Raw genomic sequence first — 55486 nt, 5'->3', positions numbered from 1 at the left:
GACGGCCGCCGTGGAGTTCTTGGCGGCACCGGGGCGCACGCAGTTGCGTACCTGTCAGGCGCCACGCTGCGTGCTCTATTTCCTCAAGGAACACCCACGTCAGGAGTGGTGCTCGACGGCCTGCGGCAACCGTGCGAGAGCGGCCAGACACTACCGGGAACACAAGAAATAACTCCATCTAACGCTTGCAGAGCTGATTTGCCGTTATATAATTCCTAACGGCTAGCCAGCCATGCATTCGTTAGATTTTGAAGGAGTGCGGAATGTCGTTCCAGACCGGGCACATCGGGCTCAACGTCACCGACCTCGACAAGTCAAAGGAGTTCTATCGTCGGGTCTTCGGCTTCACGGTGGCGGGCGAGTCGCGGCAGGACGATCGCCGGTACGCGTTCCTGGCACAGGACGGCACGCTGGTGCTGACCCTCTGGCAGCAGAGCGAGGGACGCTTCGCCACCGCCCAGCCGGGACTGCACCACCTGTCGTTCCAGGTCGCCGACCTCGCCGCGGTACGCGAGGCCGAGGCGGTCATCAGGGAGATCGGGGCGACCCTGCACCACGACGGCGTCGTGCCGCACGGCGAGGGCGCCTCGTCGGGTGGCGTGTTCTTCGACGACCCTGACGGTATCCGCCTGGAGATCTACGCTCCGGATGCCGCCGGCGAGCGGCCCGCTCCCACGTCCGGCGCGCCGACCTGCGGGTTCTTCTAATGCGGCACCCAGGCGAGATCGCCGTGCAGCGGCGGGCGGGGGTGCGCGGAGAAGACCGCGGCAGCTCCCGCACCCGCCCCGAGATCCCGGACGTGGCGGCCGCGTTCCTGCGCGAGCAGCACCTGCTCGTCGCGGGCGCGGCCGACGACCGGGGCCGCTTCTGGGCCGGTGCGATGACCGGCCCGCCCGGCTTCGCCTCACCCGAGGACGACCGCACGATCGTGGTGCACGCCCTGCCCGGTCCGCCGCTGGATGGGCTGTTCGCCAGGGAACGCGCCATCGGTCTGCTGGCCATCGAACCGCACACGCGGCGCAGGATGCGCGTGAACGGCACCGCCGTACAGGCGGGAGATGCGCTGGTGGTATGGACGGAGCAGGTCTACTCGAACTGCCCCAAGTACATCCAGACCCGCGAGCCCACCACCGAGCCTGCCGGCACGCCGGCGAGACTCGGTGGCGGGACCACGCTCCTGGCCCGTCACCAGGAGTGGATCGGCACGGCGGACACGTTCTTCATCGCCACCGGCGTCGAAGGTCTCGGCGCGGACGTGTCGCACCGCGGCGGCAATCCCGGGTTCGTACAGGTCACGGGGCAGGCATCACTGGTGTTCCCGGACTACGCCGGCAACTCGATGTACATGACGCTCGGCAACCTGGAGCTGAACCCGGCCGCCGGGCTGCTGTTCGTGGACTGGGAACGCGGGGAGACGCTGCACCTGACCGGGCGGGCCCAGGTGGACTGGGATCCGGGCGACGTGCCGGGCGCGCAGCGGCTGGTGCGGTTCGAGCTGAACGAGTACGTCCACGTCGCGGGGACCGTCGCACCGGGCTGGACGGCCCCGGGCTACCACCGTTTCAATCCGCCGGTTCCTGGAGACGCTTCTCGAACCAGTGGTGAGCGTACGGCTCGTCGTTGAAGGGCTCCACCTCGCGGTAGCCCGACGCCCGGTACAGGGCGATGGCCTCGGTGAGCGACCGGTTGGTCTCCAGCCGCACCGTACGCAGCCCGTTCGCGGCCGCCCGGCCCTCGGCCTCGGCGAGCAGGCGGCGTCCCAGGCCCAGACCGCGCGTGGAGGGGTCCACCCACATGCGCTTGAGCTCGGCGTACCCGCCGCCGGGGTGCAGCTTGAGCGCCACGCATCCGACCGGCTCGGCGCGGAGCGTGGCGACGAGCAGCATCCCGGCCGGCGGGCGGAGCTCGTGGTCGTCGGCGGAGATGCTGCGAGCCGGGTCGAAGCCGCCGTCGAACCGGCCGGCCAGTTCGTCGACGTAGGCCTGGATGCAGTGGCGGGCGTGCGGGTGGCGCGGGTCGAGCACGTCGATGGCGACCGTCGAGGCCAGGAGCAGCCGTTCGACCTCCGCCATGGCGGCCACCAGGCGCTCGCGCTGCCGGGCGGAGAGCGGCTCGAGGATCGACGTGGCCGCCTCGTCGGACCTGCGGTCCAGCTCCTCGCGTTCGGCGAGGCCCGAAGGGGTGAGCCGGGCCGTGCGGACCCGCCCGTCGGAGCCGCCCCCGTCGTCGACGACGACCAGCCCATCGGCCTCCAGCGAGCGCAGCAACCGGCTCAGGTATCCCGAGTCGAGCTCCAGCCGCGCCCGCAGGGCGCGTACCTCGCTCCCTGCCTCGCCGATCTCCCACAGCACCCGCGCCTGGCCGAGCGGGCGGTCCCTGGCCAGGAACCTGTCGTCAAGTGCGCCGATCCGCTGCGTCACGGTCCGCTGGAACCTGCGCACCTGCGCGATCGTCATAGCGTCCATTCTCTGACTTTAGTCAGAGAATTCAGGATCCGGGAGAGGGCAGGTGAATCAGGACCTCACGCCTTCGGCGTCGTCCCAGGTCGGCAGGGGCGTGCCGGTCCGGCGGCCGCCACGATCGTCGGATAGACAGGAATCGTGGACACGGACCAGATTGCGGCGTTCCGGCTCCGGGCGCACCACCTCGATCGCCGGCTCCCGGCGGGATCTCTTCTCGCAGCGGCCGGGGCGTGCGCGATCCAGAACAGCCCGCCGGGCTCGGCTCTGCTCGCCCTGCACGCCAGGGTCGCCGGCGTGACCTCGGAGGAGGTCGCCCAGGCGATCGAGGCCGACAAGACGCTCCTGCAGACCTGGTGCATGCGCGGGGCGCCGTTCCTGTTCCCGACGCAGGACGCGCCGGTCTTCACCATGGGCCTCCTCCCCGACGGGGAGACCTCGCGGCGGCGATTCATCCTCGGTGTCGAGCAGGCGCTGGCCACGCTGGGCATGAGCCTGGACGAGGCGGTGGAACGCACGGAGCGCGAGCTGGAGGCGGTCCTGTCGGAGCGCCGGCTCGCCATCGACGAGCTGGGTGCGCGGCTCAGCGCGCGGATCGTGCGTCACCTGCCGCCGGACCAGGCCCGGGTGTGGCAGGCGGAGGGCCCTTACGCGGCCGGCCAGCCTTGGGGCGAGGGCGTCGTGCACTTCGTCCTGCGGATCGTCGCGCTCAAGGGTGCCCTCTGTTTCGCCCCGCGCAGCGGGAACAAGGCGCCTTTCGTTCTCACGGCCGAATGGCTCGGCGAGCCGCCACCGGACCCAGATCCTCAGGCGGCGCGGGCCGATCTCGCCCGCCGCTACCTGCACTGTTACGGCCCATCCACGCCTAAGGGCTTTGCCGCCTGGACCGGTCTCGCAGCCGAGGACGTCCCGCACCGGTGGCGGCTCATTGAGGACGAACTGGCTGAAGTGGACCTGGACGGCCGCCCGGCCTGGCTACTCGCGTCCGACCTCGACGCGTTGCGGTCGGCCGAGGCGGTTCGCGGGGTGCGACTGCTGCCTCCGCGTGATCCGTACATCCAGACTGCCGACAAGCTCCAGCTGGTTCCCGACACGAGCCTGCACCGGCGGATCTGGCGTTCGCCTGGCGAGCCCGGCACGGTGCTGGCGGACGGAAGGCTGGTGGCGACGTGGCGGCAGCGGAAGGAGGGTAAGCGGCTGCGGATCGAGGTGGAGCCGCTCGCCGCCCCGCCAGGCTCCCCTGCCCGCGACCTGATCGAGGCGGAAGCGGAGGCCATCGCCGCGCTCCGCGGGGCCTCCGGCTGCCGCGTGCGGTTCAGCGGGACATGATCAGGACGGTGGCGCGAAGAACGTATGGAGAGCGCCGGCCCGCACCACAGCGAAGTGGAAAATGGATCGCCTGAGGACGCGGTCTGTGAAACGGTCGAGTCCTGATGATCCGATGGACCGAGGCGGGGCGGGAACGGTCGGCGGAGTGGCGTTCGGCGCTGGGAGTGCCGCCACCCCAGCGTGTCGTGGTCGCCGACGACCGGATGAGAGCCGCCACCGCCTATCGTCTCGCCTGCGAAGGCACCGCCCTCCTGTGGCGCGGCGACTTCCACAACGCCCGTCAGCTCCTGAGCGCCATGGGCCGCCGCTGCAAGCCCGCCGCCCCGGGATCGGGATTCCACCGTCACCGCCAGGCCCGATCGCAGCGTGCCCGCACGCTGGGCATGCTGCTCATCCCCTACGACGCCGGCCACGTGGTGCCGTTGCGCAGGGCGCCGGACGTGCGGCAGGCCTGCGCCGAGGTCTACGGTCCGCAGGCGCCCCCGGGCGTGGGCCAGCTACGTGAGCTGCTCGGCCTGATCGGCGCCCACGAGTGGCGCGAAAAGGGCGTCTACATCCCCGCGCTCGGCGCCCGCGTCCACCCGCACCATGGTGTGTTCTCCCCCATCAGGGGCGAATACGTGGATCTGGTCGCCGAGGCGCCGCTGCCCGCCGACCGGCTGGCGTTCGACATCGGCACAGGCACGGGGGTGCTGGCGGCGGTGCTCGCCAGGCGCGGCGTCCGGCACGTCGTGGCCACCGACCTGGAGCAGCGGGCGGTGGACTGCGCCGAGGACAACGTCGCGCGGCTGGGGCTGGGCGGCACGGTGGAGATCGTGCGGGCGGACCTGTTCCCGCCGGGGCGGGCGCCGCTGGTCGTGTGCAATCCGCCGTGGCTGCCCGCCACCCCGATCTCGCCCCTCGACCAGGCCGTTTACGATTCAGGCGGGCGGATGTTGGGTGGGTTCCTGAACGGGCTGGCCGAGCACCTCGAGCCCGAGGGCGAGGGCTGGCTGATCCTGTCCGATCTGGCCGAGCACCTGGGGCTGCGCAGCCGGGACGAGCTGCTGGGCGCGTTCGAGCGGGCAGGGCTGCGGGTCGCCGGCCGCCGGGACGTCGCGCCGCGCCACCGGCGGCCGAAGGACGCGGCGGATCCCCTGCACGCGGCCCGCGCCGCCGAGGTGACGTCGCTCTGGCGGCTCACCCCGCGTGCCCGCTGAACGCTTTCCGGTAGGCCGAGGGGGACGTACGCATGGTCTTGGTGAAATGGTGCCGGAACGTCACCGGGCTCTCGAACCCGACCGCCGCCCCGATCTCCTCAACCGGCGCCGCCGTGGACTCCAGCATTGTCAGGCTGGCGGCCACCCGCTGCGCGATCACCCACCGCAGCGGGCTGGTGCCGGTCTGGCGCTTGAAATGCCGGATGAACGACCGTTGCGACATGTTGGCCACCCTGGCCAGGTCCGCCACGGCAATGGGCCGGGCCAGGTTGTCCATGGCCCACGACATCGCCCTGGCCACCGCGTCATCGTCCTCGACCGCCGTGACCGCGGCCTCGATGAACTGCGCCTGCCCGCCCTCCCGGTGCGGCGGCACGACCAGGCGGCGGGCCACGGTGTTGGCCACGCCGGGGCCGTGGTCGGTGCGGACGAGGTGGATCAGCAGGTCGAGCCCTGCGGCGCTGCCGGCGCTGGTCAGCACGTCCCCTTCGTCCACGTACAGGACCGACGGGTTGACCCGCACGGCGGGGTGACGGTCCTGGAGCAGGTCGGCGTACCTCCAGTGCGTGGTCGCCACGCGTCCGTCCAGCAGCCCGGCGGCGGCCAGCGCGAACGCGCCCGAGCAGATCGACACCATGCGCGCGCCGCGCGCGTGCGCCTGTCGCAGCGCCGCGACCAGCTCTCCGGACGCCGGCGCGTGCACGTCCGCCCCGGGAACGATCACCGTGTCGGCCCCGGCCAGCACGTCCAGCCCGTGCTCGGCCCGCATGGTGAACCCGCCCACCACCCTGAGCGGCTCCAGCGTCTCGGCGCACACCTTGAGGTCGTACCAGGGGACGTCCAGCTCGGGCCGGGGCAGCCCGAACAGCTCCACGACGCTGCCCAGCTCGAACGGCGCCATCCCATCGAAGGCGAGCACGGCCACCCTGTGGGGCCGGTACGGGTCGGGCAGCGCCATGCCCGCATGTTAGCCGGAGCCTCTCCGCGGCAGGAGTGATATATGCACATTTCGGGTGTACAGACGGTTTTGCCGGAAAACCGCTACGACCAGGAGGAGATCACCGAGGCGTTCTCCCGGCTGACCGACTGCGACGAGGAGCTCCTGCGGCGCTTCCACGCCGCGACGGGCGTGACGGGCCGCAATCTGGCCCTCCCGCTGGAGGACTACGCCAAGCTCGACTCCTTCGCCCGCGCGAACGACATGTACGCCGAGATCGCCCTCGACCTGACCGAGCAGGCGCTGCGCGGCGCGCTCGACAAGGCCGGCGTACGCCCCGAGAAGATCGACCACCTGCTGTTCTGCTCCACCACGGGCTTGGCCACGCCCTCGCTCGACGCCCGGCTGGCCCAGCGCGTGGGGCTGCGGCCGGACGTCAAGCGGATGCCCGTGTTCGGCCTCGGCTGCGCGGCCGGCGCGTCCGGGCTGGCGCGCCTGCACGACTACCTGCGCGGCTGGCCGGGACACGCCGCGGCGCTGGTGTGCGTGGAGTTGTGCTCACTGACGATCCAGCGCGACGACACCTCGATCGCGAACCTCGTGGCCAGCGGCCTGTTCGGGGACGGCGCGGCGGCCGTCGTGGCGACCGGGCGCGGGCCCGGACCCGAGGTCGTGGCCACCCGCAGCCGCCTCTACCCCGGGACCGAGCACCTCATGGGCTGGGAGGTGAGCGACCGTGGGTTCCGCATCGTGCTGGACCCGGAGCTGACCGCCTTCGTGGAGCAGGCACTGGCCGCCGACATCCGGCTCTTCCTCACCGACTACGGCCTGACCCCGGACCAGGTCGCCACGTGGATCTGCCATCCTGGCGGGCCCAAGGTCATCGAGAAGATCGTGGACACGCTCGGCCTGCCGCCCAGGGCCCTCGACGTCACCTGGCGCTCGCTGCGTGAGCACGGCAACCTGTCGTCGGTCTCGGTCCTCCACGTGCTGCAGGAAACGCAGGCCCGGCCGGACGCGCCCGCCGTGCTCCTCGCCCTGGGGCCGGGCTTCTCCGCCGAGTTGCTCCTGCTGCACTGGTGATCGCCTACCTGGTCCTGATCGGCCTGGGCGTGCTCATGGCCCAGGGGCTGCGCCGGCCGCCCGGAACTGACGCCTCGGTGGCACCAGCTGTCACAACTGATCACGTATCGATCGCGGTTTGTGCTCGCTTGAGTCACCGGCCCGGCCGCTGAAGATCCAGTTCCGTCGTACGGGGCGGAGGTGGTTGAGATGAGAATTCGCCCGTTAGCGGTCGGCATCGGGCTCATTGTGCTCCTCGCCGTCGCGGCCTGCGGCGGCTCCGGCAGCATGTCGACCAGTGACGAGAACGCTCCCCAGCACGCCCAGCAGCCGGCCGCGTCCCCGTACCGGCCCGCCCCCACGAAGTCGCCCATCCAGGAGAACGACGAGCAGGACACGACCACAGCCCAGATCTCCACGTTCGCACTGGACGTGGACACCGCCTCGTACGGCTACGCCCGCCGTACCCTCCAGGAGAGTCGCTGGCCCGCGCCCGGCGAGATCCGCCCCGAGGAGTGGGTCAACGCCTTCAGGCAGGACTACGCGCAGCCGCCGGACGACGGGTTCGCCGTGCACGTGGACGGCGCGAAGCTGCCCGGTCGCGACGAGGCCGTGCTGCGCGTCGGCCTGCAGACGCGCGCGTCCGACACGGCGGCGCGGCGGCCCGCCAACCTCACGTTCGTGGTGGACGTGTCCGGCTCGATGGCCGAGCCCGGACGCCTCGACCTGGTCAAGTCGGCCCTGCACACGCTGCTCGACCAGCTCGCGCCCGGCGACCAGGTGTCGATCGTGGCCTTCGACGACGCCGCCGAGGTGCTGGCGTCGATGACCCCGCTGACCGCCAGGGACGAGCTGAAGAGCGCGGTGGACCGGCTCGTCGTCGACGGCGGCACGAACCTGGAGGCCGGTCTGGTCGCCGGGTACGAGGAGGCGTCCAAGGCGTTCCGCCCCGCCGCCACCAACCGGGTCGTCCTGCTCTCCGACGGCCTGGCCAACCAGGGCAGCACCGAGTGGCAGGAGATCCTGGCGCAGGTCAAGGAGTACGCGGGCAAGCAGGTAGCGCTGCTCACGGTCGGCGTCGGCAGGGAGTACGGCGACGAGCTGATGGAGCAGCTGGCCGACAACGGCGACGGCCTGGCCGTGTACGTCAGCTCCCAGGAGGAAGCCGACAAGATCTTCACCACCCAGCTGCCCGCCACCATCGAGCTGCGGGCCCGCGACGCCAAGGCCCAGGTGGTGTTCAACCCGTCCGTCGTGGACAGCTACCGGCTCATCGGGTACGAGAACCGCACCCTGGCCACCGAGGAGTTCCGCGACGACAGCAAGGACGGCGGCGAGATCGGCCCCGGCCACGCGGTCACCGCCCTCTACTCGATGCGCCTCAAGCCCGGCGCTACCGGGCAGCTCGCCCAGGCCACCGTCCGCTGGCAGCACCCCGACACCCGCGCCGCCTCCGAAGCGAGTAAGTCGCTCCAGGCCGAGGATCTGGCCGCCGACGTGTGGGCCAAGGCGACACCGGTCCGGCTCCAGGTGGACGTGGTCGCAGCGGCGTTCGCCGTCTATCTGCGGGACAGGAAGGCGTTCGGCATGGACCTGCCCGAGCTCGGCGAGCACGCCTCGCGGCTGGCCGCGACCTCCGAGGACCCGATGGTGTCGGAGCTGGCCACGCTCATCGAGAAGGCCCGCTCGGTCGGTTAGGCCGCCGGCCCGGCCCTGAATCCTGGGGCCGGGCCCTTCTCTCGTGAGATGTCCAGAGCGTGCTTTGGGAGTCGTGGAGTCCGATAAACTCGTACGTGGCAAGGGGCTATAGCGCAGTTGGTAGCGCGCCTCCATGGCATGGAGGAGGTCTGGGGTTCGAATCCCCATAGCTCCACAACATCGTCGTCAAAGGGCGGTCGGTAAGCGATCTCGCTGGTCCGGCAGCCCTTGATCTTTATGCGGGTGAAGACTGCCTGGTGTGCCCAGATGGCGATTAAAGGGGCCGCTACTGCCACCGGCCGAACAGGACCGTCGCGCACGGGGGCGCGTCCACAGTGAGTTTGGTGAGGGTGCCGGTTCCGATATCGGCGGCGTAATAGCCGTTGTCGGTCCTGGCCAGGAGGTGGTCGGCATCGAGCCACTGAGCGGTGGCCGGGATCGGAAAGTCCTGCACCGCCTCGCCGGTCGCGAAGTCGATGAGCGTGAAGCCTCGAACCGCGATGAACTTCCCATCGGGTGAGAGCGACGGTTCGTCGTTGCGGTTGAGGAGCTCGAAGACGCGCGGTTTCTTGCCTGGAGAGACCCAGCGCAGGTCGCTGTCGCCCTCGCAGTCCCGCGTGCCGAGCACCCCCGAAGCGGTCACGCCGTAGAGCCGGCAGACATTCGTGATGATCCTGGTCTCGCTGGTATCAAAGTTGGTGATCGTGGTTTCCGCGACCTCCGCAGGCGAGGTGGCGAAGAACACGCCGTCGCCCGAGATGGCCAGGTGCGGCTCATGCGCCATGACCCGGCCTACCGGTTTCGCGTTGAGCTTCCGGATCTGACCGGTACGCAGGTCGAGCGCGACGTAACGGTCCGAGGCGTCGTCGATGTAGGCGACGCGATGACCATCGCGGCTCACGGCCACGACCTTCGCGACGCTCGGGATCGCCACGTCCTGGCCGGATGCGAGGCGGGCGATACCTGATGTGCGGACCCAGCGGACGGGGGACTGCGTAGGCGCGAACGGGCGCGGATCCTCGGGGGCGGCGGAAGAGCAGGCCGTCAGCAGGAGTGCCGCCAGGGCGAGCCGGACCTTCATACCGCTCCGATCGTGATGTCATGCTCGGCCACCTGCGGAGCGTGCGCGACCGGCCGAGTCGCGCCGGTGAGCACGTCCATGAGGTAGACGGTGGCTGAACCGTATCCAGGCGCATAGAGCAGCACTTCGCCAGATCCCACCCATCGATAGACGCGCCTGAGCTCGGCGGTCGGCGGCAGGTCGGCGTCGACCTTGCGAATCACCTTGCCGTCGTGGTCGAGAATCAGGACACGCCCGCCGGAAGGCACGGCGACCGCCTCGCCATCCGGCGAAACGGCCAGCTGCCAGTGAGAATCCAGTTCCGATGCCCGTAGCTTGGCGATCATTGAGCCGTCCAAGGCCAGGACCTTGATCCCATCGTAGGAGTAGCTCACCACCAGATGATCGCCCGCCCAGCCAAGGAGCAACTCGTCGACCCGTATGCGCGTGACGACGCCCGACCGTACGTCGGTGACGACCACGTCGCCCCTTTGTTCCATGGCCAGGTAGCGGCTGTCGGCGGAAAAAGCCAGGGCAGCCTTGTAGAAGGCGGTCGGAACGGGAATGATCGCACCGGTCATGACGTCCTGGATCACCACCTGCATCCGGGCGAGGCTGTAGTAGGCGAGCTTGCGGCCATCCGGGCTCACCTGCACGTCGGTTTGCGGGAGAGCGTCCGGTAGCCGCCAGCGCCGTCCCGACGTGCCGACCACCAGCCATCCTTCGGACGGATCCGCTGAGGCGAACGGCTCGATCCGTTCGGGGAACAGCTCCTCCCGGACGCGCATGCCGTACCGAATGGGCTCGGCTGCCACGGCGGGCAGAACCGGCAGCGGCGCTGGAGATGCGAGCGGGACGACGGCAGCCGAGCCGGCGGCACCGAGCAGGCAGAGGCAGGCGATGAGTTTCGGGAAGCGCGCCGGCGCCGGTCCCGGCGTCGTGGCCGCCTCCCGAAGCCGGGCGGCGAGCGCCGCCCTTTCCTCCTGCGGTACGGCGAGCGCTCGTACCTTGGCCGGGCTCAACCCGCACAGCTCGGCGGTGTCCTCCTCGTCCCATCCCTCATGCAGCGTCGCCACGAGGATCGCCCGCTGCCGCCGGGACAGTCCACGGCCCCAGGCAGGCGCGTCCCAGAGACGCAGCGGCGACAGGAAGCGGCGAAACATCCGGAAATAGCTGGCAGGGGTGCCGCTGCCCCTGGCGAGTCTCGCCGCCGATCGGCCGGCGAGCAGGGACGCGGCGCGTGCCTTCCGTTCAGCCCAGCCAGTCATTACCCGCCCCCGGCCACGTGAGGTAAGGGATCCATTCGTCCGGCAGCGCCGGGTCGTGGCGCTTGTCGCCCGTCCTGACGTCGATGAGCTGGTACGGCGATCCTTCGACGATGACTTCGTGATCGTTGAACCAGGCGATGACGCCGGGATTCTCTCTCTTGATCAATTTGATCTTCTTGCCGGATGTGGCGTCGCTGATCAGAACGCCGTCGAAGTCATATGACGCCACAAGCCGCAGATCCGGCGATACCAGCCCGCCGGTCAGTTTGCCGACGAACGCCCCCGTGCCATCGCGCCGCACGGTCACGAGCCGGGCGTCCTCCCCACGGCGTTCGCAGCCGGGCGCACCCCACATGACGGTGGCGGACAAGCCGGACACCCTGCAGATATCGGGCACCGTGCGGCGCTCGCCGGTCCGGAGGTTCGCGATCAGCGTGCGATCCCGGTACGAGACCGTGACATCCCGGCCGTCGAAGGAGACGTGCAGGTCGGTAAGGCGGCCCGCGTCGGCGAGGTCGTGGACCGTTCCGTCCCGCAGGTCGCGTGCCTGCACGCGGTTGCTCTGGACGTAGACGATCGTGTGACCGTCGCCGCTCACGATGAGAGGGTCGTCTGCCTGCATCTCGCCGAGCTCTAGGCTGCGCCCGGATCGTAGGTAAAGCGCCCAACCCTCGTCGTGGACCGGCGCCCCGTACAGGATGGGCTCATTCGTGACGCTCGCCGGCCACAGGGCATAGACCCCGCAGCCGGCAACCAGCAGGAACGCCGCGGCGCATCGGCCGGCTCGGGAGCGACGGGAGCGGCGTGCTAAGCCGGTCCAAGTGCCAGACACGTGGATGATCGTACGGAAGGAGGCGCCGCGGCGGAAGATCGTCGGACCAGCTGACCGGCCATCGGATCACTCCGACGGGATGTTACGTTTCCGCAGGCTTCGCCGCGGCGGTGAGGCGTTCCTGCTCCTCCTTGACGATCCGCTCGGCCAGGGCCTCGTCCGAGACATCGATTGCCTCGGGCGTGGACTCGGCGAGGTGGCTGCGCCTGGCGTAGGCGTCGAACAGCTCCGCCTTCGCATAGAGGATCCGCAACAGCCGTTCGTCCACGCTGCCGGGCGTGAGCAGCCGATGCACCTGGACCCGGCGCACCTGGCCGATGCGGTGGGCGCGGGCCACGGCCTGGCTCTCCACCGTCGGCTTGACCTGCGGCTCGCAGATGATGACGACCGAGGCCGCCTGCAGGTTGAGCCCCACCCCGCCGGTCTGGATCTGCGCGAGCAGCACCGCGTGCCCCCGCGCCGCTGTGAAAGCGTCGACCACCGCCTGGCGGCGTTCGGGTCCGAGGTCGCCACGGAGCGGCCCATGAATCGGCGAGTCGATGGCCGCGCCAACGGTGGTGAGAACATCGCGAAAATAGGAGAACACGACGACCTTGAGCCCGGTACGAGCCGCTTCGTCGACCAGTTCGCGTAACCGCTCCAGCTTGGCAGACCGCTCCGGCACCGCGTACGCGGCGCGGCGCATCGCCATGAACGACCCCGACTCCACCGCCTGGCAGTAGGCGGCGGCGTCGGCGGCGCTGAACTCCTCCCACTCGTCCACGTGGACCAGCTCGGGCAGCTCCGTCACCACGTCCACCTGGTTGCGCCGCAGGTAGACGGGCGCGACGGCGCGACGGAACTCCTGCGCCCGTTCGATCCCGTCGCCCAGCTCGATCTTGGAAAACAACCCGGGTTGCAGGTGATCCACCAGAGCGCGGAACTCCTCGACCCGGTTCTCCATCGGCGTGCCGGTCATGAACAGCGCCCACCCGGCCACACGGCACCACCGGGCCACCGCCTTGGAGCGGCGGGTCTCCGGGTTCTTGGCGTAGTGCGCCTCGTCCACGACGAGCATCCCCACCCGCGGCACGAGGTCCAGCCGGTGCAGCCCGTCGAACGTGATGACCGCGACCCCGCCGTTCTCCCGCCAGGCGGCGTGCCCCAGGGGCCGCTCATCGCCATGCAGCCGATAGGCCTTTAAGGAGCTGCGGGCCTCGATCTCCCGCAGCCAGTTGATCAGTACGCTCGCCGGACACACCACCAGGGAATGCGTCGTGCCGTTGGCGTGCAGGTGCGCCAGAACGGCAATGGCCTGAATCGTCTTGCCCAATCCCATTTCGTCACCGAGAATCACCCGGCGCTGGACGAGCGCGAACCGCGCGCCGAACGCCTGGTATCCCCGGAGCGAAACCCGCCGCAGACTGTCGTCGAGCTCTTGCTCCCTGACCTGCTCCGCCAGGTCTGCAGGCAGAAACCCTTCCGCGGCGGCCCGGTCCGGCGCGGCGAGGGCGGACAGCTCCGCCAGGAGGTTGTAGTAGTCGGCGGCGCGAATCTCGAAGTCGATCCACGCCTGCGTCCCATCCGGCAACGGCCGCAGCAGATCGGTGGTGGCCTGGGCGATGAGCAGCCTAGTCTCGGTCTCGTCGGCCAGCAGGCCGGCGATCCGCTCCGTGGCCTCCTCGGCCCTGGCGCGGCGCCGCTTTCCCGAGAACATTCTGCGTAACCAGTTGCTCAGGGGCCGGGCGTGCGGGATCAACCGGTCGAGCCGCTGCACGACCACCTCGGCAGTGTGCCGAGCACGCGGCAGGTCGGGACCGGCGACGACCGACCGGTGCAGGGCGATGAGCAACCGCGTGGTGTCGGCGTCCCGGTTCTCGACGTCGATGTGAGCGATCTTGGAGTCGCGCACGGCCTGCGCGATGCGCTGGGCCGCTCTCTGCGCCTTCCATCGGGTCTGCGGCCCGACGCCGGGCACTTTCTGCAGCTCGTACGCCGTCGCGTCGAGCACGCTGACCACGGTGGTGTAGCCGGCCTCCTCCAACGCCCCGAATCGCAGCCGTCCGCCGGTGACGTCCTTCAGCCGGGAAACTGGCATGGCGGCGAGTTCCGCCCGGGCCTGCCGCCCGCGCAGCGGCTCGAGCGCGGCACGGACCTCCGCCGCCGCCTTGTCATGCTCGGCGAGGAGCTCCCGCGCGTCGCCGGCCAGCCGCACCGCCCGGCGTAACAAGCTCCGGACGTCCCCCGTGGACCATGACTCCATAGGCCAGAAGGTAGCGCTTAGAGGACGCCTGCGGCGATCGGCGCGTGCCGCGGCGAACTGAGGGATGGAGCGATGGTGCCGCCGGTGGTTTCATACGGCCATGGCGACAGATTGGACGCCAGATCGGTGTGCGCGTGTGATGGCGGGCGTGGAGGAGCAGGACGAGCTCACTCATGTCGATCTTCCTGCGGCCATGTCTGGCCTGCGCCGCCGGCTCGGGTCGGGTACGGACATGACGGTAGAGGCCTTGGCGCTGGCGCGGGAGGCGGCCGTCCGGGCAAGCCTCGGGCCGGTCCGCCCCGCGCACCTGACGGCCGCGGCCGTGCTCTGCGACGGCTGTGTCGCGGATGTGAAGGACGCCGCCGGCAGGTCCATGGCGGCCGCGCTGGCCGCGTGCGTTTACGCCGTGCGGCATTCGGACGTGCACGTCGTCACCGGCCTGCAGCCTGCCGATCGGGACTTCGAACGGTTCACCCCGATGTACGACCGCCTGGGGCTGCGAGCAGCGCTCCTCGCCGACCGGTCAACGCCGGAGGAACGTAAGGAGGCGTATGGGGCGGATGTTCTCTACAGCCCGGCCTACGAGCTGTGCTACGACTACGTGCGGGACCACCTGGCATGGCAGGTCGACGAGTATGTTCAGCGGGGCCGCCAGGTCGCGATCCTCGATGGGATCGACGACATCCTCATCCAGCACGGCAGGTCCCCCGCTGTCGTCAGCCGCACCGAGAGCCGGCCGGACCAATATCGCGACTCCCGTGAGCATGTGCCATACCTGCGGCCGGGCGAACACTTCCACGTCTCCGGACGGCAGGCCCGGCTGACCCCGCGTGGCCTCGATCATCTGGGTCTGGATCACGGTGTGCACCCTCTCACCCTCATCCGGCGCCGCCGGGTGGAGGAGGCACTCGTGGCGGCCCACTGCTACCACGTGAACCGCGACTACACCGTTCGCAAAGGCGCGGTCGTGGGTGATGTTCCTGCGGGAATCCGGCATGCCTTGGAGGCGAAGGAAGGGCTCGAGATCACCGACGAGACCCAGACGCTCGGAGAGACCCTGCCCTGGGACTACTACCGGACCTACGACACGCTGGTCGGCCTGTCGCCGACGGCCGGCCCGCACGCGTCGATGCTGGACGCTCTCGCCGGAGCGACGGTGGTCATGATCACGCATGACGACGACGTCCTCCCCGCTCCGGACGGCCCGACCGCACGCTCCGCTCGCCAATGGATCGCTGACCTGCTCGAATTCACGGAAGTGCGCCGCATGCAGCGGGACACGATCTACGCGCGCCGGAGGGCGGCCCTGCACGGCGAGGACGGCGACTGGGTGCCGGGGACGCTGGACTCGGTCGTCGACCGTTATGTGGCCATGTTTCACCCGGACGCTCATGGCCTCCACCGGCACCTGCACGATCTGTACCCCACACGATTGACGGAAGACGACCTGACCGGCGAGCGGGAGCAGGTCATCGAACGTGTCCGGACCGACGCGCAGGCGGCCTTACGGCGCCGTCGGCACGACCTCGGCGAGGACCTCGCCGCCGAGGTGGCGCGCCGGGTGTGGATCTCGGTCACCGACAGAGCATGGCGGGAGCACTTGATCGCGCTGGAATATCTGTCCGTCGGATTCGTCCCTGAGCCTTCGCAGGACCCGCGGGCCCACTACAAGGACCTGGCGGCCCGGTTGTTCTACGACACCGTCGAACGCATCCGGGAGGATTCCATGGGGTTCCTGTTCAACCTCGATGTGACCTGAGCGCGGCGGCACTCCTCTCCCGCAACGTACCGGCCGGTCGGTACGTTGCTGGATCAGAGCCGGTAGTCGAAGGTGTAGGAGTGGCCGCCATCCGGGCCGATGACGATGCCCATCTCGCCCCTCAGGCCGCGCAACTCCCCCGTCGCCGAGTCCGGCACCACGGAAATGCGCAGCGACTGCTCGCCCTGGTCGCTCACCGCGTTGTGCTGGACGACGAAACTGCCGGATCGCACAACGGGAAACCAGAATCCGCGAAATCACTTGCAGCAGTAACGCGGCCGGGTCTACCATCGGCGATGGTCGAACGAGTGAGCGATAACCAAGCCACGCGGGAGATCACTGCTATGGAACAAGGCGGCCGGGCTGGTCGTCTCAGGACGTGGAGGCTTCGGGGCTGCCCGGTCGGTGAAGCGTCAAGCACCCCGTTCCATAACCCATGGCGTCCAAGCCGTGGGTTGCCGTCGAAGGCGGCACGGGAATCCTCGTCCCTACAGGGCGAGGTGCAGGTCAACTGTCAGCTTCCGTCAGGTACCGGTGAGGCGCTCCACCACCGGCGCGAAGGCGTCCAGGCATTGGGCGTTCACCGACACGTACGAGACCCCGAGCCGGTCCCTGCGCCGCAGCAGAACGTCGGCCATCTCGCCGGGCGTCCCCCGGAGCACGCCGGTGGCGGTGTCGTCGAGGGAGCCGAGCCAGGCGGGCGGCTCGGTGCCGGCGGCGGCGAGGTTCATGCCGAGCTCGAGATCGTCGAAGCGGTCGCCGGCCAGCTCGTACAGCTCGTCCAGCTTCGCCGCCACCTGCTCCTCCGTGGCTTGTGGGGGCACGCCGAGAGCGACCGTGTCGGCCCTGGCCGCGGCCAGCCTGAGCAGCCGGGTGCCGGAGGCGGCGAGCAGGATGGGCACGTCCTTGACGGCGTCGATGGTCTCGGAGAGCCGCTCGATTCGCTCGCTCGGCGTGCCGAACCTGACGCCGAGCTCGGCGGCGTCGCGTTCGGCGTCCGGCCGGCCTGCGCCCAGGCCCAGCTCGAACCGGCCGCCGGTGAGGGTCTGCAGGGTGGCGGTCTCCCACGCCATGGCGCGCGGGGTGCGGTTGGCGACGCTCAGCACGTACGTGCCGACGCGCAGACTCGTCGTGACCGCGGCGGCCGTGGCGCAGGCGGCGAAGGGCGAGAGGGTGCCGAGCGTGTCGGGCACCAGCAGCGTGGCGTAGCCGAGGTCCTCGGCCCGGCGAGCCAGGCCGGTCCAGTCGGGGGCGTGTCCGGCGACCGCGCCGAACCTGAACAGGTGATCGGTCATGCCCTAACGATCGCCGACCGGCACCCCGATGACATCGTCCCGGGGGCCGGTGACCGGCTACATCCGGCGGTGCAGCCGCCCGGGGCGGACTACTCCCCCAGAAGTATCCGCGTGAAGTCGTTGGCGAACGTGCCCGCCGGGTCCAGCCGCCGCGCCAGCGAGCGGAACCGGTCCGGGCAGGACGGCCACCGGGTGAACAGCTTGCCCCAGTGCGGGCGGAGGTCGAACGGCGCCAGCGTCTCCTCCACCAACTCCAGCACCGGCAGCACACCTGCCAGGTCCTTGACCCAGGTGAAGTGGATGCCCACGCTGTCGCGTCCGCGGAAGGGGCTGAGCCACAGGTCGTCGGCGGCGATCGAGCGGACCTCCGAGATCTGCAGGACGGGGCGGATCCTGTCGCCGATCGCGTACAGCTCGCGGAGCGCCTTGACGGCGTGCTCCCTTGGCAGGATCAGCTCCGACTGCAGTTCGTCGCCGGCGCCGCTGGGCTCGAAGTCGGGGCGGAAGTGCGGCAGGCGCTCGTGCCACGGTCCCGGCACGCCGAGCTGGAGAGTGCAGCTGTCGGCCGGCATGGTCGGCAGCGGGTGGCGTGGGGCGTCGGCGGGGCGGGTGCCGTACCAGTCGGGGCTGGTCAGCTCCTCGGTGCGCTTCAGCCAGACGCGGGTGTCGCGCCAGTCGGTGAAGAGGCTGACGCTGTAGCCGCTCGACATGATCTCGTCGAAGTCGGCGAGCGCGTCGACGGACAGGCCCTCGCGGACGTATTGGCGCACCTCGAAGGCGGGCACCAGGTCGAGCGTCAGCGACGTCACGACGCCGAGGGCGCCCAGCGCCACCACCGCGCCGGGGAAGTCGGCGTCGCCGCGCGACAGGGTGAGCACCGAGCCGTCGGCGGTGACGAGGTCGAGCGACGCCACGGCGGCGGCCAGCCCCTGGATCGTGTCGCCGGAGCCGTGCGTGCCGGTCGCGACCGAGCCGGCCACGGAGATGTGCGGCAGCGAGGCCATGTTCGCCAGCGCGAAGCCGGCCTGGTGCAGGATCGGCGCGAGCCGCGCGTACGTCATGCGCGCGGGCACCCGCACCTGGGCCGCCGCGCTGTCGATCTCCACGGCGTCCGGCATCCGATCGAGGACCACCAGGTCGCCGGTGGTGTCCGCGACGTCGTTGAACGAGTGGCCGCTCCCCAGCGCCCGCACCTGGGAACTGGCCGAGACGAGCCGCTGGAGCTCGTCGAGCGAGGTCGGGTGATGAACGTCTCGTGCCCGGAATGCGGTGTTTCCCGCCCAGTTGGTCAGCGTCACGGCCTTACCTTCCCACAGCGCGCACCTTGTCAGCCCGGCCCGGGTGTCGCTAGTTTCATGACCCGCTGACGGAGGTGTGCCGTGCTCTATCTGTCCCAGGCTCTCGGCCTGGTCACGCTCGTGCTCTGGCTCTACTGCCTCTTCGACGTGATCACCACTCCGGACACGCTCTGCCGTAATCTGCCCAAGATCGCGTGGGTGGTGATCGTGTTGTTGTTCCCGCTGGTCGGCTCGATCATCTGGCTGGTGGCGGGGCGGCCGCAGCGGACGGAGACGCCGACGCGGCCCAGCGCGTTTCCCGAGTACGACCGCCCGGGCCGGTTCGCCGCGACCAACCCGGACGACGACGAGGAGTTCCTGCGCCGCTGCCGCGAACGTGCCGAGGAGCAGCGCAGGAACGCCCCGAAGAAACCCGCCGACGAGGACTAGAGGCCCTGGGCCAGGCGGTAGTACGCCTGGTTCCAGCGCAGCTCCTTGGTGAACCGCTCGGTCGTGGTGTCGGCGTCGATGACCAGCAGCTCCACGCCGAGCATGTCGGCGAAGTCGGTCAGCTCCTCGCGGCTGACGGCCGTGGAGAGCACCGTGTGGTGCGGGGCGCCGGCGGTCAGCCACGACTCCGTGGACGTCCGCAGGTTGGGGCGGGGGCTCCAGACCGCGCGGGCCACCGGCAGCTTGGGCAGCGGCTGCGGCGGCGCCACGATGTCGATCTCGTTGGCCACCAGGCGGAACCTGTCGCCCATGTCGGCCAGGCCCACGACGATGCCGGGCCCCGGCTCGGCGTCGAACACCAGCCGGACCGGGTCCTCCCTGCCGCCGATGCCCAGCGGGTGGATCTCGCACGACGGCGTGCCGGCCGCGATGGACGGGCAGACCTCGAGCATGTGCGCGCCGAGGATGAGCTCATTGCCGGGCGTCAGGTCGTAGGTGTAGTCCTCCATGAAGGAGGTGCCGCCGGGCGTCATGGCCTTGAGCGTGCGCAGCAGGACCGAGGTCTTCCAGTCGCCCTCGCCGCCGAAGCCGTACCCGTCGGCCATGAGCCGCTGCACGGCCAGGCCGGGGAGCTGGCGCAGGCCGCCGAGGTCCTCGAAGTTGGTGGTGAACGCCTTGTAGCCGCCGGCCTCGAGGAAGCTCCGCAGGCCCAGCTCGATCCTGGCCGCGTAGCGCAGCGACTCGTTGCGCTCGCTGAGCAACTCGGGCGCGACGGTGTACTGCTCGGCGTACTCCTTGACCAGCGCCGTCACGTCGGCGTCCGAGGCCGCGTCCACGGCCTCGACCAGGTCGTTGACGCCGTAGGTGTTGACCGAGACGCCGAAGCGCAGCTGGGCCTCGACCTTGTCGCCCTCGGTGACGGCCACGTCGCGCATGTTGTCGCCGAAACGCACGAGCTTGAGCGTGCGGACCTCGGCCAGGCCCGTCGCGGCGCGCACCCAGGTCATGATGCGCTCGCCCACCGCCGGGTCGCTGACGTGCCCGGCGACGGTCTTGCGCGGCACGCCCACGCGGGTCTGGATGTGGCCGAACTCGCGGTCGCCGTGGGCGGCCTGGTTGAGGTTCATGAAGTCCATGTCGATGGTGCTCCACGGGAGCTCGACATTGGCCTGGGTGTGCAGGTGCAGCAGCGGCTTACGCAGCGCGTCGAGGCCGGCGATCCACATCTTGGCCGGGGAGAACGTGTGCATCCACGCGATCACGCCGGCGCACGAGTCGTCCGCGTTGGCCTCGAGCATGATCCGCCGGATCGCGGCGGCGTCGGTGAGCACGGGCTTCCACTCGACGGAGACGGGCAGCTGCTCGGCGATACGCTGCGACTGCTCGGCCACCTGCCGCAGCGTGTCCTCGCCGTACAGTCCCTGGCTGCCGGTCAGAAACCAGATCTTCAACGCGGGCTCCTCTGTCCGTAGACGTTCTGATAGCGGTCGTAGAGGCGGTCGATGTCGTCCTGCGCGATGGGCAGCGGGGTGCCGAGCTGGCGGGCCACGTGCACGGTACGCGCCACGTCCTCGCACATCACGGCCGCCTTCACCGCGGACTTCGGGTCCTTGCCGATGCTGAACACGCCGTGGTTCTGCATGAGCACGGCCTTCGAGCGGTGGCCCTTGAGCGTCTCGACGATGCCCTGGCCGATGGAGTCGTCGCCGATCAGCGCGAACGGGCCGATCGGGATCTCGCCGCCGAACTCGTCGGCCATCGCGGTCAGCACGCACGGGATGGGCTCGCCGAGGGCGGCCCAGGCGGAGGCGTACGTCGAGTGGGTGTGCACGACGCCGCCGACGTCCGGCATGTTGCGGTAGACGTAGGCGTGCGCGGCGGTGTCGCTGGACGGCGCGTGCTCGCCCTCCACGAGGTTACCGTCGAGGTCGCACACGACCATGTTCTCCGGCGTCAGCTCGTCGTAGGAGACCCCGGACGGCTTGATGACGAACAGGTCCTCGCCCGGGATCCTGCCGGAAACGTTTCCAGCAGTCCAGACGACAAGGTTGTAGCGGACCAGCTCGGCATGCAGGTCCGCGACGATCTTTCTCATGTTCACGCGTGGGCCTCGTTCCTGATCGCGCGCAGCGTGTGCAGCATCTGTCCGTCAGCGAAGAAGTCGTGGAGCCTGCGGTATTCGGCGTAGAGCCGGTCGTAGGCGTCCGCACGGGCCTCGTCGGGCACGTACGCGGCCTCGGTGCGCTTGCCCATGGCCGCCGCGGCCTCCTCGATGCCCGGGTAGGCGCCGCCGGCGACGGCCGCGTGGATGGCGGAGCCGAGCGCGGGCCCCTGGTCGGAGCCGATGACCGACAGCGGGCGGCGCAGCACGTCGGCGTAGACCTGCATGAGGAAGGGGTTCTTGAGCAGGCCGCCGGCGACGATGAACTCCTCGACGGGCACGCCCGACTTCTCGAAGGTCTCCACGATCATGCGGGCGCCGAACGCGGTGGACTCGATGAGGGCGCGGTAGACGTCCTCCGGCTTGGTGGCCAGGGTCTGGCCGATGATCACGCCGGAGAGGTTGTGGTCCACGAGCACCGAGCGGTTGCCGCCGAACCAGTCCAGCGCCACCAGCCCGTGCTGGCCCACCGCCTGCTTCTCGGCCAGCGCCGTGAGTGCTTCGTGCCCGTCGGTCCCGAAGGTGTCCACGAACCAGGCGAAGATGTCGCCGACCGCGGACTGACCGGCCTCGTACCCCCACAGGCCCGGGACGATGCCGTCGCGTACGACGCCGCACATGCCGGGCACCTCGGCGTGCTGGTCGCTGGGCATGACGTGGCAGGTCGAGGTGCCCATGATGGCCACCATCTGGCCGGGCCGCACGGCGTCGGCGGCGGCGTTGGTGACGTGGGCGTCCACGTTGCCGACGGCCACGGCGACGCCCTCGGGCAGGCCCGTCCACGCGGCGGCCTGATCGGTCAGCCGGCCGGCGAGTCCGCCGAGAGGGGCGACCGTGACGCCGTTGATGTCCTCACCGACCTGGCCGGTGGCGAGCTTGCCGACGAAGCCGGCGAAGCCCGGGTTCAGCTCGGCCAGGAACTCCTCCGACGGGTAGGCCCCGTCCTGGAAGATGCCCTTGTAGCCGACGGTGCAGATGTTGCGGCTCTCGACGCCGGTGAGCTGCCAGATGATCCAGTCGGCGGCCTCGATCCAGCGCTCGGTCCGGGCGTAGACGTCCGGGGCCTCCTCCAGCAGCTGCAGGCCCTTGGCGAACTCCCACTCGGAGGAGATCTTGCCGCCGTAACGCGGCAGCCAGCTCTCGCCGCGGCGTGCGGCCAGCTCGTTGATCCGGTCGGCGTGCGGCTGCGCGGCGTGGTGCTTCCACAGCTTCGGCCAGGCGTGCGGCAGCTCGGGCGTCTCGAAGCACAGGGGCGTGCCGTCGGCCGTGGCCGGCAGGACGGTGCAGGCGGTGAAGTCGGTGCCGATGCCGATGACCTGCTCGGGCTCGACGCCGGCGGCGGCGATGGCCGCGGGCACGGCGATCTTGAGCACGTCAATCCAGTCCTGCGGCGACTGCAGCGCCCAGTCCGGGCCCAGCTTCACGCCGGAGCCGGGGAGGGTCTGCTCGATGACGCGGTGGGTGTACTCGTGGACGGCGCTGCCCAGCTCGGCGCCGTCGCTCACGCGGACGACGACCGCACGCCCGGACAGCGTGCCGAAGTCGACTCCGACCACGTAATTGTTAGCGTTCACATTGAACTCCAGAGGGGGTTTCCGGGGGCATGCCCATCATCTACCGGCACAGGCTGTACTCGACCTCACCACGAAGCTGGGCCTCACGACCAGTCGCTCGAACGCGGTGTGGCCCACATCGATCTGCCGCAGCAGCACCTCGATGCAGTGCCTGCCTACCACGTCGAAGTCCTGTCTGACAGTCGTGAGCGGTGGCGAGAAGAATTCGGACTCGGGGATGTCGTCGAAGCCGACCACGCTGATCTGCTCGGGGACCCGCACGCCCAGCTCGCCGAGCGCGCGCAACACGCCGAGCGCCATCTGGTCGTTGGCCGCGAAGACGGCGGTGACGCCGTCCATCGCGGCCAGGCTCTTGCCCGCCTCGTAACCGGCGCGCGGGCTCCAGTCACCGGCCAGCGGCTCGGGCACCGGCCGACCGGCCTCCTCCAGGGCGGCACGCCAGCCCTGGAGCCTGCCCTCGGTCTCCAGCCACTCCGGCGGGCCGCTGACGTGCCAGACCGTCTCGTGGCCCTGCTCCAGCAGGTGCCGCGTGGCGAGCTTGGCGCCCTCGACCTGATCGATGCAGACCGCCGACACGTCGGCCCGGTAGGTGGTGCCCTCGACCGCCACCGCCGGCATGCCGGGCGGCAGCCCCTCCAGAGCGGCCGTGGCGGACAGTTGCGGCGCGACCACCACGACGCCGTCCACGCCCTGCTCGGTGAGGTAGTCGATGGCGTCGCGCACATTGTGGGCGTCGATCGTCTTCAGGCTCACGATGCTGACGAAGTAGCCCGCGGTCCTGGCCGCCTGCTCGATGCCGTAGATCGTGCTGGCCGGGCCGTACAGCGTGGTGTCGAAGCTGACCACGCCGAGCGTCCGGGACCGCTTGGTGACCAGGGCGCGGGCGACCAGGTTGCGCCGGTAGCCCAGCCTGGTGATCGCCTCCTCCACCCTGGCCCTGGTGCCGGGCCGGACGTTCGGGTGGTCATTGAGCACCCGGGAGACCGTCTGATGCGATACGCCTGCCTCCCTGGCCACGTCGGCCATGACCGGGAGGCGACGTTTGGGGGTGGTCACGGTCTCTCCTTTCGCGGGGCTCCGAGGATCTTACTTATCGCGACGCGCCTGCCCTGCGCTTGGTCCAGACATCGAACGCGACAGCGGCGAGGAGCACGGCGCCCTTGACGAGCATGACCCGCTCGCTCGGGGAGCCGATGAGGGACATGCCGTTGTTGATGACCGCCATGATCAGGCCGCCGGTGATCGCGCCGACCACCTTGCCGACGCCGCCCTGGACGGCCGCGCCGCCGATGAAGGCCGCGGCGATGGCGTCCAGCTCGAAGCTGTTACCCGCGGTCGGACCCGCCTGGTTGAGCCGGCCGGCGAAGATGATGCCGGCGATCGCCGACAACACGCCCATGTTCACGAAGATCCAGAAGACCACCGACTTGACCTTCACGCCGGACATGACGGCCGCCTGGAGGTTGCCGCCGATGGCGTAGATCTGCCGGCCGAAGACCGTGCGGTTGGCCATCAGCGAGTACGCCAGCACCAGCACCGCCAACAGCACCAGCACCCACGGCAGGTTCTTGAAGCGGGCCAGCTGCACGACGAGGAAGAGGATCAGTGCGGCCCCAGCCGCCATCTTCAGCACGAACAGCGCCATCGGCTCGACCGACTGGCCGTAGCCCTTGCGGGCGCCCCGGGTGCGCCACTGCGAGGTCACCATGCCGGCGATCGCGACCAGGCCGATGAGGAGGCTGAACAGGTCGGCGCCGCCGAGCGGGCCGAGGCCGATGTTGCCGAGGTAGCCGTTGGTGAAGCCGTTGGCCAGCGTGCGGACCTGGTCGGGGAACGGGCCGATGCCCTGGTTGCCGAGCACGGTGAGGGTCAGCGCCCGGAACAGCAGCATGCCGGCCAGCGTCACGATGAACGCGGGGATGCCGAAGTACGCGATCCAGTAGCCCTGCCAGGCTCCGATCAGCGCGCCGGCCACCAGCGTGATGAGCAGCGCCAGCGGCCACGGCATGCCCATGTTGACCATGAGCACGGCGGCCAGCGCCCCGGTGACCGCCACCACCGAGCCGACCGACAGGTCGATGTGCCCGGCGATGATGATCAGGATCATGCCGATCGCGAGGATCAGGACGTAGGAGTTCTGGACGATGATGTTGGAGATGTTCTGCGGCTGAAGCAGGGCGCCGTCGGTCAGCACCGAGAACAGCGCGATGATCAGCGCGAAGGCGATGTAGATACCGCTCGAACGCAGGTTCAGCGACAGTCCGCCGAGCGACACCCGTCCCGGCTGCCGTGGCGCTCCCCCGTCGCCCTTGGCGCCGACCTGCACGTCGGCGGGCGTGATGCTACTCATCTTTCCTGTCCCTTGGTCATCAAGTACATGAGGTGTTCCTGCGTGGCCTCCTGGTGCGGCACCTCGCCGGTGATGCGTCCCTCGGAGAGGGTGTAGATGCGGTCGCACAGGCCCAGCAGCTCGGGCAGCTCAGAAGAGATCACCAGCACGGCCTTGCCCTCGTCGGCCAGGCGGTTGATGATCGTGTAGATCTCGTACTTGGCGCCGACGTCGATGCCTCGGGTCGGCTCGTCGAGGATGAGCACGTCGGGCTCGGTCAGGATCCACTTGGAGAGCACGACCTTCTGCTGGTTGCCGCCGCTGAGCTTGCCGACGACGCTGTTGACGCTGGGCGCCTTGATGTTCATGCTCCGGTGGAACTCTTCGGCGACCCGGTATTCCTCGTTCTCGTTGACCCAGCCCCGCTTGGACAGGCCTCTGAGGCCGGCCGCGCTGATGTTGCGCTTGATGTCCTCGATGAGGTTGAGCCCGTACCTCTTGCGGTCCTCGGTGGCGTAGGCGATGCCGTGCCTGATCGCGTCCTGGACGTTGCGGATCTCGACCGGGCGGCCGTCCTTGAAGATCTTGCCGGAGATGTGCACGCCGTACGTGCGGCCGAACACGCTCATCGCCAGCTCGGTGCGCCCGGCGCCCATCAGCCCCGCAAGGCCCACGATCTCACCGCGACGCAACGTGAGACTGGCTCCGTCGACCACCTTCCTGCCTGGTTGGCTGGGGCTGTAGACGGTCCAGTCCTCGATGCGCAGCGCCTCCTCCCCGATCGTGGACTCGTGGGGCGGGAAACGGTTGTCCAGCGCGCGGCCGACCATGCCGGAGATGATGCGGTCCTCGGTCACGTGGTCCGAGGCCATGTCCAGCGTCTCGATCGTCCGCCCGTCGCGGATGATCGTGACGGAGTCGGCGATCGCGATGACCTCGTTCAGCTTGTGGGAGATGATCACGCACGTGATGCCCTCGTCCCGCAGGCCACGCAGCAGGCCCAGCAAGTGGGCGGAGTCGTCGTCATTGAGCGCGGCGGTCGGCTCGTCGAGAATGAGGAGCTTGACCTCCTTCGACAGCGCCTTGGCGATCTCAACGAGCTGCTGCTTGCCCACGCCGATGTCGGAGATCGGCGTCGTCGGGTTCTCTCGCAGGCCGACCCGCTTCATGAGCTCGCCGGCCTCGTAGTTGGTGCGGTTCCAGTCGATGACGCCGCGCTTGGCGCGCTCGTTGCCGAGGAAGATGTTCTCGGCGATCGACAGCTGCGGGCTGAGCGCCAGCTCCTGGTGGATGATGACGATGCCGGCGTGCTCGCTGTCGCGGATGCCGCCGAACTCGCTCCGCTTGCCCTCGAAGGTGATCTCGCCCTCGTACTCGCCATGCGGGTAGACCCCGGACAGCACCTTCATCAGCGTCGACTTGCCGGCGCCGTTCTCGCCGCAGATCGCGTGGATCTCGCCCCGCCGTACGGACAGGTTGACGTCCTGCAGCGCCTTGACACCTGGGAACGTCTTGGTGATCCCGCTCATCCGCAAGATGTGCTCGGTCATAGTGCCCCTCACTCAGAGCAGCCCCGGGGACGCGCAGGCGTCCCCGGGGCCAAAGCCCTTACTTGAGCTGGTCCTCGGTGTAGTAGTTGCCGCCGATGATGACGTCCTTGTAGTTGGACTTGTCGACGATCACCGGGTCGAGCAGGTACGACGGGACGACCTTGTTGCCGTTGTCGTAGTCCTTCTCGTTGTTGACCTCGGGCTTCTGGCCCTTGAGCACGGCGTCGGCCATCTTCACGGTCTGCTCCGCGAGCTTGCGGGTGTCCTTGAAGATGGTGGAGTACTGCTCATCAGCGATGATCGACTTCACCGACTGGAGCTCGGCGTCCTGGCCGGTCACGATCGGGTACGGCTTGCCGTAGCCGGAGCTCTTCAGCGCCGACAGGATGCCGATGGAAAGGCCGTCGTACGGGGAGAGCACGCCGTCGACCTTGGTGCCGCCGGTGTAGGTCTTGGTGAGGATGTCCTCCATGCGCTTCTGCGCCGTGGCGGGGTCCCACCGCAGGATGGCGGCCTGCTTGAAGTCCGTCTGGCCGCTCGCGACCTTCAGGGTGCCGTCGTCGATCTTCGGCTTGAGCACCGACATGGCGCCGTTCCAGAAGAACGTGGCGTTGTTGTCGTCGGGCGAGCCGCCGAACAGCTCGACGTTGAACGGGCCCTTCTTGCCGTCCTCGACGCCCAGGCCCTTCAGGAGGGAGGTGGCCTGCTGCACGCCGACCTTGAAGTTGTCGAACGTGGCGTAGTAGTCGACGTTGGGGCTGTTACGGATGAGCCGGTCGTAGGCGATGACCGGGATCTTGTTGTCGGCGGCCTGCTGCAGCTGCGAGGTGATCGCCGTGCCGTCGATCGAGGCGATGATCAGGAGCTTGGCGCCCTTGGTGATCTGGTTCTCGATCTGGTTGGCCTGGGTGGGGATGTCGTTCTCGGCGTACTGGAGGTCGACCTTGTAGCCGAGCGCCTCCAGCTGCTTCTTGACGTTGTCGCCGTCGTGGATCCAGCGCTCCGACGACTTGGTGGGCATGGTGACACCGATCAGTGCGCCCGCGCTGCCGGCGGACGCCGAGGTGGAGGCCTCGGCGTCAACGGTCTTCTGGCTGGAGCCACAGGCCGTCATGGTTGCGGCGAGCGCGATGGCGGACACCACGCCCCCGATTCGTCCCAACCTCATGAATGCATCTCCTTGCGATGGGGGTCGCGGCAGCGCTGGAACGCGGCGGCTGCCGATGAAACAGCGAGTTTGATCACTTGAACGTGACGAATCAGTACAAAGTTCGCGTTTCGTTTCCGCCGATTGTTATCGCTAACAAAGTCTATGTCAACGCCCGACCATAACCGCACGGAAACTTTCCGGTAACACTCTACGCAGGTCAGCGGCGTGACCGAGCCGAGAACAAACGTTGAAGCAGGATGAAGACGAAGAGCAACAATCCAATGAAGATCTTTGTCCACCATGAGCTGAGCGTGCCCTCGAAGCTGATGATCGTCTGGATCAGGCCCAGGACGAGCACTCCGAGCACGGTGCCCAGCAAGAAGCCGGTGCCGCCGGTCAGGAGCGTACCGCCGATCACGACCGCCGCAATGGCGTCCAGCTCCATGCCCACGGCGTGCAGGCCGTAGCCGGAGAGCATGTAGAACGACAGCAGCACCCCGCCGAGCGCCGAGCAGAAACCGCTGATCGTGTAGACGGCGATCTTCGTCCGCCCCACGGGCAGCCCCATCAGCAGCGCCGACTGCTCGCTGCCGCCGGTGGCGTACACGGATCTGCCCAGGCGCGTGTAGTGCAGGACGTACACCGCCACGCCCACGACCACCAGCGCGATGATCACGCTCGGTGAGATCCACATGTCCGCGAACAGGTCGATCCGCGTCTGGGCGAAGGCCGTGAACGTGGCGTCCTCGATCGGGATCGAGTCCGTTCCGATCGTGTAACACAACCCGCGCGCCAGGAACATGCCCGCCAGCGTCACGATGAACGGCTGGATGTCGAAGGCGTGCACGATGTAGCCCATCACCAGCCCGAGCCCGGACCCGATGGCCAGCACCAGCGGCACCACCAGGTACGGCGGCCACCCCGGCCCCGCCATCAGGCTCGCCGAGATCATCGTGGACAGCGCCACGACCGAGCCGACCGACAGGTCGATGCCCCCGGTCAGGATCACGAACGTCATCCCGACCGCCACCACCAGCAGGAAGGCGTTGTCGATGAAGACGTTGAGAATGATCTGCCCGGTGGCGAAGCCCTCGTAGCGGATGCCGCCCACCACGAACATGGCGGCGAACAGGCTGGCCGTCACCAGGACAGGGAGGTACTTGGCCGGAATGGACGTCCGGCCGATGGCTATCGCGGTCACGCGGTCACCCGCACTTTCTCCTCGGGGGCCGGGCTGGGCGGTGCGGTTCGCCCGCGTCGGTGGAACGCCTTCGCGCGGAAGGACGGGGACTGGATGAGGCAGACGGCCGTCACGACCAGCGCCTTGAACAGCAGCGTGGTCTCCGGCGGCACGCCGATCGAATAAATGGTCGTGGTCAGCGTCTGGATGATCAGCGCGCCCAGGACGGTGCCGCTGAGCGAGAACCGGCCGCCGGACAGCGACGTGCCGCCGATCACCACGGCCAGGATGGCGTCCAATTCGATCCACAGGCCGGCGTTGTTGCCGTCGGCGCTGGAGACGTTCGAGCTGATCATCAGGCCGGCGACGCCCGCGCACAGGGCGGCGAACGCGTACACCATGATGATGATCCCGCGCGACCGGATGCCGGCCAGCCTGCTGGCCTCGGCGTTGCCGCCGACGGACTCCAGCAGCATGCCCAGCGCCAGCCGCCGGGTGAGGAACGCCGTCAGCGCCAGCACGCCGATCACGATGAGGATGCCCACCGGCACGGTCAGCCAGTAACCGCCGCCGATCACCTTGTACGCCGGGCTGTTGACCGTGATGATCTGCCCGTCGGTGATGAGCTGGGCCAGACCACGCCCGGCCACCATGAGGATGAGCGTGGCGATGATCGGCTGGATGCCGACGGCGGCGACCAGGAACCCGTTCCAGGCCCCCAGCACCAGGCACAACACCAGCGCCGACACCACGGCCGTGAACAGGCTCGCGTCCTGGCTGATCTGCAGGCACGCCAGCGCGCCCGAGATCGCCACCACCGAGCCCACCGACAGGTCGATGCCGCCCGTGGCGATGACCAGGGTCATGCCGAGCGAGACCAGGATCAGTGGCGCGCCGAAGCGCAGGATGTCGATCAGGCTGCCGTACAGGTGGCCGTCTTTGACCTCGATCGAGAAGAAGCTGGGCGTGAAGAACACGTTCAGCGCCAGCAGCAGCACGAGGACCACCACCGGCCACAGCAGGCGTCTCATGAGGCTCGCCCTCCGCTCGCGCTCCCATTGCTCGCACCGCTCGCGATGGTCTCCATCAGCACGTCCGTCGTCAAAGAGTCGTCGTTGGGCAGCTCGGCCACCAGCCGCCGGTCACGCAGGACCTCGACCTTGTGGCTGAGCCGCAGCACCTCCTCCAGCTCGGCGGAGATGAACAGCACCGCCATGCCGCCGTCGGACAACTCCGTCACCAGCCGCTGGATCTCGGTCTTCGCCCCGACGTCGATGCCCCGGGTGGGCTCGTCGAGGATGAGCAGTCTGGGCTCGAGGATGAGCCACCTGGCCAGCAGGACCTTCTGCTGGTTGCCGCCGCTGAGGTTGCGGACGAGGTGCTCGGGGTTGGCCGGGCTGATCTTCAGCGCCTTGATGTACTTGCCGACCAGCTCGTCCTGCTGCTCGCGGGGCACCGGCCTGGTCCAGCCCCTGGTGGCCTGGAGCGCCAGGATGATGTTCTCCCTGACCGTGAGGTCGGGGATGAGGCCGTCGGCCTTCCGGTTCTCCGAGCAGAACGCGATCTTGTGGGTCATGGCGACGCGCGGCGTACGCAACGACGCCGACGAGCCGCTGATGGCGATCTCCCCGGTGCCGGCGTGGTCGGCGCCGAACAGCAGCCTGGCGACCTCCGTACGGCCGGAGCCGAGCAGCCCGGCCAGGCCGACGACCTCGCCTTCGTGGATGGTCAGCGTGAACGGCTCGATCGCCCCGGTGCGGCCCAGCTCGCGGGCCTCGATCAGAGGGCGGTCGAAGACCTTGGCCTCGCCGTGCAGGCGCTCCAGCGCGGCCAGCTCCTGGCCGATCATCTTGGCGACGAGCTGGATCTGGCTCAGCTCGCGGGTGAGGTACTCGCCGACGAGCTTCCCGTTGCGAAGAATCGTCATACGGTCCGAAATTTCATAGATCTGGTCGAGAAAGTGGGAGACGAAGAGGATGGCGATGCCCTCCTCCTTGAGTCGCCTCATCACTCTGAACAGCTGCTCGACCTCGCCCGCGTCCAGGCTGGACGTGGGCTCGTCCAGGATCAGCACCCGGGCCTCGACGTCGATCGCCCGCGCGATGGCCACCATCTGCTGGATGGCCAGCGAGTACGTCGACAGCGGCGCGGACACGTCCAGGCTCAGCTCCAGTCGCGCCAGCAGCTCGTTCGCCCTGGCCCGCATGCGCTTCCAGTCGATGCGCCCGAAGCGGCGCGGCTCGCGGCCGATGAAGATGTTCTCGGCCACGGACAGGTTCGTGCAGAGGTTGACCTCCTGGTAGACCGTGCTGATGCCGGCCTGCTGCGCCTCCAGGGGGCTGCCGAACGCGACCGGCGCGCCGCCCAGCTCGATGGTGCCCGCGTCGGCGGGGTATACGCCGGTGAGCACCTTGATCAGGGTGGACTTGCCCGCGCCGTTCTCTCCCATGAGCGCGTGCACCTCACCGGGCAGCAGCCGCAGGTCCACGCTGTCCAGGGCCTTCACCCCCGGGAACTGTTTGCCGATCCCGCTCATCGTCAGGACCGGCGCGGGAACTGCCATGTCGCCCCTTCCGTGTTCATACTCTGCTCTGCCTCGTCACTACGCCTTCTCTGTCCCGCCGTCCAGACAGACGGTGGCCGCGCCGCCGCCCGCCCTCCAACCGGCGTCCCTCGAAAGGAGCCCGGCCGAAGTGCGGCCGGCGGCGGGGTCCGATGATCAGTACTGGCGGGTGGACAGGACCTGCTTGGCCTGTTCCTGGTCGAACGTGGTCTCCTCGGTCACCACGCGGGCCGGCACCTGCTCGCCCTTGACGACCTTCTTGGCCAGGTCCATCAGCTGCGGGCCAAGCAGCGGGGAGCACTCGACGATGTAGTTGATCTTCCCGTCGGCGAGCGCCTGCATGCCGTCCTTGACGGCGTCGACAGTGATGATCTTGATGTCCTTGCCGGGCACCTTGCCCGCACCCTCGATGGCCTCGATGGCGCCCAGACCCATGTCGTCGTTGTGCGCGTACAACACATCGATGTCCGGGTTGGACTTCAGGAAGGCGTCCATGACCTCCTTGCCCTTGGCCCGGGTGAAGTCGCCGGTCTGCGAAGCGACGATCTTGAACTTCGACTCCGCCCCGATGATCTCCTGGAAGCCGGCCTTGCGGTCGTTGGCCGGGGCCGAACCCGTCGTGCCCTGCAGTTCGACGATGTTCACCGGGTCGGTGCTGTCCTTGTACTCCTCCACCAGCCACTTACCGGCCTTGCGGCCCTCCTCGACGAAGTCCGAGCCGAGGAAGGTCTTGTAGAGGGAGGTGTCCTTGGAGTCCACGGCGCGGTCGGTCAGGATGACCGGGATCTTCGCGTTCTGCGCCTCCTTGAGCACCGTGTCCCAGCCGGACTCCACCACCGGCGAGAAGGCGATGATGTCCACCTTCTGCTGGATGTAGGAGCGAATGGCCTTGATCTGGTTCTCCTGCTTCTGCTGGGCGTCGGAGAACTTGAGCTCGATGCCCGCGTTCTTGGCCGCGTCCTGCACGGACTTGGTGTTCGCCGTCCGCCAGCCGCTCTCCGCGCCGACCTGCGAGAAGCCCATGGTGATCGTGCTGTCGCCGCCACCGCTCGTGCCGGCAGTCGTGCTGCCGCCACTGCCACAGGCCGCCACCGACATCGCGGCGAGACCGGCGACCACCAACGCCGAGATCCTCTTGAACACTTGGGGGATTCCCTTCTGATGTGAACGCTAACAGTCCGGGGACCGGACGCCGGCGCCTGCTACCTTCCAGTACGGCTCAGACCCGGACCGTGCTGGCCCGGAGTACGAACGTCGGCGGCACCACGAGCCGCTGCCGCTCCTCGGGACCGCCTTCGAGCTGCCGTACGAGCACCTCGATGCTGTGTCTTCCCACCGCGTCGAAGTCCTGCCTGATGGTCGTGAGCGGCGGCGAGAAGTACGCCGACTCGGGGATGTCGTCGAAGCCGACGACGCTCACCTGGCCGGGCACTCTCACCCCCTGCTCGGTGAACGCCCGCAGCACCCCAAGCGCCATCTGATCGTTGGCGACGAAGACCGCGGTGACGTTCTTCATGCGCGCCAGGCTGCGACCCGCCTCGTATCCCGAGCGCGGGCTCCAGTCCCCGGCGAGCGGTTGCGGGGCCTCGCGGCCCGCCTGCTCCAGCGCGGCCCGCCACCCGGCCACGCGACCCTCGGCCTCCAGCCAGTCGGAGGGGCCGCTGACATGCCAGACCGTCTCGTGGCCCAGCGACAGCAGGTGCTCGGTGGCGAGCCTGCCGCCCGCGACCTGGTCCACGCAGACCACCGACACATCGCCCGCCTCGCCGCCTTCGACGGCGACCGTGGGGATGCCGAGCGGCAGGTCGGCCAGGGCCCGGGCGGCCGAGCGCTGCGGCGCGACCACCACGACCCCATCCACGCCCTGATCGGCCAGGTAGTCGAGGGCGTCGCGGACGCCGCCCTTGTCGATGGACTTGAGGCTGACGATGCTGACGAAGTAGCCGGCCGACCTGGCCGCCTGCTCGATTCCGTACACCGTGCTGGCCGGGCCGTACAGCGTGGTGTCGAAGCTCACCACGCCGAGCGTCCTCGACCTCTTGGTGACCAGGGCGCGGGCGACGAGGTTACGGCGGTAGCCGAGCTTGTCGATCGCCTCGAGCACCCGGGTGCGGGTCTCGCTACGCACGTTCGGGTGATCGTTGAGCACGCGCGAGACCGTCTGATGCGACACGCCGGCTTCCTTGGCCACGTCGGCCATGACCGGCAGGCGGCGCCCCAGGGCGGGTCTCATTGCCGTACTCCTTTCCTGGCTTGGCCACGACTGTGAACGTTAACAACCGGTCTCGTCAAGGGTCGCCGGATTACGGTCGGATTACGTGAGCCAGGCTCTTGACGGGGCCGCCGACCAGTCCTTAACTTGTCCCGAATCGCAGTTGTTAACGCTAACTAAAATGTTAGCGCTAACAAAACCCGAGGAGCCCCCCACTCATGATGCGAATCGCCTTATCCGCCCTGCTCGTAGCGGGTCTGCTGGTGGCGCCACCACCGGCGGCGGCCGCGCTGGCGGATCCCATCCCCGAAGGCGCGGTCGTCGACCAGTTCGACGGGACCACGCTGGGTGAGGACTGGACGGTCCTGTCGCCCGACGACTCCCGCTGGTCGGTGTCCGCGAGCGTGCTCCACCTGGACACCCTGACCGGCGACACCCACCAAGGCTCGAACAACGCCAGGAACCTCTTCCTCGTCGACGTCCCCGCGGGCGACTTCGAGGTGGTCACCAAGCTCAGCGCGCCGGTCACGCTCGACTACCAGAGCGCCGGCCTGCTGGCCTGGCAAGACTGGGACAACTACGTACGGGCCGGGCTGGCCCACGTCGGCTTCGCCGGCGGCCCGGTGATCGAGACCGCGACCGAGGTCGGAGCGGCCTTCACCTCGACCTTCGCGGCCCGTCCCGGTTCCTCCGCCGAGATCGTCAAGCTGGCGCGGGCCGGGGACGAGTTCACGTCCTCCTACTGGGACGGCTCGGCGTGGGTGCAGGCGGCCAAGATGACCGCACGGCTCAACGTCAAGCAGCTCGGGCTGTTCGCGCTGTCGGCGCAGAACGGCACGTCCATGCGCGCCGACTTCGACTACATCGCCGTGAAGGCGGCCGAGGGCCAGGCCGTGGTGCCGGCGGGCGCGTTCACCCTGCGGGCGACGACGCTGCCATACCTGTCGGCCGACAAGTCCGGCGCGGTGCGGGCCACGGCGCGGCCGCCGATGACCGGCCTGGCCGTCACGGCCACGGCCAGCGGCGACGGCGTGACGCTCAAGGACGTGGACACGGGGAAATACCTGCAGGCCACCGACCAGGTGCGGCTGAGCGGGACCGCGTCGGTCTTCCAGCTCAAGGACGCCGGCGGCGGCAAGGTCACGCTCTCCTCCGGCGCCCGCAACGTCTCCATCAGCGACGGCAGGCTCGTCATGGGGACGGAGGCGACGAAGTTCCGCGTCGAGGACTACCTGTCCGGCAAGCTCACCGTGGATGCCAAGGCCAAAGGCACCAAGGTCAGCCCGAACCTCTACGGGGTGTTCTACGAGGACATCAACCACGCCGCCGACGGCGGGCTGTACGCCGAGCTGGTGCAGAACCGCTCGTTCGAGTTCAACTCCGTCGACGAGCGCTCCTACACGGGCCTGACCGCCTGGAGCAAGGCCGAGCGCGGCGCCACCGCCACCCTCACGGTCACCGGTGAAGACCCTCTGAACCCCAACAACCGCAACTACCTGCGGCTCGATGTCGCCGGCGACGGCACGGCCGGGGTGAGCAACGCCGGCTTCAACCGCGGCCTGCCGCTGAAGGCCGGCAAGCGGTACGACCTGTCGCTGTGGGCCAGGCGGGCGCAGGACGCGCCGCTGACGGTCACGGCCGAGGATGGGACCACCGTGCTCGGCACCGCGACGCTGCAGGTCAAGGCGGGCGGCTGGGCCCAGTACACGGCCTCGTTCACGGCGTCGGCCACCACGGACGCCGGCCGCCTGATCGTCCAGGCTCCCGCCGGGCGGACCGACCTGGACATGGTCTCGCTGTTCCCGCATGACACCTTCAAGGGGCACGGCATGCGGACGGACCTGGCCAAGATGATCGCCGACCTGGAGCCGCGGTTCCTGCGCTTCCCCGGCGGCTGCGTGACGAACGTCGGCACGTACGACCCGTACTCGCTGAACCAGGAGCGGCGGCGCATCTACCAGTGGAAGGAGACGATCGGCCCGGTCGAGGAGCGGCCGACGAACTTCAACTTCTGGGGTTACAACCAGACGTATGGAATCGGCTACTTCGAGTACTTCCAGTTCGCCGAGGACATCGGGGCCGAGGCGCTGCCGGTGTTGTCGGTGGGCGTCAACGGCTGCGGCGAGAACCGGCCGCTGACCGACGAGGCCAAGCTGGCCACGTGGGTGCAGGACACGCTCGACCTGATCGAGTTCGCCAACGGGCCGGTCACCTCCGAGTGGGGGAAGAAGCGGGCCGAGCTGGGGCATCCCAAGCCGTTCGGGCTGGACTACATCGGGCTGGGGAACGAGGAGATCTACCCCGAGTTCTTCACGAACTACCCGAAGTTCGCGAGCGCCATCCGGGCCAAGTACCCGGACATCAAGATCATCAGCAACTCGGGGCAGACGTCGGGAGGCGCCTGGTTCGACCGGATGTGGCAGTTCGCCCGCGACCAGAAGGCCGACCTGGTCGACGAGCACTACTACAACAACCCCGATTGGTTCCTGACCAACAACCACCGTTACGACTCCTATGACCGCAACGGGCCGAAGGTGTTCGTGGGCGAGTACGCCTCCCGCGGCAACACCTTCGGGAACGCGCTGGCGGAGGCGTCGTACATCACGGGCCTGGAGCGCAACTCCGACGTGGTGGAGCTGGCCTCGTACGCGCCGCTGCTGGCCAACGTGGACTACGTGGACTGGACGCCCGACCTCATCTGGTTCGACAACGACCAGGCGTACGGCTCGCCCAGCTACCACGTGCAGCGGCTGTTCTCCACGAATGTGGGCGACCGGGTGGTGCCGAGCTCGTTCGAGGCCGAGGCGCAGCCGGTGGAGGACATCAAGGGCGCGGTGGGCCTCGGGGCCTGGCGCACCCAGGTGCGCTACGACGACGTGAAGGTCACCGCGAAGGACGGGACCGTCCTGCTGTCGGACGACTTCTCGGCGGGCGCGTCCCAGTGGACCCCTGGGCTGGGGACGTGGGCCGTGCAGGATGGCGCGTACGTGCAGTCCGCGCTCGTCGAGGACGCCAGGTCCACAGCGGGCTCCGCTGACTGGTCGAACTACACGATGGAGGTGACCGCCCGCAAGACCGGCGGGGCCGAGGGCTTCCTGGTGATGTTCGGCGTGCGGGACACCGGCAACTTCTACTGGTGGAACGTCGGCGGCTGGAACAACACCCAGTCCGCCATCGAGAAGTCCGTGAACGGCGGCAAGTCCTCGATCGCCACGTCCGCCACCACGGTCGAGACCGGCCGGGACCACCGGCTGAAGATCGAGGTGAGCGGGCGCAAGATCACGACCTGGCTGGACGGGCAGAAGGTCAACGAGTTCGTGGACAGTGGCCGGGTCGAGCCGCTGTACCAGGTGGTGTCCAGGGACGGTGACGCGGTGACGCTCAAGGTCGTCAACGCCCAGGACACCGCCGTACGCAGCACCGTCGACCTCGGCGGCCTCCAGGTCCGTCCCACGGCCAAGGTCACGTCGCTGACCGGTGCGCCGTCGGACATGAACTCGATCGCGGACCCGGAGCGGGTGGCGCCGGTGGAGTGGCGGGAGAACGGCTTCTCCTCGTCCTTCACCTACGACTTCCCGGCCCAATCGGTGACGTTCGTGAAGCTCACGGAACGGTGAGACCCGGGGGCGGCGCCGCTCCAACCGAACGGCGCCGCCCCCACGCCTCCGCGCAGGCGAACATGCTTCCGCCGCGGCCCGGCGCACCGCGTCGCAGACGTACCGCATCGCAGACGCACCGCACCGCACCGCAGGCACATCGCATCGCATGTGCGTCGGATCACATCGCAGGGACCACCGCATCCCAGCGCATCGCAAGACCACCGCAATGCACGTGCACCGCATGGCAGGCGCACACATCAGAGCGCATCTGCACCGCAAGCGCAGCGCACCGCATGAGCACCGCCCGCAGGCATACCGCATCGCAGGCGCAACGCACCGCAAGTGCACCGCAGCGCACCAGCACCGCAAGCGCGCATCGCATCGCATGGCACGCGCACCGCAGCACAGGCGCACCGCAGGCGCACCGCACCGCAGACGCACCGCACCGCAGACGCACCGCACCGCAGACGCACCGCACCGCAGACGCACCGCAGGCGCACCGCACGAGCACCGCACGAGCACCCACGGCACCGCGGGCACCACACCGCAAGCGCACCACGTCGCGGCGCGCCGGCATGTTGGCCGGGGCGGGGCCGAGCGGGGCGGGCCGCTCCCGCCGGTTACCCGATCACTCGGTAGTGGGTCGTCAGGCGGCCGTCATCGTCGAGGACGTGGAAGGCGATCGACGGGGGCTGGTCGTAGTCGGCGCAGGTTTCCGGGGACGTCCCGCCCTTCTCCCACGGCAGCTTCAGCGTCGAGATGACCCCCGGCCCGACCAGCAGCGGACGGCCGGCGAAGGTGGTGGCGGCCGCCGTGTGGGCGTGCCCGACCAGGACGGCGGCCACGTTCGGGTGCCGGGCGATCAACGACTCCAAGGGCTCGGGCCGCCGCAGCCTGATGGCGTCCACGATCGGGCTGTGCAGCACCACCGGCGGATGGTGGAACGCGACGAACACCGGCAGCTCGCGCTCCCCCTCCAGCACACCCTCAAGCCAGGCGATCGTCTCATCGTCCAGCAGCCCCGGGTTCTGACGGGGCGGAATGGAGGAGTCGCACATCGCGTAGACCGCCTTGGAGCTGCGGTAAACCTGGTTGATCGGCTCCCCGCCGGGGTCAGCCGGCTCGCCGAGCAGCACCCGGCGGAATTCCTCCCGCACATCGTGATTGCCGGGACCGACCAGGACGGGGTGGCGTGAAGTGAGCAGCTTGCGCGCCTCCTCGTACTCCTCCGCGACCCCGTGGTCGGCGATGTCGCCGGTGACGAGCACCACGTCGAGATCCCCGGGCAGGTCGTCGAGATAGCGCATCACGGCGTCGGCGCGATCGACGCTGCCGGGTGTGGCGCCGATGTGGATATCGCTCAGATGGGCGATCACGATCATGATTGGAGGTCCTTCCCCTTCTCTCAGGCCCCCTTACGGTACGCCGGACGACCGGACCGACCGTAGATCCAGTTCCGGGCGGAAAGCCCAGGACCAGTTCCGGAGCGGAGGACGCCCTGGCCGAGACGCGGGCGGAACTCGGCGGGCCGACCGGCCGTTCTTCTCCATGAACACCGAAGGAGGGACATGGGCTGGCACTACAACAAGTCAATCAAGGTGGGACCGTTCCGGATCAACCTGTCGCGGCACGGAGTCGGCCACAGTTTCGGCAACCGGCGTTTCCACGTGACGGCCACCCCGGACGGCCGTCGGCACGTGTCCCTGCGCCTGCCTGGGGGCTTCCACGTCGGTAAGACGTTCGGAAAGCGCAAGTACTACAGGCATTACTAAACCCGATATATCGCGCTTTGTCGGGGTAGCAGAGGGCTCATTCGCGAATCTCATGGGAGGAATGCGATGGGCTGGAGCTACCGAAAGTCGATCAAGCTCGGGCCGTTCCGGCTGAACCTTTCCCGCGGTGGCGTGGGACACAGCTGGGGCAACCGGCTGTTCCGGGTGACCCGGACGGCGGAGGGCCGCCGTACGTTGTCGGTCAACCTGCCCGGCGGCTTCCACTGGCGCAAGACCCTCGGCGGTCGCCGCTGACCGCTCGCCATAGAACGGGCCGGAGGTGAAAACCTCCGGCCCGGCCACGGAGCGGCGGCACGTGGAGCAGGCGTGGGCCCAGATCCGCCGTGAGCACGCCACACTGGCCGGATGAAAGTGCTCATTTGGTGAGCACTTTGACCGCAAGAATCGCAGTATCAGGAATCGGAGAGAGGAAACCGACATGCTGCGAGGATTCGCGACGCTGAACTTCTACGCGGCCGACTTCGAGGCGGCCAAGAGCTGGTACGCCGAGCTGCTCGGCATCGAGCCGTACTACGAGGTCCCGGGCGCCTACGCCGAGTTCCGCCTCGGCGACTATCAGCACGAGCTCGGCCTGATCAACAGCCGTTTCGCCCCCGAGGGCGCGACCGACGGGCCCGCGGGTTCGATCATGTACTGGCACGTGGACGACCTGCAGGCCGCGTTCGACCGGCTGCTCAGCATGGGGGCCAAGGAATACCAGCCCATCACCGAGCGGGGCGAGGGCAAGGGCTTCGTGACCGCGTCCGTGGTGGATCCGTTCGGCAACATCCTCGGCATCATGCGGAATCCGCACTACCTCGAGGTGCTGACCGGCAAGCGGCCGGTCTGACATCCTGGACTCGTGTCGCGCCCGCACATCCTGCTCACCGCCCCTCCCCGCACCGGCAAGACCACGGTGATCCGCCGCGTGGCGGAGCTGCTGGAGGGGGCGGGCGTGCCGGTGCGCGGGTTCGTCAGCGACGAGCTACGCGAGCACGGCCACCGGGTGGGCTTCACGGTGGAGGAGTTCGGCGGGGAGAAGGCGGTCATGGCCCATGTCTCGTGGGTGTCGGGGCCCCGGGTCGGGCAGTACGGCGTCAATGTGCCGGAGTTCGAACGCATCGCGCTGCCCGCCATGGAGCGTGCGCTCACCACGAAGGGCGCGGTCGCGCTCATCGACGAGATCGGGCCGATGGAGCTGCTGTCGCCCGCGTTCATGCCACGCTGCGTCGCGCTCTTCGCCGCCGACATCCCCGTCGTGGCCACCATCCACCAGCGCAGCCGCCCGTCGTTGAAGTCGCGTATCGAGGCGGAGCTGATCACCGTCACCCCGCAGAACCGCGACGACCTGCCCCGCACACTCAGCCGCCTGCTGTCGGCCTAACCCGTGCGTACGACACCGCCGGGACGGCTGATCCTGCTCTGCGGACTGCCCGGCTCGGGGAAGACCACGCTGGCCCGGCGGCTGGCCACCGAGCTCCCGGCCGTCCGTCTCTGCCCCGACGAATGGCTCACCCACCTCGGCATCGACCTCTACGACGAGCCGGCCCGCGACCGGCTGGAGAGGCAACTCTGGCGGCACGCGCAGGACCTGCTACGGCTCGGCCAGACCGTCATCCTGGAGTACGGCTTCTGGTCGCGCGAGGAACGCGAGGCGATGCGGCTCGGCGCGCGCACCCTGGGCGCGGCCGTCGAGCTGCGTTATCTCGCGGTGCCCCTGGAGGAGCTGCACCGCCGCCTGGAGAGCCGCAACGCGGCCGGCGATTGGGGCACAGCGCCGATCACCCGCGACCTGCTCGACCGCTGGGCGATGATCTTCGAGCCTCCGACGCCCGAGGAGCTGGCCGGATACGACGCTTGAGTGCGGCGAGGGCGTCGCCGTGATCACACGCACCCGAACCCAGCTCAACAAGGCACTCTTCACCCGCATAAAGATCAAGGGCGGCCGGATCAGCGATGTCGCCTTCCGACCGCCCTTCGACGATCTCTTCCACATGTTCGAATATGGAACACAGGTGGAGCTATGGGGATTCGAACCCCAGACCTCCTCCATGCCATGGAGGCGCGCTACCAACTGCGCTATAGCCCCTTGCGATCACCAAGTGTATCGGAATCCTGAAGCGCCCGTGTCACACCGAAGATCCTGTGATACGTCTTAGGTTGTATGTCCACCTTTGAAGATCATCGCAGCCTGTTGACCAGCGTCGCGTACCGAATCCTGGGCAGTGTCGCCGACGCTGAGGACGTCGTTCAGGAGGCGTGGCTGCGCTGGTCGGGTGTGGATCAGGCGACGGTCGACGACCCCAAGGCCTATCTGATCCGGGTGACCTCGCGGCTGGCCATCGATCGGCTGCGGTGGGCGAAGTCGCGGCGGGAGGCGTACGTCGGGCCGTGGCTGCCGGAGCCGATCAGCACCGAGCCCGACACCGCGGAGCACGCCGAGCTGGCCGAGTCGGTGGAGTTGGCGCTGCTGGTGGTGCTGGAGACGCTGTCGCCGCTGGAGCGGGCCGTGTTCGTGTTACGGGAGGCGTTCGACCTGCCGTTCGCGGAGATCGCCGAGATCATCGGGCGCGCCGAGCCGGCCACCAGGCAGCTCGCGCGGCGGGCGCGGGAGCACGTGCAGGAGAAGCGGCCGCGGTTCGATGTGGACAGGGACGAGCGGAGGCGCATGACCCAGCGGTTCATGAACGCCTCCGCGAACGGCGACCTCGACGGGCTGATCGAGCTGCTGTCCAGCGAGGTCACGATGGTCAGCGACGGCGGCGGCAAGGCCAGGGCGGCACTGCGGATCATCACTGGCGCGGACAACGTCAGCCGCTGGCTGCTGTCGATCAACACGCCGGCGAACATCGCGCGCTTCATGGCCTCGATCGGCATGGCGGAGGCCGCCGGCCTGTCGTTCGAGATGGCGGAGGTGAACGACGGGCCGGCGATCGTGGCCTCGGCGGACGGCAGGGTGATCACGGTCATCTCACTGGTGGTCGCGGACGGCAAGATCGAGACCATCTACCTCCTCGCCAACCCCGAGAAGATCGCGCACCTGCGGGCGGCGGGCTGAACGTCAGGCGGCGCGGCGGACCGGCATGCCGATCTCGCGTACCAGCTCGGGGAGGTCGACTCCGGCGTCCCGGAGGATCCTGGCGGCGCCGTTGGAGCAGTCAGCCAGCAGCCCCCAGATCAGGTCCTCCCCGGTGACCGGGCCGGACCGCCACTGGGCCACCTCGATGACCTTTCTGGCGTGCATGGCCAGGGGGATCTGGCCGAGCGGCCCGTACAACGTCACCCGGAGCGGCCTCAGCCGGGAGCGCCGCAACCGCCACGCGGCTGGCGCGTCGGCGCCTGCCCTGGTGCGGCGGTGCACCAGGTCGAGGTCGATCCCCAGCGTGGCGAGCAACGACCGGGGGTCGCCGACGTCCACACGCTCGCGCACGTCGCTCGCCGACGCGGTGAACGACGTGAGCTCGAACGGCCGTACCTCGGCCAGTCCCAGCAGCATCAGGTCGGCTTCCAGCGCCGGCCGTCCGGCGTCGAGTGCGAGGATCCCGGCCCTGACCACGGCCCGGCGGGCCTCTTCTGTGAACCTGGCGAACACCGTGCTACCCCCTTGTCCGGTGAGCGTGCTTGCGATGGGCGGTCTGCCGCCGAACCCCCAGCGCGTCGGCGATCTGCTCCCACGACCAGCCTTGAGCGCGGGCGTTCGACACGTGCATCGCCTCGAGCTCTTCCAGCAGGGTCCTGAGGGCGGCCACTGCCGCCAGGCCCACTCCGGCGTCGCGATCGGTGGCCGCCTCGGCCAGTTCGGTGACTTCCACGCTGTCAGCATATGCTGACGCGCGGCCGTTTGTCAGCATATGCTGACGCGGTTCTTCACAGCCTCTCGGCGAGGAGCGCGAGCACCGGGAGCGCCTCGGCCGGATGCGGCGGGCCAGCCGCGCCCCCAGCCGCCCATCACCGGCACCCGTGCCGCCGCCATCCGCCTGACCTCGTCCGACGGCACCACGACGTTCGCCGCGTATGAGGCCCGCCCCGACGACGTGCGGGGCGAGTCCTTCCCCTCATGGAGCACATCGTCAAGCTCACCCGTGACGGCATCCAGGCCGATCTTCGGGCGGCCGCCGCGCACCTGGGCGGCGGGCCGGTCGTCGCGCTCGGGTTCTGCATGGGCGGGCGTAACGCGTTCTTCGCCTCGGATCCGCGCTTCGGGTTCGCCGGGGTGATCGGGTTCTACGGGGCTCCCGAGATCGCGGGACCGTACGGGCCGGGGCCGACGCAGCACGCGGCGGAGCTCGGGGCGCCGATCCTGGGCCTGTTCGGCGGGGCCGACGAGGGCATCCCGGCGGAGGCGGTGGCGGAGTTCGGCGAGGCGCTGACGGCGGCGGGGGTGCCGCACGAGAACGTCACGTACCCGCGGGCGCCTCACGGGTTCTTCGATGCGGGGTTCGCCGAGCACGCCGCGGCCTGTGAGGACGCCTGGAAGCGGGTGCTCGGCTTCCTGCCCGGTCTTTAGACGGCGCGGGTCGTGGTGCGCATGGTCAGGGTCGCGCCCTCAAGGGAGAGGGTGACCTCGACCCGGCCCAGCTCCGCCGTGCGGGTGACATGCGTGCCACCGCACGGGATCGACGCCTCGCCCTCGGGCAAAGAGCAGTGCCAGGTACGGCGCGCCGTCAGACCGGGCCCCGGCACGTCCAGCCGGACCGGCGCGTCGGCGGCCACCCAGGCCTTGAGCCGGTCGTTCACCTGCTGGGCGACCAGCTCAGGGTCCAGGCCCTCCGCGGAGAACCCCTTCTTGCGCAGCGACTTGCCCAGGCGGTAGACGTCCACGCTGCCGTATTCGGCGATCCGCGAGGAGGTGATCGCGGCCTGGTCGAAGTCGGGGTGCCCGAGCGCGTCCAGCGGCGCCTCCTTGCGCCACAGGCCGGCGAGGGCCGCGTTGAGCGCGAGAGCGGCCAGATGGCACGCGGTGTGCCCGGCCGAGAGCGCCGTACGGAACGCGGCGTCGACCTCCAGCTCCACCTCGGCCCCCACGGGCAGCGGCGTATCGGTCACGTGGACGACCAGCCACTCCCAGCCTTCGGCGCCGCGCCGCACCGGGATGGCCTCGCCCAGGAAGACCTCGCCAGTGCTCGACTGGGCCCCTGTCACGCAGTCGAGCACCGGCACGCCGCCGACCGTGCCGCGGTCGGCGGGCTGGTCAGGCCAGGTGTGGTCGAGGGGATGGAACGGGGTCTCGGCGACGACGAGGCCGTGCCGGTCCCCCGCCGGCACGGTCCCGACGATCTGAGAGCGGCCCGAGACCTGGCCGCTGGGAAAGGTGACGGCAGTCGATTTCACCTCGTCATTGTCCCAGCGGGCCGCTCGTCCTCCAGGTAGCGGTCGCGGCCGACGTACAGGCCGGTGAGGAGCTGCACGACAAGGACAGCGAAGATCATCGTGTACGTCAGCGCCCAACCCCCCGTCATCTGGTACAGCACGCCGACCAGCAGCGGGCCGGCCCCCGCCATCAGGTAGCCGGCACTCTGGCCGAACGCCGACAACCCGGCCGTGGTCTCCGGCGTACGGGTGCGCAGGCCCAGCATCATCAGCGCCAGCGGGAACGACCCCATGCCGACGGTGATCAGCACCGCCCACACCAGCGCCCACGACATCGGCCCGGCCCAGAGCCCGAGGAACCCGGCCGCGTAGAACGCCACGAGCCCGACCACCACGGGACGCTGGTCCCGGAACCGGGCGGCGACCATGGGCACGACGGCCGAGACGGGGATGTTCAGCGCGGTGAACACCCCGAGGATCAGCCCGGCCTGCGAGGTGCTGTAGCCGCCGTCAACGAGAATCGTGGCGAACCAGCCGAGCATGATGTACGCGATCATCGACTGGGTGCCGAAGTACGTCGCGATCATCCAGGCCATCCGGCTGCCGAGCATCCGGCGGATGCCCGAGTCCCTGCTGCCCGCGTCCCGCTCCGGCTCACTGCGCAGCAGCGCAAGCCACGGAATGGCGGCGACGGCGGCCAGGGCCGCCCACACGCCGAGCGCGATGTGCCAGTCCCCCGAGGCGCGCTCGATCGGCACGGTCGCGGCGGCGGCCAGCATGGTGCCCGTCGCCAGGGCCGTGGTGTAGACGGTGGTCATGATCCCGGTGCGGGCCGGGAAGTGACGCTTGATCAGCGTTGGGATGAGCACGTTGCCGACGGCCCCGCCGGACAGCGCGACCGCGCTGCTCAGCAGGAACACCGGCGCGGACTCGACCAGCGCCCTGACCAGCATGCCCGCGCCCAGCGTGAGCAGGGCAAGCAGGAGCAGCCGGTGCTCACCGACCCGACTGGCCAGCGCCGGGGTGACGACGCCCACGCTGGCGAAGGCGAGGACGGGGAGGGCGGTGAGCAGGCCGGTGCCCACGCTCGACATGCCGAGCGCGCCGGCGAGTTGATCGAGGAGAGGACCGACGCTGGTGACGGCGGTGCGGAGATTGAGTGCGGCGAGGACGATTCCCAACACGAGCAGCCAGGCGAGGGGTGCGGTTCTCCCCCGAGGCTCTTGGGTGAGCACGCTCATGTGAGCACGGTCCTCCACTCATCTAATCATGGGATGAATGGCCAGTGTAACAGGACCGAAACATACGTTTATTCCTGGCCGCCGTGCCGGGCTGGTGATGTGGCGCGGCTCACGTAGCGCCGCGATCGCAGCTGCCGGCCGTAACGGCCCGGCAGCTGCGGGCGCAGGGACGCGCGGGCGGCCGCGGTGGCTCACATGACCGGGCGGGGACCCTCCGGAGGTTCGGTGCCGGGAGGCTTGGGACCGGGCGGCGGAAGGGTGTCGGAGGGTGGCAGGTTGTCGCCACCTACCGTGCCGGGCGGCACCGGCTGGTCGCCACCGTACGTCGAGCCGCGCTGATGCGGGCCGGGCACGTCGCCGCGCCAGCCGCCCGTTTCGCCGCCCCTCGACTCGATGAACATCTTGAAGCGCTTCATGTCGCCCACCACGCGCAGGCGGACCAGCTGCAGCCAGTCGCCGGCGGTCTCGACGAAGCCCTCAGGGTCGTACTCCATCTGCAGCGTGACCCTGGTCGTGTTGTCGTCGAGCCGGTGGAAGGTGACCACACCGGCCTGGTGCGGCTTGTCGGTGGTGCGCCAGGCGATCCGCTCGTCCGGGTGCTGCTCGGTGATGTCGGCCTCGAACTCGCGCCGCACTCCGGCGATCTCCGCGACCCAGGCCGTACGCGTGTCGCTGATCTGCTTGACCGACTCCACGCCTTCCATGAACTCGGGGAAGCTCTCGAACTGCGTCCACTGGTTGTAGGCCACCGTGATGGGGACCTCGACGTCGATTGAGTGCTCGATCGTGCTCATGGGGTGCGCCTCTGCCCGGGCACGCCGCCCGTTAACGCCTTCGCCGCAGCAACCAGTAGAGGCCGACGACGGGCAACACCAACGGGATGAACAGATAGCCCTTGCCGTAGGCGGACCAGACGGTCTCGTCGGGGAAGGCGGCCGGGTCGAGGAGGCTGGCGGTGCCGATGACGAGCACGCCCGCCAGCTCGATGCCGAGCGCGACCAGCGCCACGCGCCGGGCCCCGCGCCAGAGCGCGACGGTGAGCAGGATGTAGACCAGCGCGGCGAACGCCGACAGCGAGTACGCCAGCGGCGCCTCCTGGAACCTGCCGGCGATCTGCACTGCCGCCCGCGCCCCGGCGGCCAGCGAGAACAACCCGTAGACGGCGATCAGGGCACGCCCGGGCCCGGTGCCGAGCGAGGAGGACGCGCTCACGCCACTCCTTGCCAGATCTGCAGCAGCCGGCCCGTCATCACCGCGATCGCGAACCCGGCCACGGCCAGGATCGCCGACCCCCACCTGCTCCGCTCCGCCAGCGCCAGGAACACCCCGGCCGGCGGGATCACGACCTGGCCGGCGAGGTAGCCCCACAGCGTGACCTTGTCCTCGGGGCCCTCTCCCCTGGCCACGGCCGCGATCACGAAGCCCAGCTGCACCAGCACCGCCACCTCGAGCACGGCGAAGCCGATCAGCAGCACCATGCCCATCGGCCGGTTGCGGATCGCGACGATCGCACTCGCCAGCATGAGGACCAGCGAGCCGACGATGACGATCGTGGAGACGGTGGTGTTCATCGCGGTAAGGGTATCGCCAGGGTGGGCCGCCCTCCCGGCACACCCTGCTCGATCGTCGGCGCCTGCCGCGGGCTCACCGACGCCAAGGGGCCACGTGGTGTGGCGGTGGCGGGGCCGGTTGCTCATAGGATCGAAGACGTGGAGAGGATCCTCGTCAGCGCCTGCCTGATGGGCCGCCGGGTGCGTTACGACGGCGGCGCCAAGACCAGCTCGGACGCCCGGCTGGCCGGCTGGCGCGAGGAGGGGCGGCTGGTGCCGTTCTGCCCGGAGGTGGAAGGCGGGCTGCCGATCCCGCGCCCGGCCTCCGAGATCGAGGGTGGGGCCGGCGGGGCGGCCGTGCTCGCCGGCGCCGCCCGGGTGCTGGCGACGGACGGATCCGACGTGACGGCCGAGTTCCTGTCGGGCGCGCACGCCGCGCTCGCCGTCGCCCGGTCCTTCGGGATCCGGCTGGCGGTCCTGAAGGAAGGCAGCCCGTCGTGCGGCGCGCTGTCGATCTACGACGGCACATTCCGCGGCCGTCGCACGCCCGGCCAGGGCGTCACGACGGCGCTGCTGGAGTCCAACGGCATCCGCGTGTTCACCGAGGAGCACGTCGACGAGGCCGCCGCCTACCTGCGGACCCTGGAGTCGTGACCGGGCACACCCGGGAGACGTAGAAGGCCGCGCCGAGGCCGCCGGCCAGCGCGGCCGCGATCGTGCCGTGATACCAGAGCAGCAGCGTGGTGGCCTCGGCCCCCGGTTTCAGCGCGATCGCCAGCATGCCCATCAGCACACCGCCCAGCGCGGCCGCGTGCGTGTAGATCAGCCCGTCCCAGGCCCACTCCCGCCCGGACAGCGCGCCGTACGCCCCGGCGAGCATGGCGAGGCCGCACACCGTCTCCACGATCGAGGCAGGGACGATCACGGGCTGGGTCAGCGGGCCGAGCGCGACCCCGGAGTGCAGCAGCATGGCCGCGAAGAAGACCAGCGCATAGAGCAGCGAGAGCCCGCCCAAGGCTTTGCGCAGTGCGTCCATGCCGACCACGGTCCCACCGCGGCCCGACCGGGCCATCGTCCCCAGGGAGGCCGTCGCGGTACGACCTGCGCAGTAGAGCCGCGCGGGAGAAATCCTCATTTTTCCGGAAACCTTCCCAGCTTCTCGCGAGTCGTACAGGTGGGGCGCGTTGGATCGGTGGGACGCGCTTGGGGGCCCGATTCATTCGGAAACGGGGAAAGGGATTCGGCAATGGCTGTCGACCTGAACAATGAACGACCCCTGGCCTGGGACTCGGCCACGCTCAACGCGGACACCAAAGCGATGCTGGACAATCTCCAGCCGAACATCCTGCGCGCGCATGTACGCGAGCACCTGTCCGTTCTGTTCGTCCGGTTCAACGATGTGCCCGAGGGCAGGGCGTTCCTGCGGCACATCGCGACCACCAAGATGAAGTCGGCGCGCAAGCACCTGGAGGAGGTACGCGAGTTCGCCGCCCGCGGCCGCCCCGGCACGCCGTACGTCGGCATCGGCATCAGCAAGGCCGGATACATCGATCTCGGCCACTCGCTGGACGAGATGCGCAAGTTCGGCGACAAGGTGTTCCGCGACGGCATGAAGCGGCGGATCGCCGAGGTGAACGACCCGCCGGTGGACCAGTGGGAGTGGGTCTTCCAGCGGGAGATCCACGCCGTCATCCTCATCGGCGACGCCGAGCCCGAGCCGGTGGCGGCGCTGCGCGAAGAAATCCTGGCTGAGCTGCCGGACAGCGCCCGGCTGCTCGGCGAGGAGACCGGGCAGGGCATGCGCAACCCGGCCGGCGACGGCATCGAGCACTTCGGCTACGTGGACGGCCGCAGCCAGCCGCTGTTCCTGAAGGACGAGGTGGAACGGGAGCCGCGCAAGCGCTGGGATCCGGCGTTCCCGCTGGCCAACGTGCTGGTGCCGGACCCGCTCGCGCCGAGCCCCGTGCGCCACCACGGCAGCTACTTCGTGTTCAGGAAGCTGGAGCAGAACGTCAGGGCGTTCAAGGAGATCGAGCGGGACCTGGCCGACGGCCTCGGCCTGACCGGTGCCGACCGCGACCGGGCGGGCGCCATGCTGGTCGGCCGCTTCAAGGACGGCACGCCGCTGACCAGCAAGGCGAAGGCGGCCGGCGGGCCGGTGGCCAACGACTTCACCTATGACGGGGACGACGGCAGCAAGTGCCCGTTCAGCGGCCACGTCAGGAAGACGAACCCGCGTTCGTTCGGGCGTGAGGTGATCATGGCCAGGCGCGGGCAAACGTACGGGGAGCGCGCGGACGACCCCTCGGACGACTCGCCGCCGGAGAACCGGCCGAGCGGCGAGGTCGGACTGCTGTTCATGGCCTTCAACAGCAGCCTGATCAGCCAGTTCGAGTTCACGCAGCAGACCTGGGCGAACAATCCGGACTTCGAGAACCCGGCAACCGGCCACGACCCGGTCATCGGCCAGGGAGACCGGGACATCAAGGTCGCCTTCCCCAAGGTCTGGGGCAAGCCGGAGATGTCGCTCCCGCAGGCCCAGGTGGCGCAGACGGTCACGATGAAGGGCGGGGAGTACTTCTTCGCGCCGTCCCTCGCGTATCTGCGCAATCTCTGATCATCAGCCTCCACCAGGCCCTCGCCGACTGGGCCGCATGGGCCAAGGACGCAGGCCTGGCCACGGACGAGTGAGGATGCATCGAAGGATGTACGCCGGTTTCGGTCCGGTGGAGGAGGCGCCCGCTCTCCCGTGACCAGAGGATCGTCACATGACGATCGGACTGATGCTCACCCTCGCCGCCCTGGCGGTGATCGACAGCACCAGCTTCGGCACCCTGGTCATCCCCATCTACCTCCTGCTGGCCTCGGAACGATCCCGCGTGTCCCGGCTGCTGATCTACCTCGGCACCATCGCGCTCTTCTACTTCCTGGTCGGGGTGGCGCTGACGCTGGGGCTCGCGGCGGCCATGGAGAGCTTCGGCGACGCGCTGTACAGCCGCCCGGCGTACTGGGTGCAGCTCGTCCTGGGGGTGGGGCTGTTCGCGCTCAGCTACAGGTTCGACCCCAAGAGGCGGGCGAAGCTGGGCAAGCCGGAGCGCCGGTTCGAGCCGCGCACCGGCGGCCCGCGCGTCATGGTGGTGCTCGGGCTGACGGCCGGGGTGGTCGAGGTGGCGACGATGGTGCCGTACCTGGCGGCCGTCGGCATCATGACCACCTCCGGCCTGCCCCCGGGGCAGTGGCTGCCGCTGCTCGCCGGCTACGTGCTCATCATGATCGTGCCGCCGCTGGCGCTCATGGGGCTGCGCGCGGTGGCCGCATCCTGGCTGGAGCCGAAGCTGGAGCGGCTGCGGGCGTGGCTCACCAAGAACTCGGCCTCGATGGTCAGCTGGGCCCTGGCCATCGTCGGATTGCTGCTTGCCTTGGACGCGGTGTCCTACCTGTTCTCCAAGGGACCCTAGGATCAGATCTCCGGGGGGAGATCTGAGATGTTGCGAGCCTTTTTCAGGACCGAGGCCGGCAGTACGAGCGTGTTGCTCGTCGCCACCGCCTTGGCCCTGCTCTGGGCGAATTCCCCGTGGGGGGACACCTACGAGGCCTTCTGGCACACGCCGATGGGTCTGTCCTTCGGGGACGCCGTCTTCTCGCTGGATCTGCGGCACTGGGTCAACGACGGCCTCATGACGCTGTTCTTCTTCGTCGTCGGGCTCGAGGTCTCCTACGAGATGCGGCTCGGGCAGCTGCGGGATCGGCGCCTGATCGCGGTGCCGGCGGTGGCGGCCTTGGGCGGCATGCTGGTGCCGGCCGGGATCTACCTGCTGCTCAACTTCGGCGGGCCCGGAGCCGCCGGGTGGGGCGTGCCGATCGCCACCGACACCGCTTTCGTGCTGGGCGTGCTGGCCATCGTGGGAGCGCGGTGTCCCGATCCGCTGCGGGCTTTCCTGCTGACCCTGGCCATCGTGGACGACGTGCTGGCGATCATCATCATCGCCCTGTTCTACACCGAGAGCCTGGCCCTGCCCGCCCTCGTGGTGGCCGCCGTGCTGCTGGCCGCGATCATGACGTTGCGGTGGTTGAAGATCTGGCGCGCGCCGGCGTACATCGTGCTGGGGTTCGGGCTCTGGGTGGCCACGTTGGAGAGCGGGATCCACCCCACGCTCATCGGGATCGCGCTGGGCGTCCTGGTCTTCGTATACGCCCCGACCGACCATAAGCTGCTGATGGCCGGCGAGGCGGTGCACGAGTTCACCACCGAGCCGAGCGCGCGGGCGGCCAGGGAGGCCGCGCGGCGGGTGCAGATGGCCGTTTCCGTGAACGAGCGGCTGCAGCTGCGGCTGCACCCGTGGAGCAGCTATGTGATCGTGCCGGTGTTCGCACTGGCGAACGCCGGCGTGCGGCTCGACGCCGAGACCCTGCGGGCTGCGCTCACGTCGCCGGTGGCCATCGGCGTGGCGCTGGGGCTGCTGCTGGGGAAGTTCATCGGGATCTCGCTCGGCACGTGGCTGCCGCTCAGGTTCGGATGGGGCATCCTGCCCGGAAACCTGGTGTGGGGTCAGCTGCTGGGCGGGGCCGCCGTGTCCGGGATCGGATTCACCGTGGCGTTGTTCATCGTGGACCTGGCCTTCGACGATCCGGCGATCCAGGCCGAGGCGAAGATCGGCATCCTGGCCGGGTCGCTGCTCTCCGCCCTGCTGGGCTGGGTGATCTTCCGGATGGCCTGGGATCGGGGCGGCGTCTGCGCTCCGCCCGAGGCCGAGCCGGACGAGGAGCTGTCGGAGCTGCTGTCCGTACCCGTGGGGCCCGGCGACCACGTGCGGGGTCCGCAGGACGCCAGGATCACGATCGTGGAGTACGGCGATTTCGAGTGCCCGTACTGCGGCCGCCTCCATCCCGTGCTGGAGGAGCTCCGCGACAAGAACCCCGACGTACGGATGGTGTTCCGGCACTTCCCGCTCAGGACCCTGCACCCCCGGGCCGCGCCTGCCGCGATCGTCGCCGAGGCCGCGGCCGATCAGGACAGGTTCTGGGAAATGCACGACATCCTCTACGACAACCAGCGCTTCCTCACGGACGCCGACCTGGCGCACTATGCCGCCCAGCTGGATGTCGAGCCCTGGTCCGACGTGCCGAGACACGTCTCCAGGATCGGGCTCGACGAGGCGTCGGGGCGCGACAGCGGGGTGCGCGGCACGCCCACGCTCTTCCTGAACGGCGTGCGTTACCAGGGTCCGCTGAACCTGGCTTCGATCAGCCGGGCCTTGGAAGAACTGCGCGAATCCCCGTAAGGTCTTCGGCGTCACCTCACCTGCGGGAGCTTTTGATGATCAGCACGTCCTTCGCCATCGTCACCATCGCGGGCCTCATCCTGCTGAGCGTGCTGCTGGTGGGCGGCATCATCATGATGGCGATGCGCAGACGCGACCACGGGCGCGCGTCGGTCATCGGGATCATGGGCTGCGTCGTGCTGCTGGTGGGAACGGTGTTCAACATCGCACGGGGCCTCGTCGACGAGGCGGTGGCCGACGTCGTGGGCTTGGCGCCGGCGCTCACCATCTCGAACGCCATCTCCCTGCTCTTCAGCCTCACCGGCACAGCCCTGCTGATCGGGGCCGTGGTGACCCGGCGCAACCCGCAGCAGCCCGCGCCACCCCAGGGGCCGGGCCGGCAGCCGCCGCAGCAGCCCGAGTGGGGGCAGCCGCCCTTCCAGCAGCAGCCCCCCGGCCGGCAGAACCCGCCGAACCCACCCTTCAACCCCTGGGATACGCGTCCCAGCTGATCTCGCCGGCCGCCGGCTTCCGTCGCGCGTACAGATGTCATGCCACCTGGGCGGGAAAGCCGGCGAGAGTGTGACAATGTGGGCGGAAAACCCGACACTCCGCAGCGTGCTCGAGGGCCTCATGAATCCACATCAGCCTGACCGGCAGGACCCGGATCCCGACCAGACGATCAGGCACCGTTACCCCCATCCCACGCAACCACCGCATCGGCAGGACCCTCCGTCCACGCAGCGCCTGCCGTACACCCCGGACATGCTGCCCGACGTGCCCCACTACGAGGCGAAGCCTCCGAAGTCCGCCTGGTGGTGGGTGATCGTGGTCGGCGGACTGGTGCTGCTGATCGCGGCCGTGGCCGTGGCCGCGCTGCTGTGGGTACGCAGCACCGCCGACGCGACGCCCACCGGCATGCCGCGCGCGCTCCACGGCGTCACGCGCGCGTGAATTCCATGACCCAGTTCGTCTCCCAGGACTCCTCGCCCTCCTCCGAGAAGGCCTGCTCCCACCGGGCCGTGTCCCGGTCGATGACGGTCCAGATGAACCGGCACCGCACCCGCCTGCCCTCGTAGGTCTCCTCACCGAAGAACTCACCCCGGTTCCCCTCGAACGCGCCCACCATGGGACGGGTGTCGAGCACGCCCAGCCTGCTGCTGGCCCAGTAGATCGACCACTGCCGCGTCTCCGGGTTGTACACGCGGACGGTCAGCCCACTGGAGCCCTTGGTCGGGAAGGTGATCTCGTCGAAGCTGGCCGCCCCGTCGAAGTGCCGGGTCGCCACCGACTGCCCGGGAAACTCGTCCCATTCGCCCGGCTTCACCAGGCGGCGGTTGACGACGTTCCAGCGGCCGGCGAAAAAGTCGAAATCGTTCATGCGGCCGACCGTAGGCCGGGGTCACTGACAGGTAATGTCAGCGACTATGCGGGCTTCTCGCCTTGTTTCGATCCTGCTGCTCCTGCAGACGCGCGGCCGGATGACCGCGCGGGAGCTGGCCGACCGGCTCGAGGTCTCGGTACGCACCATCTACCGCGACGTCGAATCCCTCCACACGGCCGGCATCCCGTTGTACGGCGACGCCGGGCCGCAGGGCGGCTACCAGCTGCTCGACGGCTACCGCACCAGGCTCACCGGCCTGACCGCGGACGAGGCGGAGTCGTTGTTCCTGGCCGGGCTGCCGGGTCCCGCGGCGGAGCTGGGGCTGGGCGCGGTGGTGACGGCCGCGCAGCTCAAGCTGATGGCCGCGCTGCCGGTCGAGCTGCGCGATCGGGCCGGGCGCATCCAGGAGCGCTTCCACCTGGACGCGCCCACCTGGTATCGGGACCGGGAGCCGGTCACGTACCTGCCGGCCGTGGCCGACGCCGTCTGGAACGAGCGGCGCATCCAGGTCAGATACCGGCGGTGGAAGGCGCCGCAGGAGGTGGAGCGGCGGCTGGACCCGTACGGGCTGGTGGTCAAGGCGGGGCGGTGGTATCTGGTAGCGCGCGCGGGCGAGGACGTGCGCACGTACCGGGTCTCGCAGATCCTCGATCTGCATCCGCTGGAGGAGGGGTTCACCCGGCCGGAGGGCTTCGATCTGGCGGCGTACTGGCAGGAATACCTGGCCGCGTTCGAGGCCGGCCTGCGGTGGGGTGAGGCGGTGGTCCGGCTCTCGCCGCGCGGCCTGGAGCGGCTGGCGAATCTCATGACGCCGGGTGTGGTGGCCGCGGCGCGGGAGAGCGCTGGGCCACCGGACGAGGAGGGCTGGACTCGGGTCACGGTGCCGATCGAGTCGATCGAGCACGCGCTCGGGGAGTTTCTCCGGCTGGGCGTGGACGCCGAGGTGCTGGCCCCCGGCGAGCTGCGTGATCGGCTGGCGGGCGTGGCGAAGGTGCTCGGGGAACGGTACGGGAGCGCCTGAACCCCTTATTTATGGGGATATTTCGCTGTAAAGACTCCCCCGCCCCGGAGAGCGCGCCATGGACCTGCGCGACCGTCTGCTGGTCCAGGTCAGCGTCAGGGACGTCTACGACGCGGTGGCGCTGGCCGGGCATCCCGGCTCCGGCCTGGTCTTCACCGGCCAGGCGGGGCACGACGCGGTCCGCATGGTGCGCCGGAGCGGCTACGACGGGCCGCTGCTCGCCGATCGGCGGCGTTACGCCGGGTCGGCGCGGGTACGGGGCACGGCCAGGCTGTCGGCGGACTGGATCGCGGACCAGGTGGAGTCGGGGGCGACGGCCCCGCTCACCGACTCCGGATATATCGGCAAAGGGGACCATGAAGCCCTGCATGCCATCCTCGAGCAGGCCGCCCAATGGGACGGTGTGATCGCCGTGCTTCCCGTCCACGCGCAGTGGGTCGCCGAGGACCGGCCCGTTCTCCTGCGGGCGGTCGCCGGCTACGGGACGCCGGTGGCGCTGGTCGTCGAGGACGGGCCGCCGTACCGGCCGCTGCCGTTCCCGCTGCTCTCGGCGGGCGTGCCGGCGCTGGCCGCGCTGGCGCACGGCGCCGAGTGGGCCGCGGTCGGCGTCCGCGAGGTGCTGCGCCACCTCTACCCGGAGCGGCGCGATAGGCCGGAGAGAGCGAGGGACGAGGCCAACGGAGGCCGCAGCAAGCGCGACCATGAACACGGGCGGCGCGATAGGCCGGAGAGAGCGAGGGACGAGGCCAACGGAGGCCGCAG

At 69.4% G+C, this 55486-nt stretch carries 56 protein-coding genes and 2 tRNA genes (1 of these 58 cut by a window edge); 26 read left to right on the top strand and 32 right to left on the bottom strand.

Annotation, left to right across the window (positions count from 1 at the left end):
* From Q9G87_RS43455 to Q9G87_RS43445, 3 genes are all read left to right on the top strand, one after another.
* Window positions 1-172, top strand: partial view of a CGNR zinc finger domain-containing protein gene (locus tag Q9G87_RS43455; RefSeq protein WP_305922472.1) — the final stretch only. The gene continues 398 nt to the left of window position 1, outside the view; 172 of the gene's 570 nt are visible here — the last part of the coding sequence; its start codon lies beyond the left edge, outside the window; its stop codon occupies window positions 170-172.
* Window positions 173-263: 91 nt separating this feature from the next.
* Entirely contained in the window at window positions 264-707 is a 444-nt protein-coding gene (locus Q9G87_RS43450) for a VOC family protein (RefSeq protein ID WP_305922471.1), read from the top strand.
* Window positions 707-1624: a pyridoxamine 5'-phosphate oxidase family protein gene (locus Q9G87_RS43445; protein WP_305922470.1), complete on the top strand. Its 918-nt coding sequence runs from the start codon at window positions 707-709 to the stop codon at window positions 1622-1624. The genes Q9G87_RS43450 and Q9G87_RS43445 overlap by 1 nt, the downstream gene beginning before the upstream one ends.
* On the opposite strand, the gene Q9G87_RS43440 is transcribed toward Q9G87_RS43445, so the two are convergent.
* Window positions 1563-2456 carry a bifunctional helix-turn-helix transcriptional regulator/GNAT family N-acetyltransferase gene (locus tag Q9G87_RS43440; protein WP_305922469.1) on the bottom strand — a complete coding sequence of 298 codons (894 nt, stop codon included), beginning with the start codon at window positions 2454-2456 and terminating at the stop codon, window positions 1563-1565. The two genes, Q9G87_RS43445 and Q9G87_RS43440, sit on opposite strands and share 62 nt — an antisense overlap.
* A gap of 144 nt (window positions 2457-2600) precedes the next feature.
* Between Q9G87_RS43440 and Q9G87_RS43435 the strand changes: the two genes are divergently transcribed.
* On the top strand, window positions 2601-3788 hold the full coding sequence (locus Q9G87_RS43435) for a winged helix DNA-binding domain-containing protein (RefSeq protein ID WP_305922468.1): 1188 nt from the start codon (window positions 2601-2603) through the stop codon (window positions 3786-3788).
* Window positions 3789-3892: 104 nt separating this feature from the next.
* On the top strand, window positions 3893-4987 hold the full coding sequence (locus Q9G87_RS43430; protein WP_305922467.1) for a class I SAM-dependent methyltransferase: 1095 nt from the start codon (window positions 3893-3895) through the stop codon (window positions 4985-4987).
* On the opposite strand, the gene Q9G87_RS43425 is transcribed toward Q9G87_RS43430, so the two are convergent.
* Complete coding sequence (locus Q9G87_RS43425) at window positions 4968-5945, bottom strand: helix-turn-helix domain-containing protein (RefSeq protein WP_305922466.1); 978 nt, start codon at window positions 5943-5945, stop codon at window positions 4968-4970. The two genes, Q9G87_RS43430 and Q9G87_RS43425, sit on opposite strands and share 20 nt — an antisense overlap.
* Before the next feature lie 42 nt (window positions 5946-5987).
* On the opposite strand from Q9G87_RS43425, the gene Q9G87_RS43420 reads away from it, so the two are divergent.
* The 3 genes from Q9G87_RS43420 (at window position 5988) to Q9G87_RS43410 (ending at window position 8859) form a co-directional block, all read left to right on the top strand.
* Window positions 5988-7007 (top strand): type III polyketide synthase, encoded by a 1020-nt coding sequence (locus Q9G87_RS43420; protein WP_305922465.1) that lies wholly within the window; start codon window positions 5988-5990, stop codon window positions 7005-7007.
* Window positions 7008-7196: 189 nt separating this feature from the next.
* Window positions 7197-8684 (top strand): vWA domain-containing protein, encoded by a 1488-nt coding sequence (locus tag Q9G87_RS43415; RefSeq protein ID WP_305922464.1) that lies wholly within the window; start codon window positions 7197-7199, stop codon window positions 8682-8684.
* A 102-nt stretch (window positions 8685-8786) separates the two neighbouring features.
* Window positions 8787-8859: transfer RNA gene (locus tag Q9G87_RS43410), tRNA-Ala, on the top strand.
* A 111-nt stretch (window positions 8860-8970) separates the two neighbouring features.
* Here Q9G87_RS43410 and Q9G87_RS43405 read toward each other — a convergent pair.
* The 4 genes from Q9G87_RS43405 to Q9G87_RS43390 form a co-directional block, all read right to left on the bottom strand.
* Window positions 8971-9765 carry a TolB-like translocation protein gene (locus Q9G87_RS43405; protein ID WP_305922463.1) on the bottom strand — a complete coding sequence of 265 codons (795 nt, stop codon included), beginning with the start codon at window positions 9763-9765 and terminating at the stop codon, window positions 8971-8973.
* Entirely contained in the window at window positions 9762-11012 is a 1251-nt protein-coding gene (locus Q9G87_RS43400) for a TolB family protein (RefSeq protein WP_305922462.1), read from the bottom strand. Before Q9G87_RS43400 ends, Q9G87_RS43405 begins: the two co-directional genes overlap by 4 nt.
* Entirely contained in the window at window positions 10996-11610 is a 615-nt protein-coding gene (locus Q9G87_RS43395; RefSeq protein WP_305922461.1) for a hypothetical protein, read from the bottom strand. Before Q9G87_RS43395 ends, Q9G87_RS43400 begins: the two co-directional genes overlap by 17 nt.
* A gap of 316 nt (window positions 11611-11926) precedes the next feature.
* Complete coding sequence (locus Q9G87_RS43390; protein WP_305922460.1) at window positions 11927-14086, bottom strand: DEAD/DEAH box helicase; 2160 nt, start codon at window positions 14084-14086, stop codon at window positions 11927-11929.
* 64 nt (window positions 14087-14150) lie between these two features.
* On the opposite strand from Q9G87_RS43390, the gene Q9G87_RS43385 reads away from it, so the two are divergent.
* Window positions 14151-15845 (top strand): hypothetical protein, encoded by a 1695-nt coding sequence (locus tag Q9G87_RS43385; RefSeq protein ID WP_371825916.1) that lies wholly within the window; start codon window positions 14151-14153, stop codon window positions 15843-15845.
* 53 nt (window positions 15846-15898) lie between these two features.
* Here the strand turns inward: Q9G87_RS43385 and Q9G87_RS43380 are convergent, their stop codons facing one another.
* The 3 genes from Q9G87_RS43380 to Q9G87_RS43370 form a co-directional block, all read right to left on the bottom strand.
* Complete coding sequence (locus Q9G87_RS43380) at window positions 15899-16078, bottom strand: DUF3224 domain-containing protein (RefSeq protein ID WP_305922459.1); 180 nt, start codon at window positions 16076-16078, stop codon at window positions 15899-15901.
* A 291-nt stretch (window positions 16079-16369) separates the two neighbouring features.
* Window positions 16370-17140 carry an LLM class flavin-dependent oxidoreductase gene (locus tag Q9G87_RS43375; protein WP_305922458.1) on the bottom strand — a complete coding sequence of 257 codons (771 nt, stop codon included), beginning with the start codon at window positions 17138-17140 and terminating at the stop codon, window positions 16370-16372.
* An 89-nt stretch (window positions 17141-17229) separates the two neighbouring features.
* Window positions 17230-18438, bottom strand: a complete 1209-nt coding sequence (locus Q9G87_RS43370) for an FAD-binding protein (RefSeq protein WP_305922457.1) — start codon at window positions 18436-18438, stop codon at window positions 17230-17232.
* Window positions 18439-18519: 81 nt separating this feature from the next.
* Between Q9G87_RS43370 and Q9G87_RS43365 the strand changes: the two genes are divergently transcribed.
* Complete coding sequence (locus Q9G87_RS43365; RefSeq protein WP_305922456.1) at window positions 18520-18867, top strand: PLD nuclease N-terminal domain-containing protein; 348 nt, start codon at window positions 18520-18522, stop codon at window positions 18865-18867.
* Here Q9G87_RS43365 and araA read toward each other — a convergent pair.
* The 12 genes from araA to Q9G87_RS43305 form a co-directional block, all read right to left on the bottom strand.
* Window positions 18864-20318 carry an L-arabinose isomerase gene (gene araA, locus Q9G87_RS43360; protein ID WP_305922455.1) on the bottom strand — a complete coding sequence of 485 codons (1455 nt, stop codon included), beginning with the start codon at window positions 20316-20318 and terminating at the stop codon, window positions 18864-18866. The two genes, Q9G87_RS43365 and araA, sit on opposite strands and share 4 nt — an antisense overlap.
* A complete protein-coding gene (locus tag Q9G87_RS43355) occupies window positions 20315-20962 on the bottom strand; it encodes an L-ribulose-5-phosphate 4-epimerase (RefSeq protein ID WP_305922610.1) in 648 nt (215 codons plus the stop codon). Before Q9G87_RS43355 ends, araA begins: the two co-directional genes overlap by 4 nt.
* 2 nt (window positions 20963-20964) lie before the next feature.
* Window positions 20965-22584: a ribulokinase gene (araB, locus tag Q9G87_RS43350; protein WP_305922609.1), complete on the bottom strand. Its 1620-nt coding sequence runs from the start codon at window positions 22582-22584 to the stop codon at window positions 20965-20967.
* Window positions 22585-22638: 54 nt separating this feature from the next.
* Complete coding sequence (locus tag Q9G87_RS43345; RefSeq protein ID WP_305922454.1) at window positions 22639-23658, bottom strand: LacI family DNA-binding transcriptional regulator; 1020 nt, start codon at window positions 23656-23658, stop codon at window positions 22639-22641.
* Between the two features lie 34 nt (window positions 23659-23692).
* Complete coding sequence (gene mmsB / locus Q9G87_RS43340) at window positions 23693-24952, bottom strand: multiple monosaccharide ABC transporter permease (protein ID WP_305922453.1); 1260 nt, start codon at window positions 24950-24952, stop codon at window positions 23693-23695.
* Entirely contained in the window at window positions 24949-26481 is a 1533-nt protein-coding gene (gene mmsA / locus Q9G87_RS43335) for a multiple monosaccharide ABC transporter ATP-binding protein (RefSeq protein ID WP_305922452.1), read from the bottom strand. Before mmsA ends, mmsB begins: the two co-directional genes overlap by 4 nt.
* 58 nt (window positions 26482-26539) lie before the next feature.
* Complete coding sequence (gene chvE, locus Q9G87_RS43330; RefSeq protein ID WP_305922451.1) at window positions 26540-27649, bottom strand: multiple monosaccharide ABC transporter substrate-binding protein; 1110 nt, start codon at window positions 27647-27649, stop codon at window positions 26540-26542.
* A gap of 199 nt (window positions 27650-27848) precedes the next feature.
* Window positions 27849-28832 carry a galactofuranose ABC transporter, permease protein YjfF gene (gene yjfF / locus Q9G87_RS43325; RefSeq protein WP_305922450.1) on the bottom strand — a complete coding sequence of 328 codons (984 nt, stop codon included), beginning with the start codon at window positions 28830-28832 and terminating at the stop codon, window positions 27849-27851.
* Window positions 28829-29842, bottom strand: coding sequence for an ABC transporter permease (locus tag Q9G87_RS43320; RefSeq protein WP_305922449.1), 1014 nt, complete (start codon window positions 29840-29842; stop codon window positions 28829-28831). Before Q9G87_RS43320 ends, yjfF begins: the two co-directional genes overlap by 4 nt.
* The gene (locus tag Q9G87_RS43315; protein ID WP_305922448.1) at window positions 29839-31374 is read right to left on the bottom strand and encodes a sugar ABC transporter ATP-binding protein; all 1536 of its coding nucleotides are present in this window, start codon (window positions 31372-31374) and stop codon (window positions 29839-29841) included. Before Q9G87_RS43315 ends, Q9G87_RS43320 begins: the two co-directional genes overlap by 4 nt.
* Before the next feature lie 156 nt (window positions 31375-31530).
* Entirely contained in the window at window positions 31531-32517 is a 987-nt protein-coding gene (locus Q9G87_RS43310) for an ABC transporter substrate-binding protein (RefSeq protein ID WP_305922447.1), read from the bottom strand.
* A 76-nt stretch (window positions 32518-32593) separates the two neighbouring features.
* Complete coding sequence (locus tag Q9G87_RS43305; protein WP_305922446.1) at window positions 32594-33607, bottom strand: LacI family DNA-binding transcriptional regulator; 1014 nt, start codon at window positions 33605-33607, stop codon at window positions 32594-32596.
* A gap of 197 nt (window positions 33608-33804) precedes the next feature.
* On the opposite strand from Q9G87_RS43305, the gene Q9G87_RS43300 reads away from it, so the two are divergent.
* Complete coding sequence (locus Q9G87_RS43300) at window positions 33805-37203, top strand: alpha-L-arabinofuranosidase C-terminal domain-containing protein (protein WP_305922445.1); 3399 nt, start codon at window positions 33805-33807, stop codon at window positions 37201-37203.
* Between the two features lie 602 nt (window positions 37204-37805).
* Here the strand turns inward: Q9G87_RS43300 and Q9G87_RS43295 are convergent.
* Window positions 37806-38567 carry a metallophosphoesterase gene (locus tag Q9G87_RS43295; protein WP_305922444.1) on the bottom strand — a complete coding sequence of 254 codons (762 nt, stop codon included), beginning with the start codon at window positions 38565-38567 and terminating at the stop codon, window positions 37806-37808.
* Between the two features lie 186 nt (window positions 38568-38753).
* Here Q9G87_RS43295 and Q9G87_RS43290 point away from each other — a divergent pair, with 186 nt between their 5' ends.
* From Q9G87_RS43290 to Q9G87_RS43270, 5 genes are all read left to right on the top strand, one after another.
* The gene (locus Q9G87_RS43290) at window positions 38754-38957 is read left to right on the top strand and encodes a DUF4236 domain-containing protein (RefSeq protein WP_138666837.1); all 204 of its coding nucleotides are present in this window, start codon (window positions 38754-38756) and stop codon (window positions 38955-38957) included.
* 66 nt (window positions 38958-39023) lie between these two features.
* Window positions 39024-39212 (top strand): DUF4236 domain-containing protein, encoded by a 189-nt coding sequence (locus tag Q9G87_RS43285; RefSeq protein ID WP_305922443.1) that lies wholly within the window; start codon window positions 39024-39026, stop codon window positions 39210-39212.
* A gap of 184 nt (window positions 39213-39396) precedes the next feature.
* A complete protein-coding gene (locus Q9G87_RS43280; RefSeq protein WP_305922442.1) occupies window positions 39397-39807 on the top strand; it encodes a VOC family protein in 411 nt (136 codons plus the stop codon).
* Between the two features lie 12 nt (window positions 39808-39819).
* The gene (locus Q9G87_RS43275; protein WP_305922441.1) at window positions 39820-40341 is read left to right on the top strand and encodes a nucleoside-triphosphatase; all 522 of its coding nucleotides are present in this window, start codon (window positions 39820-39822) and stop codon (window positions 40339-40341) included.
* Between the two features lie 3 nt (window positions 40342-40344).
* The gene (locus Q9G87_RS43270; RefSeq protein ID WP_305922440.1) at window positions 40345-40818 is read left to right on the top strand and encodes an AAA family ATPase; all 474 of its coding nucleotides are present in this window, start codon (window positions 40345-40347) and stop codon (window positions 40816-40818) included.
* Window positions 40819-40973: 155 nt separating this feature from the next.
* Here Q9G87_RS43270 and Q9G87_RS43265 read toward each other — a convergent pair.
* Window positions 40974-41046 (bottom strand) — tRNA-Ala (locus Q9G87_RS43265).
* Between the two features lie 75 nt (window positions 41047-41121).
* Here Q9G87_RS43265 and Q9G87_RS43260 point away from each other — a divergent pair.
* Window positions 41122-42015: an RNA polymerase sigma-70 factor gene (locus Q9G87_RS43260; protein WP_305922439.1), complete on the top strand. Its 894-nt coding sequence runs from the start codon at window positions 41122-41124 to the stop codon at window positions 42013-42015.
* A gap of 3 nt (window positions 42016-42018) precedes the next feature.
* On the opposite strand, the gene Q9G87_RS43255 is transcribed toward Q9G87_RS43260, so the two are convergent.
* Together Q9G87_RS43255 and Q9G87_RS43250 are read right to left on the bottom strand one after the other, a co-directional pair.
* Window positions 42019-42549 carry a Clp protease N-terminal domain-containing protein gene (locus tag Q9G87_RS43255; RefSeq protein WP_305922438.1) on the bottom strand — a complete coding sequence of 177 codons (531 nt, stop codon included), beginning with the start codon at window positions 42547-42549 and terminating at the stop codon, window positions 42019-42021.
* Window positions 42550-42553: 4 nt separating this feature from the next.
* Entirely contained in the window at window positions 42554-42769 is a 216-nt protein-coding gene (locus tag Q9G87_RS43250; protein ID WP_305922437.1) for a helix-turn-helix domain-containing protein, read from the bottom strand.
* A 245-nt stretch (window positions 42770-43014) separates the two neighbouring features.
* On the opposite strand from Q9G87_RS43250, the gene Q9G87_RS43245 reads away from it, so the two are divergent.
* Complete coding sequence (locus Q9G87_RS43245) at window positions 43015-43464, top strand: dienelactone hydrolase family protein (protein ID WP_305922436.1); 450 nt, start codon at window positions 43015-43017, stop codon at window positions 43462-43464.
* On the opposite strand, the gene Q9G87_RS43240 is transcribed toward Q9G87_RS43245, so the two are convergent.
* The 5 genes from Q9G87_RS43240 to Q9G87_RS43220 all read right to left on the bottom strand — a co-directional run bounded on the left by Q9G87_RS43240 (window position 43461) and on the right by Q9G87_RS43220 (window position 47079).
* The gene (locus Q9G87_RS43240) at window positions 43461-44288 is read right to left on the bottom strand and encodes an alanyl-tRNA editing protein (RefSeq protein WP_305922435.1); all 828 of its coding nucleotides are present in this window, start codon (window positions 44286-44288) and stop codon (window positions 43461-43463) included. The genes Q9G87_RS43245 and Q9G87_RS43240 overlap by 4 nt on opposite strands.
* Window positions 44285-45508 (bottom strand): CynX/NimT family MFS transporter, encoded by a 1224-nt coding sequence (locus Q9G87_RS43235; RefSeq protein ID WP_305922434.1) that lies wholly within the window; start codon window positions 45506-45508, stop codon window positions 44285-44287. The genes Q9G87_RS43240 and Q9G87_RS43235 overlap by 4 nt, the downstream gene beginning before the upstream one ends.
* 191 nt (window positions 45509-45699) lie before the next feature.
* Entirely contained in the window at window positions 45700-46302 is a 603-nt protein-coding gene (locus tag Q9G87_RS43230; protein ID WP_305922433.1) for an SRPBCC family protein, read from the bottom strand.
* Between the two features lie 31 nt (window positions 46303-46333).
* Complete coding sequence (locus Q9G87_RS43225) at window positions 46334-46720, bottom strand: hypothetical protein (RefSeq protein ID WP_305922432.1); 387 nt, start codon at window positions 46718-46720, stop codon at window positions 46334-46336.
* Window positions 46717-47079: a hypothetical protein gene (locus Q9G87_RS43220; RefSeq protein WP_305922431.1), complete on the bottom strand. Its 363-nt coding sequence runs from the start codon at window positions 47077-47079 to the stop codon at window positions 46717-46719. Before Q9G87_RS43220 ends, Q9G87_RS43225 begins: the two co-directional genes overlap by 4 nt.
* 138 nt (window positions 47080-47217) lie before the next feature.
* Here Q9G87_RS43220 and Q9G87_RS43215 point away from each other — a divergent pair, with 138 nt between their 5' ends.
* Window positions 47218-47712, top strand: coding sequence for a DUF523 domain-containing protein (locus tag Q9G87_RS43215; protein ID WP_305922430.1), 495 nt, complete (start codon window positions 47218-47220; stop codon window positions 47710-47712).
* On the opposite strand, the gene Q9G87_RS43210 is transcribed toward Q9G87_RS43215, so the two are convergent.
* Window positions 47657-48193, bottom strand: coding sequence for a hypothetical protein (locus Q9G87_RS43210; protein WP_305922429.1), 537 nt, complete (start codon window positions 48191-48193; stop codon window positions 47657-47659). The two genes, Q9G87_RS43215 and Q9G87_RS43210, sit on opposite strands and share 56 nt — an antisense overlap.
* A 111-nt stretch (window positions 48194-48304) precedes the next feature.
* Between Q9G87_RS43210 and Q9G87_RS43205 the strand changes: the two genes are divergently transcribed.
* The 5 genes from Q9G87_RS43205 to Q9G87_RS43185 all read left to right on the top strand — a co-directional run bounded on the left by Q9G87_RS43205 (window position 48305) and on the right by Q9G87_RS43185 (window position 53273).
* Complete coding sequence (locus Q9G87_RS43205; protein WP_305922428.1) at window positions 48305-49675, top strand: Dyp-type peroxidase; 1371 nt, start codon at window positions 48305-48307, stop codon at window positions 49673-49675.
* A gap of 151 nt (window positions 49676-49826) precedes the next feature.
* Entirely contained in the window at window positions 49827-50516 is a 690-nt protein-coding gene (locus tag Q9G87_RS43200) for a GAP family protein (RefSeq protein WP_305922427.1), read from the top strand.
* Window positions 50517-50543: 27 nt separating this feature from the next.
* The gene (gene nhaA, locus Q9G87_RS43195) at window positions 50544-52340 is read left to right on the top strand and encodes a Na+/H+ antiporter NhaA (protein ID WP_305922426.1); all 1797 of its coding nucleotides are present in this window, start codon (window positions 50544-50546) and stop codon (window positions 52338-52340) included.
* Window positions 52341-52375: 35 nt separating this feature from the next.
* Window positions 52376-52831 (top strand): hypothetical protein, encoded by a 456-nt coding sequence (locus Q9G87_RS43190; RefSeq protein ID WP_305922425.1) that lies wholly within the window; start codon window positions 52376-52378, stop codon window positions 52829-52831.
* 121 nt (window positions 52832-52952) lie between these two features.
* Complete coding sequence (locus tag Q9G87_RS43185; protein WP_305922424.1) at window positions 52953-53273, top strand: hypothetical protein; 321 nt, start codon at window positions 52953-52955, stop codon at window positions 53271-53273.
* On the opposite strand, the gene Q9G87_RS43180 is transcribed toward Q9G87_RS43185, so the two are convergent.
* A complete protein-coding gene (locus Q9G87_RS43180) occupies window positions 53260-53700 on the bottom strand; it encodes a hypothetical protein (RefSeq protein ID WP_305922423.1) in 441 nt (146 codons plus the stop codon). The genes Q9G87_RS43185 and Q9G87_RS43180 overlap by 14 nt on opposite strands.
* Window positions 53701-53746: 46 nt before the next feature.
* Between Q9G87_RS43180 and Q9G87_RS43175 the strand changes: the two genes are divergently transcribed.
* A complete protein-coding gene (locus Q9G87_RS43175) occupies window positions 53747-54724 on the top strand; it encodes a helix-turn-helix transcriptional regulator (RefSeq protein WP_305922422.1) in 978 nt (325 codons plus the stop codon).
* A 58-nt stretch (window positions 54725-54782) separates the two neighbouring features.
* On the top strand, window positions 54783-55486 hold a 704-nt coding region (locus tag Q9G87_RS43170; RefSeq protein WP_305922421.1), incomplete at its 3' end, for an NADPH-dependent FMN reductase family protein.

Origin of the sequence: Nonomuraea turcica, from assembly GCF_030718205.1 — a bacterium.
In the GTDB taxonomy this organism is placed as follows: Bacteria; Actinomycetota; Actinomycetes; order Streptosporangiales; family Streptosporangiaceae; genus Nonomuraea.
The sequence above is the reverse complement of the archived record's forward strand: the minus strand, read 5'-3'. Positions and strand labels throughout refer to the sequence as shown.

What these genes read in the sequence shown, in the direction of transcription:
- Q9G87_RS43385 (WP_371825916.1), top strand. Translation starts at nt 14,151, where the DNA reads ATGGAGCGATGGTGCCGCCGGTGGTTTCATACGGCCATGGCGACAGAT.
- Q9G87_RS43445 (WP_305922470.1), top strand. Translation starts at nt 707, where the DNA reads ATGCGGCACCCAGGCGAGATCGCCGTGCAGCGGCGGGCGGGGGTGCGC.
- Q9G87_RS43285 (WP_305922443.1), top strand. Translation starts at nt 39,024, where the DNA reads ATGGGCTGGAGCTACCGAAAGTCGATCAAGCTCGGGCCGTTCCGGCTG.
- Q9G87_RS43425 (WP_305922466.1), bottom strand. Translation starts at nt 5,945, where the DNA reads ATGGCGCTGCCCGACCCGTACCGGCCCCACAGGGTGGCCGTGCTCGCC.
- Q9G87_RS43440 (WP_305922469.1), bottom strand. Translation starts at nt 2,456, where the DNA reads ATGACGATCGCGCAGGTGCGCAGGTTCCAGCGGACCGTGACGCAGCGG.
- Q9G87_RS43200 (WP_305922427.1), top strand. Translation starts at nt 49,827, where the DNA reads ATGACGATCGGACTGATGCTCACCCTCGCCGCCCTGGCGGTGATCGAC.
- Q9G87_RS43405 (WP_305922463.1), bottom strand. Translation starts at nt 9,765, where the DNA reads ATGAAGGTCCGGCTCGCCCTGGCGGCACTCCTGCTGACGGCCTGCTCT.
- Q9G87_RS43205 (WP_305922428.1), top strand. Translation starts at nt 48,305, where the DNA reads ATGGCTGTCGACCTGAACAATGAACGACCCCTGGCCTGGGACTCGGCC.
- mmsA (WP_305922452.1), bottom strand. Translation starts at nt 26,481, where the DNA reads ATGACCGAGCACATCTTGCGGATGAGCGGGATCACCAAGACGTTCCCA.
- Q9G87_RS43400 (WP_305922462.1), bottom strand. Translation starts at nt 11,012, where the DNA reads ATGACTGGCTGGGCTGAACGGAAGGCACGCGCCGCGTCCCTGCTCGCC.
- Q9G87_RS43235 (WP_305922434.1), bottom strand. Translation starts at nt 45,508, where the DNA reads ATGAGCGTGCTCACCCAAGAGCCTCGGGGGAGAACCGCACCCCTCGCC.
- Q9G87_RS43210 (WP_305922429.1), bottom strand. Translation starts at nt 48,193, where the DNA reads ATGAGGATTTCTCCCGCGCGGCTCTACTGCGCAGGTCGTACCGCGACG.
- chvE (WP_305922451.1), bottom strand. Translation starts at nt 27,649, where the DNA reads ATGAGGTTGGGACGAATCGGGGGCGTGGTGTCCGCCATCGCGCTCGCC.
- Q9G87_RS43230 (WP_305922433.1), bottom strand. Translation starts at nt 46,302, where the DNA reads ATGAGCACGATCGAGCACTCAATCGACGTCGAGGTCCCCATCACGGTG.
- mmsB (WP_305922453.1), bottom strand. Translation starts at nt 24,952, where the DNA reads ATGAGTAGCATCACGCCCGCCGACGTGCAGGTCGGCGCCAAGGGCGAC.
- Q9G87_RS43175 (WP_305922422.1), top strand. Translation starts at nt 53,747, where the DNA reads ATGCGGGCTTCTCGCCTTGTTTCGATCCTGCTGCTCCTGCAGACGCGC.
- Q9G87_RS43295 (WP_305922444.1), bottom strand. Translation starts at nt 38,567, where the DNA reads ATGATCGTGATCGCCCATCTGAGCGATATCCACATCGGCGCCACACCC.
- Q9G87_RS43185 (WP_305922424.1), top strand. Translation starts at nt 52,953, where the DNA reads ATGAATCCACATCAGCCTGACCGGCAGGACCCGGATCCCGACCAGACG.
- Q9G87_RS43290 (WP_138666837.1), top strand. Translation starts at nt 38,754, where the DNA reads ATGGGCTGGCACTACAACAAGTCAATCAAGGTGGGACCGTTCCGGATC.
- Q9G87_RS43245 (WP_305922436.1), top strand. Translation starts at nt 43,015, where the DNA reads ATGGAGCACATCGTCAAGCTCACCCGTGACGGCATCCAGGCCGATCTT.
- Q9G87_RS43280 (WP_305922442.1), top strand. Translation starts at nt 39,397, where the DNA reads ATGCTGCGAGGATTCGCGACGCTGAACTTCTACGCGGCCGACTTCGAG.
- Q9G87_RS43320 (WP_305922449.1), bottom strand. Translation starts at nt 29,842, where the DNA reads ATGAGACGCCTGCTGTGGCCGGTGGTGGTCCTCGTGCTGCTGCTGGCG.
- Q9G87_RS43355 (WP_305922610.1), bottom strand. Translation starts at nt 20,962, where the DNA reads ATGAGAAAGATCGTCGCGGACCTGCATGCCGAGCTGGTCCGCTACAAC.
- Q9G87_RS43390 (WP_305922460.1), bottom strand. Translation starts at nt 14,086, where the DNA reads ATGGAGTCATGGTCCACGGGGGACGTCCGGAGCTTGTTACGCCGGGCG.
- Q9G87_RS43180 (WP_305922423.1), bottom strand. Translation starts at nt 53,700, where the DNA reads ATGAACGATTTCGACTTTTTCGCCGGCCGCTGGAACGTCGTCAACCGC.
- Q9G87_RS43420 (WP_305922465.1), top strand. Translation starts at nt 5,988, where the DNA reads ATGCACATTTCGGGTGTACAGACGGTTTTGCCGGAAAACCGCTACGAC.
- Q9G87_RS43430 (WP_305922467.1), top strand. Translation starts at nt 3,893, where the DNA reads ATGATCCGATGGACCGAGGCGGGGCGGGAACGGTCGGCGGAGTGGCGT.
- Q9G87_RS43305 (WP_305922446.1), bottom strand. Translation starts at nt 33,607, where the DNA reads ATGAGACCCGCCCTGGGGCGCCGCCTGCCGGTCATGGCCGACGTGGCC.
- Q9G87_RS43415 (WP_305922464.1), top strand. Translation starts at nt 7,197, where the DNA reads ATGAGAATTCGCCCGTTAGCGGTCGGCATCGGGCTCATTGTGCTCCTC.
- Q9G87_RS43260 (WP_305922439.1), top strand. Translation starts at nt 41,122, where the DNA reads ATGTCCACCTTTGAAGATCATCGCAGCCTGTTGACCAGCGTCGCGTAC.
- Q9G87_RS43300 (WP_305922445.1), top strand. Translation starts at nt 33,805, where the DNA reads ATGATGCGAATCGCCTTATCCGCCCTGCTCGTAGCGGGTCTGCTGGTG.
- Q9G87_RS43315 (WP_305922448.1), bottom strand. Translation starts at nt 31,374, where the DNA reads ATGGCAGTTCCCGCGCCGGTCCTGACGATGAGCGGGATCGGCAAACAG.
- Q9G87_RS43375 (WP_305922458.1), bottom strand. Translation starts at nt 17,140, where the DNA reads ATGACCGATCACCTGTTCAGGTTCGGCGCGGTCGCCGGACACGCCCCC.
- Q9G87_RS43220 (WP_305922431.1), bottom strand. Translation starts at nt 47,079, where the DNA reads ATGAACACCACCGTCTCCACGATCGTCATCGTCGGCTCGCTGGTCCTC.
- nhaA (WP_305922426.1), top strand. Translation starts at nt 50,544, where the DNA reads ATGTTGCGAGCCTTTTTCAGGACCGAGGCCGGCAGTACGAGCGTGTTG.
- Q9G87_RS43450 (WP_305922471.1), top strand. Translation starts at nt 264, where the DNA reads ATGTCGTTCCAGACCGGGCACATCGGGCTCAACGTCACCGACCTCGAC.
- Q9G87_RS43190 (WP_305922425.1), top strand. Translation starts at nt 52,376, where the DNA reads ATGATCAGCACGTCCTTCGCCATCGTCACCATCGCGGGCCTCATCCTG.